This window comes from Paramesorhizobium salinisoli (assembly GCF_003335045.1).
GTDB lineage: Bacteria > Pseudomonadota > Alphaproteobacteria > Rhizobiales > Rhizobiaceae > Paramesorhizobium > Paramesorhizobium salinisoli.
This window is the reverse complement of sequence record NZ_QOZG01000004.1, coordinates 337,516-394,011: the sequence shown is the minus strand read 5'-3', so window position 1 is coordinate 394,011 and position 56,496 is coordinate 337,516. Positions and strand designations below refer to the sequence as shown.

At 60.4% G+C, this 56,496-nt stretch carries 52 protein-coding genes and 1 pseudogene (1 of these 53 only partly in view); 23 read left to right on the top strand and 30 right to left on the bottom strand.

The features are described 5' to 3' along the window. Nucleotides 1-60: 60 nt before the first annotated feature. Both DUT91_RS11610 and DUT91_RS11605 read left to right on the top strand, forming a co-directional pair. The gene (locus DUT91_RS11610; protein WP_114440699.1) at nt 61-1,074 is read left to right on the top strand and encodes a methionine ABC transporter ATP-binding protein; all 1,014 of its coding nucleotides are present in this window, start codon (nt 61-63) and stop codon (nt 1,072-1,074) included. Beyond that, nucleotides 1,055-1,720 carry a methionine ABC transporter permease gene (locus DUT91_RS11605; protein ID WP_114440542.1) on the top strand — a complete coding sequence of 222 codons (666 nt, stop codon included), beginning with the start codon at nt 1,055-1,057 and terminating at the stop codon, nt 1,718-1,720. The genes DUT91_RS11610 and DUT91_RS11605 overlap by 20 nt, the downstream gene beginning before the upstream one ends. A 1-nt stretch (nt 1,721) precedes the next feature. Here the strand turns inward: DUT91_RS11605 and DUT91_RS11600 are convergent, their stop codons facing one another. Next, the gene (locus DUT91_RS11600) at nt 1,722-2,723 is read right to left on the bottom strand and encodes a sugar-binding transcriptional regulator (RefSeq protein ID WP_245419693.1); all 1,002 of its coding nucleotides are present in this window, start codon (nt 2,721-2,723) and stop codon (nt 1,722-1,724) included. A gap of 199 nt (nt 2,724-2,922) precedes the next feature. Here DUT91_RS11600 and DUT91_RS11595 point away from each other — a divergent pair, with 199 nt between their 5' ends. After that, a complete protein-coding gene (locus tag DUT91_RS11595; protein ID WP_114440541.1) occupies nt 2,923-3,720 on the top strand; it encodes a hypothetical protein in 798 nt (265 codons plus the stop codon). A 13-nt stretch (nt 3,721-3,733) separates the two neighbouring features. Here DUT91_RS11595 and ptsP read toward each other — a convergent pair whose 3' ends face one another. The 5 genes from ptsP to DUT91_RS11570 all read right to left on the bottom strand — a co-directional run bounded on the left by ptsP (nt 3,734) and on the right by DUT91_RS11570 (nt 8,602). After that, nucleotides 3,734-5,710 (bottom strand): phosphoenolpyruvate--protein phosphotransferase, encoded by a 1,977-nt coding sequence (ptsP, locus tag DUT91_RS11590; RefSeq protein ID WP_114440540.1) that lies wholly within the window; start codon nt 5,708-5,710, stop codon nt 3,734-3,736. Between the two features lie 45 nt (nt 5,711-5,755). Continuing rightward, nucleotides 5,756-6,136 carry a PTS glucitol/sorbitol transporter subunit IIA gene (locus DUT91_RS11585; protein ID WP_114440539.1) on the bottom strand — a complete coding sequence of 127 codons (381 nt, stop codon included), beginning with the start codon at nt 6,134-6,136 and terminating at the stop codon, nt 5,756-5,758. Nucleotides 6,137-6,206: 70 nt separating this feature from the next. Continuing rightward, nucleotides 6,207-7,220 (bottom strand): PTS glucitol/sorbitol transporter subunit IIB, encoded by a 1,014-nt coding sequence (gene srlE, locus DUT91_RS11580; protein WP_114440538.1) that lies wholly within the window; start codon nt 7,218-7,220, stop codon nt 6,207-6,209. Between the two features lie 21 nt (nt 7,221-7,241). Continuing rightward, nucleotides 7,242-8,015: a PTS glucitol/sorbitol transporter subunit IIC gene (gene srlA / locus DUT91_RS11575; protein ID WP_114440537.1), complete on the bottom strand. Its 774-nt coding sequence runs from the start codon at nt 8,013-8,015 to the stop codon at nt 7,242-7,244. Between the two features lie 152 nt (nt 8,016-8,167). Beyond that, nucleotides 8,168-8,602 carry a transcriptional regulator GutM gene (locus tag DUT91_RS11570; protein WP_114440536.1) on the bottom strand — a complete coding sequence of 145 codons (435 nt, stop codon included), beginning with the start codon at nt 8,600-8,602 and terminating at the stop codon, nt 8,168-8,170. Nucleotides 8,603-8,991: 389 nt separating this feature from the next. On the opposite strand from DUT91_RS11570, the gene DUT91_RS11565 reads away from it, so the two are divergent. Then, nucleotides 8,992-9,627, top strand: a complete 636-nt coding sequence (locus DUT91_RS11565; protein WP_114440697.1) for a hypothetical protein — start codon at nt 8,992-8,994, stop codon at nt 9,625-9,627. A gap of 75 nt (nt 9,628-9,702) precedes the next feature. On the opposite strand, the gene DUT91_RS11560 is transcribed toward DUT91_RS11565, so the two are convergent. The 3 genes and pseudogenes from DUT91_RS11560 to rpsU all read right to left on the bottom strand — a co-directional run bounded on the left by DUT91_RS11560 (nt 9,703) and on the right by rpsU (nt 11,451). Further along, complete coding sequence (locus DUT91_RS11560; protein ID WP_114440535.1) at nt 9,703-10,128, bottom strand: VOC family protein; 426 nt, start codon at nt 10,126-10,128, stop codon at nt 9,703-9,705. A gap of 104 nt (nt 10,129-10,232) precedes the next feature. Beyond that, nucleotides 10,233-11,003, bottom strand: a pseudogene (locus DUT91_RS11555) (tetratricopeptide repeat protein); the annotation flags it as partial. Nucleotides 11,004-11,214: 211 nt separating this feature from the next. Then, on the bottom strand, nt 11,215-11,451 hold the full coding sequence (rpsU, locus tag DUT91_RS11550) for a 30S ribosomal protein S21 (protein ID WP_114440533.1): 237 nt from the start codon (nt 11,449-11,451) through the stop codon (nt 11,215-11,217). 366 nt (nt 11,452-11,817) lie between these two features. On the opposite strand from rpsU, the gene DUT91_RS11545 reads away from it, so the two are divergent. The 5 genes from DUT91_RS11545 to DUT91_RS11525 all read left to right on the top strand — a co-directional run bounded on the left by DUT91_RS11545 (nt 11,818) and on the right by DUT91_RS11525 (nt 18,380). After that, on the top strand, nt 11,818-13,071 hold the full coding sequence (locus tag DUT91_RS11545) for a sarcosine oxidase subunit beta (protein ID WP_114440532.1): 1,254 nt from the start codon (nt 11,818-11,820) through the stop codon (nt 13,069-13,071). Between the two features lie 14 nt (nt 13,072-13,085). Then, entirely contained in the window at nt 13,086-13,472 is a 387-nt protein-coding gene (locus DUT91_RS11540) for a sarcosine oxidase subunit delta (protein WP_114440531.1), read from the top strand. 5 nt (nt 13,473-13,477) lie between these two features. Continuing rightward, complete coding sequence (locus DUT91_RS11535) at nt 13,478-16,489, top strand: sarcosine oxidase subunit alpha (protein WP_114440530.1); 3,012 nt, start codon at nt 13,478-13,480, stop codon at nt 16,487-16,489. Beyond that, nucleotides 16,482-17,054 carry a sarcosine oxidase subunit gamma gene (locus DUT91_RS11530; RefSeq protein ID WP_114440529.1) on the top strand — a complete coding sequence of 191 codons (573 nt, stop codon included), beginning with the start codon at nt 16,482-16,484 and terminating at the stop codon, nt 17,052-17,054. Before DUT91_RS11535 ends, DUT91_RS11530 begins: the two co-directional genes overlap by 8 nt. Before the next feature lie 147 nt (nt 17,055-17,201). Next, nucleotides 17,202-18,380, top strand: a complete 1,179-nt coding sequence (locus DUT91_RS11525; protein WP_114440696.1) for an alpha/beta hydrolase — start codon at nt 17,202-17,204, stop codon at nt 18,378-18,380. An 11-nt stretch (nt 18,381-18,391) separates the two neighbouring features. Here the strand turns inward: DUT91_RS11525 and DUT91_RS11520 are convergent, their stop codons facing one another. Both DUT91_RS11520 and DUT91_RS11515 read right to left on the bottom strand, forming a co-directional pair. Continuing rightward, nucleotides 18,392-18,868 carry a MaoC family dehydratase gene (locus tag DUT91_RS11520; protein WP_114440528.1) on the bottom strand — a complete coding sequence of 159 codons (477 nt, stop codon included), beginning with the start codon at nt 18,866-18,868 and terminating at the stop codon, nt 18,392-18,394. A 130-nt stretch (nt 18,869-18,998) separates the two neighbouring features. Further along, nucleotides 18,999-19,667: an HAD family hydrolase gene (locus DUT91_RS11515; protein ID WP_114440695.1), complete on the bottom strand. Its 669-nt coding sequence runs from the start codon at nt 19,665-19,667 to the stop codon at nt 18,999-19,001. A gap of 166 nt (nt 19,668-19,833) precedes the next feature. Between DUT91_RS11515 and DUT91_RS11510 the strand changes: the two genes are divergently transcribed. Genes DUT91_RS11510 through DUT91_RS11495 form a run of 4 tightly spaced genes read left to right on the top strand, consistent with a single transcriptional unit; the run spans nt 19,834 to nt 24,565 of the window. Further along, the gene (locus tag DUT91_RS11510; protein WP_114440527.1) at nt 19,834-21,153 is read left to right on the top strand and encodes an NAD(P)H-dependent oxidoreductase; all 1,320 of its coding nucleotides are present in this window, start codon (nt 19,834-19,836) and stop codon (nt 21,151-21,153) included. Between the two features lie 24 nt (nt 21,154-21,177). Continuing rightward, on the top strand, nt 21,178-22,227 hold the full coding sequence (locus DUT91_RS11505; protein WP_245419683.1) for a thiamine pyrophosphate-dependent dehydrogenase E1 component subunit alpha: 1,050 nt from the start codon (nt 21,178-21,180) through the stop codon (nt 22,225-22,227). Between the two features lies 1 nt (nt 22,228). Then, a complete protein-coding gene (locus tag DUT91_RS11500) occupies nt 22,229-23,227 on the top strand; it encodes an alpha-ketoacid dehydrogenase subunit beta (protein WP_114440526.1) in 999 nt (332 codons plus the stop codon). Between the two features lie 3 nt (nt 23,228-23,230). Next, complete coding sequence (locus DUT91_RS11495; RefSeq protein WP_114440525.1) at nt 23,231-24,565, top strand: acetoin dehydrogenase dihydrolipoyllysine-residue acetyltransferase subunit; 1,335 nt, start codon at nt 23,231-23,233, stop codon at nt 24,563-24,565. Between the two features lie 155 nt (nt 24,566-24,720). Here DUT91_RS11495 and DUT91_RS11490 read toward each other — a convergent pair whose 3' ends face one another. The 9 genes from DUT91_RS11490 to DUT91_RS11450 all read right to left on the bottom strand — a co-directional run bounded on the left by DUT91_RS11490 (nt 24,721) and on the right by DUT91_RS11450 (nt 36,714). Further along, a complete protein-coding gene (locus DUT91_RS11490) occupies nt 24,721-26,121 on the bottom strand; it encodes an NAD(P)(+) transhydrogenase (Re/Si-specific) subunit beta (RefSeq protein WP_114440524.1) in 1,401 nt (466 codons plus the stop codon). 11 nt (nt 26,122-26,132) lie between these two features. Further along, nucleotides 26,133-26,552: an NAD(P) transhydrogenase subunit alpha part 2 gene (locus DUT91_RS11485; protein WP_114440523.1), complete on the bottom strand. Its 420-nt coding sequence runs from the start codon at nt 26,550-26,552 to the stop codon at nt 26,133-26,135. Continuing rightward, entirely contained in the window at nt 26,552-27,853 is a 1,302-nt protein-coding gene (locus DUT91_RS11480; protein ID WP_114440522.1) for a Re/Si-specific NAD(P)(+) transhydrogenase subunit alpha, read from the bottom strand. The genes DUT91_RS11485 and DUT91_RS11480 overlap by 1 nt, the downstream gene beginning before the upstream one ends. Before the next feature lie 224 nt (nt 27,854-28,077). Then, complete coding sequence (locus DUT91_RS11475) at nt 28,078-28,299, bottom strand: aa3-type cytochrome c oxidase subunit IV (RefSeq protein ID WP_114440521.1); 222 nt, start codon at nt 28,297-28,299, stop codon at nt 28,078-28,080. A gap of 95 nt (nt 28,300-28,394) precedes the next feature. Then, a complete protein-coding gene (locus tag DUT91_RS11470) occupies nt 28,395-28,535 on the bottom strand; it encodes a DUF3096 domain-containing protein (RefSeq protein WP_114440520.1) in 141 nt (46 codons plus the stop codon). A 28-nt stretch (nt 28,536-28,563) separates the two neighbouring features. Continuing rightward, a complete protein-coding gene (locus DUT91_RS11465; protein ID WP_114440519.1) occupies nt 28,564-29,310 on the bottom strand; it encodes an N-acyl amino acid synthase FeeM domain-containing protein in 747 nt (248 codons plus the stop codon). Between the two features lie 162 nt (nt 29,311-29,472). Then, a complete protein-coding gene (locus tag DUT91_RS11460) occupies nt 29,473-31,785 on the bottom strand; it encodes a putative bifunctional diguanylate cyclase/phosphodiesterase (protein WP_114440518.1) in 2,313 nt (770 codons plus the stop codon). 433 nt (nt 31,786-32,218) lie between these two features. Beyond that, on the bottom strand, nt 32,219-35,689 hold the full coding sequence (locus tag DUT91_RS11455) for an indolepyruvate ferredoxin oxidoreductase family protein (RefSeq protein WP_114440517.1): 3,471 nt from the start codon (nt 35,687-35,689) through the stop codon (nt 32,219-32,221). A gap of 266 nt (nt 35,690-35,955) precedes the next feature. Continuing rightward, the gene (locus DUT91_RS11450; protein WP_114440516.1) at nt 35,956-36,714 is read right to left on the bottom strand and encodes an SDR family NAD(P)-dependent oxidoreductase; all 759 of its coding nucleotides are present in this window, start codon (nt 36,712-36,714) and stop codon (nt 35,956-35,958) included. Between the two features lie 449 nt (nt 36,715-37,163). Between DUT91_RS11450 and DUT91_RS11445 the strand changes: the two genes are divergently transcribed. After that, nucleotides 37,164-37,745, top strand: a complete 582-nt coding sequence (locus tag DUT91_RS11445; protein ID WP_114440515.1) for a TRAP transporter small permease subunit — start codon at nt 37,164-37,166, stop codon at nt 37,743-37,745. Continuing rightward, the gene (locus DUT91_RS11440) at nt 37,738-39,471 is read left to right on the top strand and encodes a TRAP transporter large permease (RefSeq protein ID WP_114440514.1); all 1,734 of its coding nucleotides are present in this window, start codon (nt 37,738-37,740) and stop codon (nt 39,469-39,471) included. The genes DUT91_RS11445 and DUT91_RS11440 overlap by 8 nt, the downstream gene beginning before the upstream one ends. 258 nt (nt 39,472-39,729) lie before the next feature. Here DUT91_RS11440 and DUT91_RS11435 read toward each other — a convergent pair whose 3' ends face one another. Next, nucleotides 39,730-40,836 (bottom strand): TRAP transporter substrate-binding protein, encoded by a 1,107-nt coding sequence (locus DUT91_RS11435; protein ID WP_114440693.1) that lies wholly within the window; start codon nt 40,834-40,836, stop codon nt 39,730-39,732. Between the two features lie 253 nt (nt 40,837-41,089). Between DUT91_RS11435 and DUT91_RS11430 the strand changes: the two genes are divergently transcribed. Further along, the gene (locus DUT91_RS11430; RefSeq protein ID WP_114440513.1) at nt 41,090-41,869 is read left to right on the top strand and encodes a gamma-glutamyl-gamma-aminobutyrate hydrolase family protein; all 780 of its coding nucleotides are present in this window, start codon (nt 41,090-41,092) and stop codon (nt 41,867-41,869) included. Between the two features lie 3 nt (nt 41,870-41,872). Here DUT91_RS11430 and DUT91_RS11425 read toward each other — a convergent pair whose 3' ends face one another. The 4 genes from DUT91_RS11425 to DUT91_RS11410 form a co-directional block, all read right to left on the bottom strand. Beyond that, complete coding sequence (locus DUT91_RS11425; protein ID WP_114440512.1) at nt 41,873-42,346, bottom strand: hypothetical protein; 474 nt, start codon at nt 42,344-42,346, stop codon at nt 41,873-41,875. A gap of 95 nt (nt 42,347-42,441) precedes the next feature. Beyond that, entirely contained in the window at nt 42,442-43,416 is a 975-nt protein-coding gene (locus DUT91_RS11420; protein ID WP_114440511.1) for a 2-hydroxyacid dehydrogenase, read from the bottom strand. Nucleotides 43,417-43,451: 35 nt separating this feature from the next. After that, nucleotides 43,452-44,471: a LacI family DNA-binding transcriptional regulator gene (locus DUT91_RS11415; protein ID WP_114440510.1), complete on the bottom strand. Its 1,020-nt coding sequence runs from the start codon at nt 44,469-44,471 to the stop codon at nt 43,452-43,454. 138 nt (nt 44,472-44,609) lie between these two features. After that, the gene (locus DUT91_RS11410; protein ID WP_114440509.1) at nt 44,610-45,098 is read right to left on the bottom strand and encodes a MarR family winged helix-turn-helix transcriptional regulator; all 489 of its coding nucleotides are present in this window, start codon (nt 45,096-45,098) and stop codon (nt 44,610-44,612) included. Between the two features lie 164 nt (nt 45,099-45,262). On the opposite strand from DUT91_RS11410, the gene DUT91_RS11405 reads away from it, so the two are divergent. The 4 genes from DUT91_RS11405 to DUT91_RS11390 all read left to right on the top strand — a co-directional run bounded on the left by DUT91_RS11405 (nt 45,263) and on the right by DUT91_RS11390 (nt 49,522). Further along, nucleotides 45,263-46,600, top strand: coding sequence for an 8-oxoguanine deaminase (locus tag DUT91_RS11405; RefSeq protein WP_114440508.1), 1,338 nt, complete (start codon nt 45,263-45,265; stop codon nt 46,598-46,600). 1 nt (nt 46,601) lies between these two features. After that, nucleotides 46,602-47,348, top strand: coding sequence for a creatininase family protein (locus DUT91_RS11400; RefSeq protein ID WP_114440507.1), 747 nt, complete (start codon nt 46,602-46,604; stop codon nt 47,346-47,348). A 71-nt stretch (nt 47,349-47,419) separates the two neighbouring features. Then, nucleotides 47,420-48,547 (top strand): CobW family GTP-binding protein, encoded by a 1,128-nt coding sequence (locus DUT91_RS11395; RefSeq protein WP_114440506.1) that lies wholly within the window; start codon nt 47,420-47,422, stop codon nt 48,545-48,547. Next, nucleotides 48,548-49,522 (top strand): WD40 repeat domain-containing protein, encoded by a 975-nt coding sequence (locus DUT91_RS11390; protein ID WP_114440505.1) that lies wholly within the window; start codon nt 48,548-48,550, stop codon nt 49,520-49,522. A 27-nt stretch (nt 49,523-49,549) separates the two neighbouring features. On the opposite strand, the gene DUT91_RS11385 is transcribed toward DUT91_RS11390, so the two are convergent. Then, entirely contained in the window at nt 49,550-50,494 is a 945-nt protein-coding gene (locus DUT91_RS11385) for a threonine/serine dehydratase (protein ID WP_114440504.1), read from the bottom strand. A gap of 54 nt (nt 50,495-50,548) precedes the next feature. Here DUT91_RS11385 and DUT91_RS11380 point away from each other — a divergent pair, with 54 nt between their 5' ends. Both DUT91_RS11380 and DUT91_RS11375 read left to right on the top strand, forming a co-directional pair. Further along, nucleotides 50,549-50,848 carry an ArsR/SmtB family transcription factor gene (locus tag DUT91_RS11380; RefSeq protein WP_114440503.1) on the top strand — a complete coding sequence of 100 codons (300 nt, stop codon included), beginning with the start codon at nt 50,549-50,551 and terminating at the stop codon, nt 50,846-50,848. A gap of 83 nt (nt 50,849-50,931) precedes the next feature. After that, nucleotides 50,932-51,600 (top strand): endonuclease III domain-containing protein, encoded by a 669-nt coding sequence (locus tag DUT91_RS11375; protein WP_147272176.1) that lies wholly within the window; start codon nt 50,932-50,934, stop codon nt 51,598-51,600. Here the strand turns inward: DUT91_RS11375 and DUT91_RS11370 are convergent. Together DUT91_RS11370 and DUT91_RS11365 are read right to left on the bottom strand one after the other, a co-directional pair. Next, on the bottom strand, nt 51,582-52,697 hold the full coding sequence (locus tag DUT91_RS11370) for an alkene reductase (RefSeq protein WP_114440692.1): 1,116 nt from the start codon (nt 52,695-52,697) through the stop codon (nt 51,582-51,584). The two genes, DUT91_RS11375 and DUT91_RS11370, sit on opposite strands and share 19 nt — an antisense overlap. Before the next feature lie 25 nt (nt 52,698-52,722). Continuing rightward, on the bottom strand, nt 52,723-53,013 hold the full coding sequence (locus tag DUT91_RS11365) for an ArsR/SmtB family transcription factor (protein ID WP_114440501.1): 291 nt from the start codon (nt 53,011-53,013) through the stop codon (nt 52,723-52,725). 203 nt (nt 53,014-53,216) lie between these two features. Here DUT91_RS11365 and DUT91_RS11360 point away from each other — a divergent pair, with 203 nt between their 5' ends. Next, nucleotides 53,217-55,520 carry a Tex family protein gene (locus tag DUT91_RS11360; protein WP_114440500.1) on the top strand — a complete coding sequence of 768 codons (2,304 nt, stop codon included), beginning with the start codon at nt 53,217-53,219 and terminating at the stop codon, nt 55,518-55,520. A gap of 126 nt (nt 55,521-55,646) precedes the next feature. On the opposite strand, the gene DUT91_RS11355 is transcribed toward DUT91_RS11360, so the two are convergent. Further along, nucleotides 55,647-56,384: a 5'/3'-nucleotidase SurE gene (locus DUT91_RS11355; RefSeq protein WP_114440499.1), complete on the bottom strand. Its 738-nt coding sequence runs from the start codon at nt 56,382-56,384 to the stop codon at nt 55,647-55,649. A 2-nt stretch (nt 56,385-56,386) separates the two neighbouring features. Continuing rightward, nucleotides 56,387-56,496, bottom strand: partial view of an MBL fold metallo-hydrolase gene (locus DUT91_RS11350; protein ID WP_342634450.1) — the end only. Its footprint extends 1,051 nt past the window's final position; 110 of the gene's 1,161 nt are visible here — the last part of the coding sequence; its start codon lies beyond the right edge, outside the window; the stop codon is at nt 56,387-56,389.

The window sequence follows — 56,496 nt, the reverse complement described above, 5'->3', positions numbered from 1 at the left end:
GCACTTAATATTCCCACGCACACCACCGGGGAGGCGCGACCCTCGGAGGCATCCGGCGACATCATCGTTAAGCTAACTGATGTGTGCCGCGCCTTCGGCGACACGCCAGCCATAGATGCGGTCTCGCTCAGCGTGCAGCGTGGCGAAATCCTTGGCATCATCGGGCGCAGCGGTGCGGGGAAATCGACGCTGATCCGCTGCCTCAACGGGCTGGAGCGTCCCGATTCCGGCTCGGTCCAAGTCGAAGGCATGGAGATAACTGCGCTCGACGAGCGTCGCCTGCAGCCTGTGCGTCGCCGCATCGGCATGATCTTCCAGCATTTCAATCTGCTGTCGGCCAAGTCCGTGGAAGACAATATCGCGCTGCCACTCAAGATCGAGGGGCAGTCGCGCGCCCAACGCAGGAAGCGCGTGGCGGAACTTCTGGATCTCGTCGGTCTCTCAGACAAGGCGAAGCACTATCCGGCGCAGCTTTCCGGCGGCCAGAAACAGCGCGTCGGCATTGCCCGCGCACTCGCCGCCAAGCCGTCGCTGCTGCTATCCGACGAGGCGACATCGGCGCTCGATCCTGAGACGACCCGGTCCATTCTGACGCTTCTGAAGGATATCAACCGTCAACTCGGGCTGACGATCCTGCTGATCACTCACGAGATGGAGGTTATCCGGCGAGTTGCGGACCGCGTCATCGTGCTGGATCGCGGTCGCATTGTCGAGCAAGGCCCGGTCTGGCAGGTTTTCGCCAATCCCGCCGCCGATACGACGAAAAGCCTGTTGCAGGTGCTGACGCCCGAATTGCCGCCAACCCTGCGCGCGCGACTGGACCCCGTGGCCGGCGACGATGCCGTGGTCAAGGTCCAGCTCTCGGGCGATGCCGCACGGCAGCCATTCTTCGCCGGATTGATCGGCGTCCGGCTCTTGCATGGCGGCATAGACACTGTACAGGGCGAGCCAGTCGGTACATTGTTCCTCGGCATCCCCGCCCGTGACAAGACGGCCCTGGAAAAGGCCGTCCAATATCTGAAATCCAATGCGGACCATGTGGAGGTGCTGGGCTATGTCTCAGGCGATGCTTGATCTTCTCTGGCGCTCCTTCTGGGAAACCATCATCATGACCGGCTTTTCCGGTCTGATCTCGCTTGTCGCGGGCCTGCCGCTGGCATTGATTCTGATCTTGACGGATCGCGGCGGCCTGGCCGAAAACCTCTGGGTGAACCGCAGCCTCGGCGCCGTCATCAACGGCTTCCGCTCCGTCCCATTCATCATCCTGCTCGTCGCTCTCATCCCGGTCACGCGCTTCATCGTCGGAACCTCGCTCGGGACATGGGCATCGATCGTGCCGCTCTCCATCGCGGCAACGCCCTACTATGCCCGCATCGCCGAAGTCTCGTTGCGCGAGGTCGACAGGGGATTGATCGAGGCCGCCCGCGCCATGGGCGCAACGCGCTGGACGATCATCCGCGAGGTGCTCGTTCCCGAAGCCATGCCCAGTCTGATAGCCGGTTTCACCGTGACGCTGGTGACACTTGTCGGCGCCTCCGCAATGGCTGGCGCCATCGGCGCCGGCGGCCTGGGGGATCTGGCGATCCGCTATGGCTACCAGCGCTTCGAGACGGAAATCATGGTCGCTGTCGTTGCGATCCTGATCCTCCTGGTCTCGGGCGTTCAGTGGGTCGGCGACCGCCTCGTCGAACGGCTGGACCATCGCATCGTCAAGCGGTGAGTCACTCCATTTTTTCCAGCATCCGGGCAGCACTCTCCTCATCCGTGATGAAGACCGTCGGACGGATCAGCTTCATCGCGCCAAGCAGCGCCGCGATCTTTTCCGGCCCGCCTGACGTCAATATCCGGGCCGGCGCCTTCTGCAGCGTCGACACGCCGACCGACATCACGCCATCCTGGATCGGATGATCGACCAGTTTTCCGTCGATATCGTAGAAATGGTAGAGGAGATCGCCGACCGCGCCCTTGGCGGCAAGCGAATCCCGCTGTTCCTCGGTGATATGGCCGACGCGGTAAGAGGTTGTAGCGCTTTCGATCCCGCCGACGCTGAGAAGTACCAGATCGAGACTTTCGGCCATTTCGAAGACGTATTGCAGCCCACAACGCTCGATCAGCGCGCGTTTTGTTTCCATGCTGTCGACGAGCGCCGGCGCGGGAATCAGATATCCCTCGCCCTGGAATATCTCGGCAAACTGCCAGGCGAACTCCGCCGGATTGAAGCGGCGCGGCTGGCTGATACCGCCAAGAAGCGAGATCACGGTGAGATCATTAAGCGAGCGCGCATTGATGAAGGAAAGCGTATGGAACAGCGTACGCCCCCAGCCTACACCGACCCGCATCCCGTGGCGGATCACCTCGGAAAGATAGTCTCCGGTTGCGGCAGCGATTGCATTGATCGGATCGTTTCCAGGGGCCGAAAGCGGCGCCACGATCGCCCGTTCCAGCCCGAATGCCTTCTCCAATTGCCGCTCCAGGCCGATGAGGCTCGAAAGATTGCTGTCGATCGAGATCTTGACCTCGTTGCGCGCCCGCGCCTCCGCCAGAAGGCGAACGATCGTTACACGCCCGACGCCGAGCACATCGGCAATATCGTTCTGCGTCATCTGCTCGATATAATACATCCACGCCGCGCGGGTTCTCAGCCTGTCGCTCCGGCTTTCGCCCGATACTGTACCGGGCGCCGCCTCGCCAGCTTGACGACCGCCGCCCTGCGCGGCCTTCACTTTTCCGGCCCTCACCTTTCCGGTATGCCGTTCCGTCAAATGTCGTCCTCCTCGTCCACCCGATATTGATTCATATTCTCCGACGACGGACCGAACCTATTGATTTTAGTTCCGTCCCGAAACAAGTTTCTGGCATGATCGTCCTGCATGCGACACGCCCAAATGGTCTGGGTCGTAAAACTGGAGAAAAGCGGTTATCATGTTCAATCATGTGAACGACGACATCGTTGTCAATCTGAAGGACCGCTTGCGCGATATCCGCCATGTAATCCGCCAAGTCGGATCCAACAGTCAGGGCCGCCGGCTGACGAACTTACCGCCGAAAAACCCGGCCGAACTGCCTGAAATGCTTCTGGGAACCGCCGCGACTTTCGTCGATACGGCCCTGACCATGGCAGAAACTATCTCGATTTCCCTGATTTCCGATCACCCTGCGCGTGGCCGCACCAATCGGATCGGCAGCCTCAAGCTCTATTTCTCCCATCCGGATGGCCGCCGCCTGTTCCACCGTGAGATGTATCATCTCACCAAAGAAGTGTTGCGCCGCTCTGGCAGAGGCGACGCTTTCATACATGAAGCGGCATTCGCGGATGTCTACATCAGCCTGGCGCGCAATCACGGAAATGTGTTTGCCCGCGCGCTGGCACAGGATGCCTCCACCCGCGATATCGCCAAGGCCTGTGCTGTACTCACCATCGAATCAGTGCGGCGGCATCCCGCCAAAACCATGGGAACCGCCTCTCCTTTGCCCGCCAGCGTGGCCCTGCAGCCAGAGACGGAAATACTGGTCTTTTCCACGATCGGCCTTGCATACGCTGTCGCTACGACGCAGCCGCAAGACACGTCAGCCCCGACGGATGACATGTCGGACCTGCTGGAGAGCGCATTTCTCGCCGTTTCGGCCCGGGAAGACCGTTTCGCCGCCGCTTTTGCGTCAGAAGACCCGTGCAGCGCTTTGGCGGAGCTGTTTTCGCGTCTGGTCGTTTATTTGCCCTGACCTGAAATCTCTTTCAGGATGATGGGCTGGCCAGTTCCGCCAGGCATTTCTTTGCGCGCTGGATGGAGGCCGGGCTCATGCTGAGCTCCGTAAGCCCCATGCGGATGAATTCCGGGATCAAATCCGGACGGCCCGCCGCCTCTCCGCACATGCCGACCATGATGCCAGCTTCCACGCCGGCTTTCGCCGTCATCGCGATCGCTGCCATCACGGCGGGGTTTTTCACGTCATTCAATGCCGCGACCGTCGGATTCAGCCTGTCCGCCGCCATCACATATTGCGTCAGATCATTGGTGCCGATGGAGAAAAATGCAACCTCCCTGGCGAGCATCGGCGCTATCAGAACCGCGGCCGGCGTCTCGATCATCACGCCGAGATCGAACGAACGACAATCCTTTCCCTCCGCTTTCAGCTCGGTTTCGCAATCCGCGATCAGCGCCCGCGTCCGCGCCACTTCCGAGATTTCCGATACCATCGGCAACATGACCTTCAGTTTGCCGTGCACGGCCGCCCGCAGCAGGGCGCGCAATTGCGGCTTGAAGATATCCGGCCTGTCCAGGCACATGCGGATGCCGCGCCAACCAAGGAAGGGGTTCTCCTCATCCGGAAATTCCACCCCGGCGACCGGTTTGTCGCCGCCGACATCGAGCGTGCGAACGATGACCGGGTGCGGCGCGAATGCCTTCGCCAGCGTCGAATAGATCTCCGTCTGCATGTCCTCTGAAGGCAGATGCATATGGCGCATGAACAAAAGCTCGGTACGGAACAGCCCGACACCCATCGCGCCAGCTTCCTGCGCCGCTTCGATTTCTTCGAGCGAGCCTATATTGGCCGCCACCTCGATGATCACGCCGTCCGAACGCTTGGAGACCACATCCCGGAACACTTTCAACGCAGCGTGCTCTTCCTCAGCTTTTCGGATGCGTTCCTCGAAGCGGACGGTAGTTTCGCCATCGGGATCGGCGAACACCTCTCCCGTGCCACCGTCGAGCGCGATCTGTTTAGCCGTGCGCAGCTGTTCCACCTGGTTACCAAGCCCGAGCACCGCCGGAATGCCGTGCGCACGCGCGATGATGGCTACATGCGAAGTCGCCCCGCCATGACCGCAGATCACGCCCCTGATGCGCTTCAGCGGCGCCCGCGCCAGATCCCAGGCGCCTATATCCCTGGCGATCAGGATGGCGCCGTCGGGAATGTCTTCCAGCCCCCCCTCCTCGCGCCCGAGCAGCGCCAGGCACAATTGGCGACCGACGGCATGCACATCGTCGGCACGGGCATTGAGATAGGGATCGTCCATTTCGCTGAATTCGGTGGCGACTTTCGAAGCAGCGCCAAATACGGCTGTCACCGCGTCCATGCCGCCGCGGATAAGCGATATGGTTTCCTCGCTCAGCGTATCGTCGGCCGCAATGTCCTTCAGCGCCGCGATGATGCCCCGGTCGCTTTCAGCCAGATTTCCGGCGGCGAGCGAAACATCCATTCGCTTCTGGACCACGACCACCGCGTCGCGAAACCGCGCCACTTCCGCCTCGACTTCATCAGCGGCGAGTTTTCGGTTTTCGAGTTTTATCTCGTCTGGAAAATGGGGATGGGCAAGCCCGAGCGATACGCCCTCGCTGGCCCCGACGCCTTTCAGCCTGCCGTCGGCAGCCAAATTCATGGCAAGCTCCGGTGTAGCTGCCGTATTGGTTGCTTTGGGCTTTCCTCGATCCGCCTGCCCCTCTTCATCAAGACCGGATTTCGGGTTCTCGAGATAACCGATCAGCGCCTCGACCGCCTCGATGGCATCGGCGCCCTGGGCGCGGACAATTACCTCGTCATTCTCCTTGACGCCGAGCAGCATCAGCTTGACCGAACTCTTGGCGCTGACCGACTTTTCCCCCTTTACCAGATCGATCTCGGATTCGAAGCTCTTGGCAAGCTTGACAAAGCGGGTGGCGGGACGTGCATGAAGGCCCTCATGCACTCTGACGATGGTCGAGCGTTCCATGATCGTCTTTCCAGATAGTGTCTACATCTCTATGGAAGCTGAAACTCAACTGCCTATGGTGATGATCGCATCCATCTTGAGCGCCGTCACCAGCATCTCCGGATCGATCTTCGAAGCCGATATTTCACCGGGACGCTCGGCCTGGGCAGCACCGTTGAAATTGATTACCACGTGGCCGATATCGCGTACTTTTTGCCATGCATAATCGCCGATAGCTGTGATTTCGGCTGTGAGGCCGCCAATCCTGATCGGTGTGCCGACGGCAGGAACAACATCGCTCGGACCATCTTCGACGGCATGCAGGACGGAGACTTCGGCCAGTTCCGGCGGTGCGCCGTCGGCGAATAATATGACCACGCCACCCTCTGCCAGATCCGCCACCTCAGGACCGATTGCTGTGATCCGTGTTTTCAGAAGAACCGACATGATGGCATACCTCACTTGTCTATTGATGGCGGGGACACTGCTAGGCAGCGCCCCCGTTTGTAAATATTGATCAGAATACCACGAGGCTCACGGCCCAGGCGATGAGCACCGAAACGGGACCCATGATCTGGCGGCTGAGCAGAACGGCGGGAACGCCGATCTCAATGGTTTTCGGTTTGGCTTCGCCCAACGCCAGGCCGACGGGAACGAAATCGCAGCCGACCTGCGTGTTGTAGGCGAAGAGCGCCGGCAGCGCCATCGCAGGCGAGATCGTGCCATTGGCGATCTGCGGCCCGATGATGGCGACACCGATCACCTGTGCGATCACCGCGCCCGGCCCGAGAATGGGTGACAGGAACGGAAGGCCGCAGATAGCCGAAATAATCAGAAGCCCGATGATATTGTTGGCGAGCGGTCCCATCGGCTGAGCCAGGATGTCACCGATACCGGTGTAGAGGATCACGCCGATCAGCATGGTGACGAATGCCATGAACGGCAGCACGTTGCGGATGACCTGATCGATGGTACGGCGACCGGCATTGAAGAAAATACCGACGACGCGGCCCATCACGCGGCCGACGGTGCTGATGAAGGCGATCATGCCGCCTTCGCCGCTGGAGGCCTGAGTCGTGGCGGTGCTTGACGCAGATGCCGTCGGTTCTGACCCCGCTGCGGTGGCAATGCCGGCGACCGTGGCCGCGTCCGAGCCATCCGCAGGAACGATGTTCTCCGGCTTGACGCCCGAGACATAGATATCCTCGGTGATGAACTGCGCGAGCGGGCCTGCCTGTCCGACGGGCGTCAGGTTGACGGTCGGGATGCGCTTGCGCGGATAGACGCCGCAGCGTGCCGTGCCGCCGCAATCGACGACCACGACGGCCATCTCGCCTTCGACAGGCGGAGACCTGAAACCATCGACAGCTTCTCCACCCGTCAGTTCCGCAATGCGCTGCGCCACCGGATGGATACCGCCTCCGGTAACGGAAACGATCTTGTTGCGCTGGGGCGTCAACTGGATGACGAGTGGCCCGCCCCAACCGCCGGAACCCCTGGAAATCTTGACTGCTTTATATGTCTTGACCATCGTTCTGTCCTCCCCTCAGACTCAAAGCTCAACGCCCTGGCGGCGCGCCATGAGTGCTGTGATGCGCTCCGTCAGCATGCCCTTGAGCAGGATGACAACGAGGCCGACGAGCGCGTACCAGATGGCGACCTTGATATGGTAGCCGGCGACGACGGCACCCTTCTTCTCCAGTTCGAGCAAGGCAACCAGAATGCCGCCCCAGACGAAATATTCGCCCGGATTGACATGCGGGAACAGGCCGAGCGGAGGATGGACATAGGAGACAGCCGCGTCATAGAAGGCAGGCTTGTGCTTTTCCTCGAGAAACGAGCCGAAGGTATAGGCCATCGGATTAGTCAGGAAGAACACCGCCAGAACAGGCAGGACGGTGTAGCGCGTGAGTGCAATGCGCCCCGCTCCGCGCGCGATGCCATGAACCCGCTGTTCGCCGACGAGTTCCGTCAACGCATAGAACGCGGTCATCAGCACCACCAGCGTTGGAATGATGCCGGTCACGAAGCCGGCGAAAACCTCTCCGCCCTTTTGAAACATGCCGATGAAATACTTGCCGATATTGGCAAGCCAGCCCAGTTGCTCCTCCTGCTGGACATTTTGCAGCCGCTCGCGAAACTGATCGACGGTCAGATTGTCGCCGCCCGCCTGAGCAAGAATGACGAGATCATTGCCTGCATGCTGGCCGGCAGTGAGGACGGCTTGTTTCCCGTGCAAAGCTGCATCGGAGACCAGAGAACCTGCCACCGACAGGTGTTGCATGGTCACGTCGGCGTGTTGCGCCAACATTGTGATTATGGACATCTTGCTCCTCCTTGAGCCACTCGGTGAAGCTCCCCGCTTCCCGGCGTTTACCTAGAGCGGTTCCCGCTCTATTCTTTTATTTTTGCGCAAGTCCGCAGGAAAACAGTTCCTGTTTTTCCGGAAAAACCGGTTTCCACTTTCCTGGACTTGCTTTAAGCGCCTACTGTTTTCAGGCCGGTAAGACCCGGCTTCTCCTTGGGTTCCGACCGCATCCGGTCGATCTGCTCGATCGCCCGTTTGATGGCCTCCGCCACACCCGGCTCTCCCTCGCCCGCATTGGAATTCGACCGGAGAGCATCGAGGGTCAAGCCCTCGAATTCCTCGCGTCTTCTGAATTTCGCGAAGACCGAGCGCCCGCTCATTTCCAGAAGCCGCCTTACCACCAGATCGGGCGTCACCACTATCAGCACGATCACACCCTTGCCGAGACGTCCCCGGCAATTTCCGGCGCCGACGAAGCCGTCGCTATATTTCGCCGTAACCCCTTTGAAGACGTCCGAATAGTGCCGCATCTGAAGCCAGACGCCGAGCGACTGCAAGGCCCAGACGGCTCCCAGAGCCAGCAAACCCCATTGCCAGATTGCCATAAGGTCTCCTCTCTTCTCCATAATTCTCTAAATCCAAACCGATTTAGGTTGATTATGCAGCATTTGAAAATATTAAAGCGTCCTTTGCACGTCCAGTTGGTTGCGCGACGCTCTTATTGCCGCGTCATGATCCGCCTTGCGGAAAGAGTGTCAGACTTTCCGGCCCAAACAAGCGTCCAGCGGTTGCCGGCGCAAATTCCCCTGATCGCCGTTGTCTCCACTAACCAACCATACGCAATCACATTATCCACTGACATTCAGAGAACATTTGTTTTTGCATATGTCAATATGTATCGTTGGGGAGCTGTCAAACGTTGCGACGAAAGACCCTATTTATTGGGAAGAGCTAGAAAATATGATAGGCTATATCTGGAGAAATGGCGGCGGCAATGAAGATACTTTTGAAGAATGAACTCGTTTCGATGCCGGATCTGCGTCATCGTCTGCGCCAGTTGCGGTGGTTCCGGGCGTCTTTCCGCACGAACGCCCGCCTTGTGACCGAGACCTATGGCGTCGGCTTCGAGGTCGATGAGAAGAAGCTGACGCGGGCTTTTCTCGGCTGGGTTGAAACCGTCAATGCCCAGAAGGATTATGCCGGCCTCGACCGCAAGGATTTTATCATCTTCGCCGCCGGTCTGGTGCTGTGCGAGCTGATCCGCGAGCAGCCCGCCAAGGCGCTCCCCAGACGTCTTGGCGCCAAGCCAGTTGATCTATCCATGCGCGAGATCGTCGATTTCTGGCCCGAGGGCTTTCTCTACACGAATTTCTGCATCGGGGCGGTCGCGGCCATATTCCAGCAGGAGTTCGGCGAAGCGAGATCCATCGACAAATGCGCCGATGAACTGCGTACATGGTGGTCATATAAGGAGAATATTGCGGAAATGCCGAGCTATGCCATCGCTTTTCTCGACAAATTCCTTGGCATGGAACCAAATTGGCTCGTTCCCGACATCGCTTCCGCCAGGGCGGCGATCCGCAAGGCGCTTGGCGAGGGCCGCCCCAGCGAGGCGCTCGGCGGACTCTAGGCAGCGTCGGACGGATTTCCCTGAAAAACAGCCGTGTTTCTTCCGTCCTACTTGCGCGAACCTACCCAAAAGCAATCAGCTCCGCCTTTCGCGGAACCCTACTTCGATCGTGTTGCCGTCGGGGTCGAAGACCAGCGCAGCGTAATAGCCCATCTCTTCAGGCCCTTGATAACCTGGAGACCCGCTGTCAACGCCGCCAAAGGCGAGCGCCGCCTGATGGAACGCCTCTACCGCATCGCGACTGAGCGCCGCGAACATCAGATGCAGATGATTGCCCGGATTTTCGGGAGGCGCCGGCGAGGCGACCGCTGCCGGCCCTGACACTGACACTGCCGTGATCCAAATGAACGGAACCGGCGCCCTTTCGCCACCGCTGACAAAGAACGAGGCATCAGCATTGCGAATGACCTCCAGTTCCAGCGCTGGCATGCATCCTGCATAAAAATGCAGGGAACGGTTTAGGTCTGCTGTATGGAAGCCGATGTGATCGAAGAGCGACATGGGGTCTAGTATAGACGGCACCGTGGCGAAGAAAAGACATTCCTTTTCAACACATAGGAGTATATTCACCCCCTCCGGCTGGCCGGAGGAGGTGGCAAACAGGCCTAGGCGCGCGTGCGCGCTAGCCCGTCCTTGGCCGGTTGATATTTCGGATCGAGATGCACAGCGCGCGCATAGGACTTCGCCGCGCGTGCCTTGTCGCCGCGATGTTCATAGACCAGCGCCTGGTTGGCCCAGCTTTCCGCAACATCGCCGTCGAGATTGATGGCGGTGTTGAAATCGTCGAACGCATTGTCGTAGTCACCGAGCGCAATATAAGAAATGCCGCGACCGTTATATGGCTCCGGCGCATTCGGCTGCAACGATATCGCCGTCGAGAAATCCTCGATGGCGAGCTTGTGCTCGCCGCGTGCCTGATAGATCAGCCCGCGATTATGGTAGGCTCGCCCGTCGGTCGTGTCGATCTGGATGGCGCGGTTGAAATCATTGAACGCCTCATCCAGGCGGCCCGCCTGGCGGTAGACATTGCCCCGCCCGATATAGGCCACATCATATTGCGGGTTGATCTGGATGGCGCGGTTGTAGTCGTTCACCGCTTTTACGTTGTCGCCCATGAAGCGGTAGATCAGCGCCCGGTTGGCATAGGCCTGATAGAAATTCGGATTGAGCTGAAGCGCCGTGTCGAAATCCTTCAGCGCGTCGCGGTAGCGTCCTGCCTTGCCATAGGCCGAGCCACGGACATTGTAGCCTTCAGGGTCGCGCGGATTGCTCTGGATGACGGAGGTGAGCGAACCGATGTTTTCGCTCGATCCCTGCGCCTTGTCGATGGGCGCCAGGATATTGGATGAACTGGTCTGGCAGCCCGCGAGCGCGAGCATCGCAAAGGATGCGACTATGACAAACTTGGAGCGGAGGATACCCGTCGGCTGGGCGGCGGCAGTAAAGTGGCGCATCGTCAGTTCCATTATTCCTTCCAATTCCCCCCGGCCCGCAAAACAGCAAAAAAGGTGGCGGCGACAATCATCACCCCACCTTCAGCTCGATCTCTTTCCTCAGCGCATGCGAAAGCGCTGGGATATGTGCCAATCAACGGGCAGGAGCTGCTACGCGACCGCCGGGAACCAGACCTTCGCGCTGAGCGCGCTTGCGCGCCAGCTTGCGCGCACGGCGAACGGCTTCGGCCTTCTCGCGAGCACGCTTCTCGGACGGCTTTTCATAATGGCCGCGCATTTTCATTTCGCGGAAGATGCCTTCGCGCTGCATCTTCTTCTTGAGAGCGCGGAGAGCCTGATCGACATTGTTATCGCGGACGAGTACCTGCACGTGTGATCCCGTTTTCAGTTAGAATTTCGATTGAGCCAAGGTCGAATGATCGGTTCCAAACATCCGAGAAACCAAGGCTTCGCAACGGATATCCGAAGCAAATTGGAGTTGGCTGATAGCAGAAACCTAAGCCGATGTCCACACTGCAGCGCGTCAAATATCACCGCTGTCCCGCCCGAAATCAGGCGGCAGCGCGAATCACGGCCCTGGACCGCTCAACCATACCGACAAATATGAAGATCATATGGAAGCGAACGCCATGGTTGGTCGCAAAATGGCAAAATCTCGGAGCAATGATAGTCTAGTGATAGGAAAATAGGTTATGGCGCTGGCATCTTTTTGCCAGTTACCCAAAAAGGGAAAAACATGCGCAGATATTCGGTTTTCGCCATCGCCCGCGAGGCGATGCGTGGGGGAAAGGGCTGGGAAAAGCAATGGACCTCGCCAGAGCCCAGGTCGGAATATGATGTCATCATCATTGGCGCGGGCGGCCACGGGCTGGCGACGGCCTATTATCTCGCCAAGGAACACGGCATCACCAATGTCGCCGTTCTCGAAAAGGGCTGGCTCGGTGGCGGCAATACCGGCCGCAACACCACGATCATCCGCTCCAATTATCTCTATGACGAATCGGCCGGCATCTATGAGCACGCCGTAAAGCTATGGGAAGGCCTGAGCCAGGACTTGAACTACAACGTCATGTACAGCCCGCGCGGCGTGATGATGCTCGCCCACAATGTCCATGACGTGCAGGTCTTGAAGCGCCATGTCCACGCCAACCGCCTGAACGGCATTGACAATGAATGGCTGTCGCCCGAACAGGCGAAGGAATTCTGTCCCCCGCTGAATATTTCGCAGACCGCCCGCTATCCCGTGGTCGGCGCATCGCTCCAGCGGCGCGGCGGCACGGCGCGACATGATGCTGTCGCCTGGGGCTATGCCCGGGCGGCATCCGACCGCGGCGTCCATATCATCCAGAACTGCGAAGTGACCGGCGTCCGCCGTTCACCGACGGGCGCTGTAACCGGCGTCGAGACGACACAGGGCTTCATCGGCGCAAAGAAGGTCGGCGTGGTTGCCGCGGGCCACACATCAGTGCTGATGCAGATGGCCGGCGTCCGCATGCCTCTGGAAAGCTATCCTCTCCAGGCGCTTGTTTCGGAACCCGTCAAGCCGGCTTTTCCGTGCGTTGTCATGTCAAATACCGTGCATGCCTATATCTCGCAATCCGACAAGGGCGAGCTCGTCATCGGCGCCGGAACCGACCAGTACACCTCCTATTCCCAGACCGGCGGACTGCACATCATCAATCACACGCTCGATGCGATCTGCGAGATGTTCCCGATCTTCACGCGCATGAAGATGATGCGCTCCTGGGGCGGCATCGTCGATGTTACGCCCGACCGCTCGCCGATCCTCGCCAAGACACCCGTGCCGGGTCTCTACGTCAATTGCGGCTGGGGCACCGGCGGCTTCAAGGCGACGCCGGGCTCCGGCAATGTCTTTGCCTATACGATCGCCCGCGATGAGCCGCATCGCATCAACGCACCGTTCACGCTGGAGCGCTTCCGCACCGGCCGCCTGATCGACGAAGCGGCCGCTGCCGCCGTCGCGCACTAACAAGGAGCAGGAAAATGCTTTTGATCTACTGCCCCTATTGTGAGGAAGAACGTCCGGAAATCGAGTTCCGTCACGCCGGCCAGGCCCATCTTGTGCGCTCACCCGATATAGCCGACCAGGGTGAGCTGGAATTCGAGGCCTATCTCTATCTGCGCCAGAACCCCAAGGGCATTATCGCCGAACGCTGGCGCCATATCCACGGCTGCGGCAGGTTCTTCAACGCCATACGCGACACGGTCAGCGACCGCATCTACGCCACCTACAAGGCAGGCGAACTGATGCCGGACCTCGACGCCGTTCTCGCGAATGCTCCCAACGTCGCACATTCCGGAAAGCCGCTGACGCAGCCCGCCGCAAGCGCAGCGACATCCGCATTAGCCGCCCGCAAATCAGAGGCCTGATTCCCATGTCCTTCAATTCCAAATCAGGCAGCAACCGCATCGCCGGCGCCGGTCGCCTCACGCCGGCAAGATCCGTCCGCTTCACCTTCGACGGCGAGCATTTCACCGGGCTCGAAGGCGACACGCTCGCCTCCGCGCTTCTTGCCAATGGCGTCCATCTCGTCGGCCGCTCGTTCAAATATCACCGGCCGCGCGGCATCCTTTCCGCCGGCGCGGAGGAGCCCAACGCGCTGGTCGGCGTCGAGCGCGACCGGACGCGCAGGCAGCCCAATGTCCGCGCCACCGTGCAGGAGGTCTATGACGGGTTGAAGGCCAACTCGCAGAACCGTTGGCCGTCACTCGGTTTCGACGTCGGCTCCATCAACGACCTGCTGTCGCCGCTACTCACCGCCGGTTTTTACTACAAGACCTTCATGTGGCCGAGGGCGGCCTGGAAAAGCATCTACGAGCCCAACATCCGCGCCGCCGCCGGTCTCGGCGAAGCACCTGATGAAGCCGATCCGGATCGCTATGACAGCCGGTTCGCGCATTGCGACGTGCTGGTGATCGGCGCGGGGGCCGCAGGTCTTGCGGCAGCCCTTGCCGCGGCGGAAACCGGCGCGCGGGTCATCATCTGCGACGAGCAGGCAGAAGCCGGCGGCGCACTGCGCTATGAAAGCGGAGCCCATGTCCAGGGTCAGCCCGGCTATGAGTGGTCGCAGGAAACCGCTGCGCAACTTGCGGCTATGGACAATGTCCGGGTACTCATCCGCACCACGGCATTCGGCTATTACGCGCAAAATTTCGTCGGCCTGGTCGAGCGCGTCAGCGATCACATGGCAAGGCCTGCCACCGGCAGCCCGCGCGAACGGCTCTGGCAGGTGCGCGCCAAACGCGTCGTTCTCGCCACCGGCGCCATTGAACGGCACATGGTCTTCGCCGATAATGACCGCCCGGGCATCATGCTCGCAGCCGCGGCGCGCACCTATTTGAACCACTACGGCGTCTCCGTGGGCCGCAAGGTCGGCGTCTATACCGCCAATGATTCGGCTTACGCAGCCGCAATTGACCTGAAGCGCGCCGGCATCGACATTCCCGCCATCGTCGATCTGCGCGATGCCCCCTCGTCTGATCTCGTCGAGGAAGCACGCAGTCTTGGTATCGAGGTGCTTGCCGGCCACGCCGTGCAGAAAGTAGGCGGCACCCGCCGCGTCTCCTCGATGAGGGTGATGCCGAAGAATGGCGGCGGCAGCCGTTCCATCGCCGTTGATGCGCTGATCAACTCGGCCGGATGGACGCCGTCGGTGCATCTCTTCTCGCAATCGCGCGGCAAGGTGCGCTGGGAAAAGGAAACCGAACGCTTCCTGCCCGGCACCTACGTTCAGGATTGCGTCTCCGTCGGCGCCTGCAATGGCACTGACGGATTGCAGGAAACGATCGATGAAGCCTTCGCGGCGGGCAGCCGCATGGCCCGCGAGGCCGGCGTCGCAGCCAAAGTGAGCGGTACCCGGATTGTGGCTTCCGGCGGGGCTTCCTGGAAGGGCGGCATGATCGGGGCCGCGCCAGGCGCCGGTGCTGATACCACCGTCAAGGCGTTCATCGACTTCCAGAACGACGTCACCGCCAAGGATATCCGCCAGGCGGTGCGCGAGGGAATGCACTCGATCGAGCACGTCAAGCGCTTCACCACCACCGGAATGGCAACCGATCAGGGCAAGACCTCCAACCTGCATGGTCTGGCGATTGCCGCGGAAATGCTGGACCGTGAGATCCCCGAGGTGGGGCTGACGACGTTCAGACCGCCTTACACGCCGGTGACTTTCGGAGCCATCGTCAATCACGCGCGGCACGAGCTGTTCGATCCGACGCGCCACACGCCGATTCGTGCCTGGCATGAAGCGCATGGCGCGGTGTACGAGGATGTCGGCCAGTGGAAGCGCCCATGGTACTACCCGCGCCCCGGCGAGGACATGCATAGGGCGGTTGACCGCGAATGCGTGGCGGTCCGCAATGCTGCCGGCATTTTCGACGCCTCAACCCTCGGCAAGATCGAAATTGTCGGCCCCGATGCCGCAAAATTCCTTGAACTTCTCTATACGAACCCGTGGGCGAAGCTCGGCGTCGGGCGGCTGCGCTATGGCGTAATGCTGCGCGAGGACGGGTTCATCTATGATGATGGCGTGGTCGGCCGGCTGGCGGAAGACCGTTTCCATGTGACCACGACGACGGGCGGCGCGCCGCGCGTCATGCACCACATGGAGGATTATCTCCAGACCGAGTTCCCGCATCTCGATGTGTGGATCACGTCGACGACCGAGCAATGGGCCGTCATCGCCGTGCAGGGGCCGAAGGCGCGCGAAATTATCGCGCCGCTGGTCGAGGGCATCGATCTCTCGGCCGAAGCCTTCCCGCATATGAGCGTGCGCGAGGGCAGGATCTGTGGTGTGCCGACGAGGCTGTTCCGCATGTCCTTCACCGGCGAGACGGGGTATGAAATCAATGTGCCCGCCGATTACGGCAAGGCGGTCTGGGAAGCGATCTTCGAAAGCGGCAAGCCGCATGGCCTGACCCCTTACGGCACCGAGGCGATGCATGTGCTCCGCGCCGAAAAGGGCTATATCATCGTGGGCCAGGACACCGACGGCACCGTGACGCCCCAGGATGCGGGGCTCGCATGGGCCATCGGCAAGAACAAGCCGGATTTCGTCGGCATTCGCGGCCTGAAACGGCCTGATCTCATGGCCGACGGCCGAAAGCAGCTTGTCGGCCTCAAGACCAAAGATCCAAAAATCGTGCTTGAAGAAGGCGCGCAGATCGTCGCCGATCCGAAACAGGCAATACCCATGACCATGATCGGCCATGTCACCTCGTCCTACTGGTCTGAAAATTGCGGTCGCTCCATCGCGCTGGCGCTTGTCGCCGACGGATCGAAGCGCATGGGCGAGACGCTTTACGTGCCGATGCCGGATGGCGTGATCGAGGTCGTAATAACGAGCGCCGTGTTCATCGATGAAAAGGGAGAGCGCCTCAATGGCTAAATCAGTATCTGCCAGGCCGGCTGCGTTCGCCGAGCGCGTTCTTCCGCTGGCTGGCCGCCATGGCGGCTCGGGCATCGCCTCGATCCAGCCTGCCGAACCGGCCTTCCGCACCGCATTGCGCGCACGGCCCGACGTGCTCGCCACGCTTTCCAAAGCGCTTGGGGTTGAACTTCCGGTGAAGCCGAAATCGTCAGCCACCGTGGGTACTCGCACTGCCCTCTGGCTGGGTCCCGACGAATGGCTGGTGATCGATACGGGCAGCAAGGATCCCGCCGCCGATTTGGCGAAAGCAACGGTGCTGCATTCAGCGGTCGATGTCTCCCAGCGCAACACCGCCATCGTCGTTTCCGGCCCCGGAGCTGAAGCCGTGATCAATGCCGGCTGTCCGCAGGACCTTGCGCTTGCCGCTTTTCCGGTGAGTGCCGTCTCCCGCACATTACTCGGCAAGATCGAAATCGTCCTGTGGCGTAACGGCGAGAACAGCTTCCGCGTCGAGTGCTGGCGCTCCTTTTCCGACTACGCCTTCACGTTTCTGAGCGAGGCGGCCCGCGACGCTGTTCTTTGAGTGCATGAAGGGTTAATAGACGCCTGCCTCCCGCTCACTTGGCGGATGGTTCGCGCGGAGCCGTGGAGCATGATCCCGAAAAGTTGCAGACTTTCGGGATCATGCTCCAAGGCTCCGCGCGAATTTCCATTTTCAAAGCACGGCTTCATGATCGTCAAAAAGCGTCTCGTTCTCAATTTCACTGGCTATGAAGGCCTTCATCCCAATGCCGTACGCGGTCGGCATATGCAGGCTATCGCCGATTTCGACCGTCTCTGGCATTCGCATACGAGAGCCACGCCCATGCAAACCGGCGATGCCGGCTGCGGCGCGATGCAACTCACAACGCAAGGCACGAACTGGCAGACCGAGGTCGAGTTTTGCCAGTTCGGGACCGCCGACATTTTCGACGACTATGCCAAACGATCCACAACGGCGCGTCTTCTCACCGGACTTCGCGCTTTTATCGATATCCTGCTGACCGGCACGTTGTGGCGCTATGCCAGGACGAGTTGGCGCTTCGTCCTGTTTTTTCTCTGGCCTTTCGGGATGACCCTCGCCCTTGTCGGGCTTGCCGCCCTGATTGCAACTCTCCCCTTCATTCTGGGTCTCGGGCCTCTCCACCTGATATGGTCGCTGCCGCTTGCCATCGCTGGCGGCGCAGTCCTCATGCGCTGGCCGGGAAAGAAATTCTTCCTTTCCTATCTCTTGGACGACTGGTCAGCCGCCTATGACCGCATCCATGCCGGCAATCCCAAGCTCAACGAGCGCCGGCAGGAATTCGCCGCCATCCTTGCGCAGAAACTGCGCGAAACCAATGCCGATGAAATCGTCATTGTCGGCCACAGCCTCGGCACCGTGCCTGCTGTCGAGGCCATCGCCGCTGTCAGGCGTTCGCATCCCGAGCTTCTGGAAAGACAGCCGGTGTCACTGCTATCCATCGGCTCATGCCTGTTGATGCTCGCCTTCCATCCGAAAGCTAAAAGCCTGCGCGAGGATATCCGCCTCGTCATGCAGGACACGCCGGTTCTCTGGGCGGAATTTCAGGCGCTGACGGACATCATCCATTTCTATGGTTCGGATCCCGCACAGGCGCTGGCGATCGCACCGACCAATAAGCCCGTCATTTCGCGGATCAGATTCAAGAATGTACACAGCGAAAGCCGCTACAAGCGCGCCAAGGGCAATTTCTTCAAGATGCATCTCCTGTTCCTCAAAGGAGCCCAGAAGCGCAATGCCTATGATATCGGCATGTTCCTGCACGGCCCCTTCACGCTTCGCGATCTGGTGACCGTCCATAAAGGAACAGCCGCCCCTCTCGACGAAGAAGGGCGGCTGAACGCTTGACCCGATAGGGGCTATGCCTCGGGCGGTTCGACCACTGCAATCGTCAGCCATGTCGCGGTCAAAGCAGGTTTCAGCGAGTTCTCGATCTCCAGCGTCACCTCGTAATGATTGACCACCCGGCCGGACGGCCGGATATCGGCATCCGCCAGCTTGAAGCGAGCGCGCACCCGCGCCCCGCTCTTGACCGGCGCCATGAAACGCACCTTGTCGAAACCGTAATTGATGCCCATCGTCGCGCCCTCGATCATCGGCAGCGCTTCGAAGGCAAGCGTCGAAAGCAGCGAAAGTGTCAGGAAGCCATGGGCGATGGTACCGCCGAACGGGGTTTCCTTCGCCGCCCGTTCCGGATCCACATGGATGAACTGGTGATCGTCGGTCGCATCGGCGAACTTGTCGATCATCTCCTGAGTTACGACCCGCCACTCGGAACAGCCGATTTCCGTGCCGACGGCTTCTCTCACCTGATCCAGTGTAATTGCTTCTTTCATATCGCCGCTTCTCTCATGGGCGGAGCCGGAGGGCTCCTCTATGACCGTTCTAGCCGCTGTTTACCAATTTGCCATGACATGACAAACCGCCCCACCCGATAAAGCGAAAAAGCCGCGCCACTGTGGCAATTCAGCCAATCATCAACGCGGCTATGCCGCTCCAGTCGCGATAGACGGCCGCAGCACCCTTGCCGAGGAGTCTGTCGGCATGCCCGTCATAGCTATGGCCCCCACCGGTGTAGCCGATGGCCGTCATCCCTGCCGCGACAGCACCCTCGATGCCATAGGGCGAATCCTCGATGACGACGCAGCGTCGCGGATCGGCGCCCATCGCCTCGGCCGCGTGGAGAAACAGGTCCGGCGCCGGTTTGCCATGCTTCACCATCGAGGAGGAATAGAGCGCCTCTCCGAAATATCCGCGAAGCCGCGTGACATCGAGGCTGAAGTCGATACGTTCGGGGGATGAGGAGGAAGCGACGCAGCGCGGTATCTCCAGCCGGTCGAGAAAATCGATGATGCCGGTCGTAGGCTGCAGTGATTCGGCGAAGAGCAATCGCGTTTCCGGCCATATATTGGCCTCCGCCGTCTGCGGCAGGTGATGACCAGTCAACTCGGCGATCTTGAGGATGATATCGGCCTGCTTCATGCCGACACCGTGCGCCACGGTTCCGTCCGGTATCGGCATTCCTTCTTTCGCGTAGACATTGTGATAGGCAAGAGCCGCAAGCGGCTCACTATCCACAAGCACCCCATCGCAATCGAAAATCACCAGATCGAAAGGACTAAGCTCGGATTTCATCGACATTTCCCTAAATGAATTCTTCGTGACATCGCCGCGCGTTTCCGCTTTGGAATGGACATAGGTATTGACAAAGATACAAATGTTCAATAGGCGATTAAATCAACAAAGCAGCGGCAATGTCCGCGCAAAGATCGAGCGCGACTGGCGTTCGAGGAGGAACCAAATGGCAACCAACGTAGCATTGACTGGCCTGGCACGTGACATGCAGGCGCGCGCCGGCAGTGGCAAGCCGATCCGCATAGGCTTGATCGGCGCCGGTGAGATGGGGACGGACATCGTCTCCCGCGTAGCGCACATGCCGGGCATCGAGATCGGCGCAATTTCCGAACTGCGCGTACCCAATGCGGTCAAGGCCGTGGATATCGCCTATCAGGAAGAAGGCCATGCGAGGGAAGTCTCCAACGCTTCCGACCTCACCAGGACGATGGAAAGCCACAAGATCGCCGTAACCGACAATGCCGACCTGATCCTACAGAACGACATGATCGATGTGGTGATCGACGCAACAGGCGTCCCCGCCGTCGGCGCCGAGATTGGCCTGCGCGCCATGGAGCATGGCAAGCATCTCGTCATGATGAATGTCGAGGCTGACGTGACCATCGGCGCCTATCTCAAAAGCGAAGCCGACCGCCTGGGCGTGACCTATTCGCTCGGCGCTGGCGACGAGCCGTCCTCCTGCATGGAACTGATCGAATTCGTCACCGCCATGGGACATCCGATCGTCGCCGCCGGCAAGGGTAAGAACAACCCGCTCAACATCGATGCCATCCCCGACGACTATGCCGAGGAAGCCCAGCGCCGCAACATGAACGTGCGCATGCTGGTCGAGTTCGTCGACGGCTCCAAGACCATGGTGGAAATGGCGGCGATCGCCAACGCCACCGGCCTCGTGCCGGACAAGCCGGGCATGCATGGTCCCACGGCCACGGTGAGCGAACTCAACAAAACGCTGATCCCGGTAAAGGATGGCGGTGTGCTCTCGAAGGTAGGCGTCGTCGATTACTCCATCGGCAAGGGCGTGGCGCCCGGCGTCTTCGTCATCGCCGATATGTCCCATCCGCGCATTCGTGAGCGCATGGAAGATTTGAAGATGGGTCATGGCCCCTATTTCACCTTCCACCGGCCATACCATTTGACCTCGCTCGAAGTGCCGCTGACTTGCGCCCGCGTCGTGCTTTACGGCAAGCCCGACATGGTGCCGCTGGCAAAGCCGGTCGCCGAAGTCTGCGCCGTGTCCAAGAAGGATCTGAAGCCCGGCGACAAGCTCGACGCCATCGGCGAATACAGCTATCGCGCCTGGATCATGACCGTGCCGGAAGCCCGCGCCGCCAAGGCCATCCCTTGCGGCCTGCTGGAACGCGGCACCGTCACGGCCCCGATCAAGAAAGGCGAGCTCATCACCTATGAGAATGCCGCCGTCATGCCGGGATCAAAGATCGCCGAACTGCGTTCACGGCAGGACAAGCTTGTGTACGGAAGCTGATCGCGGAAAACAGGAGTGCCCGAGATGGGTGAAGCCGGCAAGATCATCGCCAAAGCGGACATGACAGCTCAGGAAGGCGGGCACAATCTGCCTTTCGCCTTCCGGCACTATTCGCCAGAGCAGTTGAAGGAAGCGCTGCGCAAGATGTATCTGATCCGCCGCTTCGAGGAAGGAGCAGAGGAAAGCTACACGCGGGGCCTCATCCACGGCACCATGCATCTTTCCATCGGCCAGGAAGCGAGCGCCGTGGGCATCTCGCTCCCCCTCGCCGATGAAGACATGATCACCTCCACCCATCGCGGCCATGGCCATTGCATTGCCAAGGGGGCGGACGTCTCCAGGATGTTCGCCGAGTTCTTCGGCAAGGAAACCGGCTATTGCCGCGGCCGTGGCGGCTCAATGCACATCGCCGACGTCTCCAAGGGCAATCTTGGCGCCAACGGCATCGTCGGCGGCGGCATCCCCATTGCCGTCGGCGCCGCTCTGTCAATGAAGAAACTGAAGACGGGCCGCGTCGTCGTCTCCTATTTCGGCGACGGCGCCAACAATGAAGGCGCTTTCCACGAGGCGCTGAACATGGCCTCCGTCTGGAAGCTACCGGTCATTTTCGTTTGCGAGAACAATGGCTACGGCATGTCGACCTCGACCAGGCGCTCCACCGCCGTGGCCAATGTCGCCGACCGGGCTGCCGCCTACGCAATGCCCGGAGTCATCGTTGACGGTAACAATCTGTCCGATGTCGCCGAAGCCTCTAGCGAGGCTGTCGAGCGCGCACGTCGTGGCGATGGTCCAACCCTCATCGAGTGCAAGACCTATCGCCATCGCGGTCATTCCAAGAGCGACCGCAACCGCTACCGCACCAAGGAGGAGATCGAGGACTGGATCGCCAATCGCGACCCGATCCAGCTTTTCGAGGCGCAGATGCAGGAATATGGCGTCATCGATGCCGCCGGGATTGAAGCGGTCCGCGCCGATGTCGAGCACGAGATCGAAGCTGCCATCGAGTTCGCCAAGGTCAGCCCCGCCCCCGATATCGCAAGCCTGACCCGCGACGTTTATACGGACCTTGCCTGAAATGGATACGACGATCCGCGAACTGAGCTATGCCCAGGCCATTCAGGAAGCCATGGCGATCGCCATGGAAAGAGACGATCGCGTCTTCCTGATGGGCGAGGATATCGGCGTCTATGGCGGCGCTTTCCAGGTGACGGGCGATCTCGTCCATCGTTTCGGCGAGGACCGCGTCATGGATACGCCCATCTCGGAACTTGGGGGGGCTGGTGTCGCCGTCGGTGCCGCGCTGACGGGCATGCGCCCGATCTTTGAATTCCAGTTCTCCGATTTCGCGGCATTGGCCATGGAGCAGATCGTCAACCAGGCTGCCAAGATACGCTATATGCTGGGCGGCGCGGTTTCCGTTCCGCTGGTTATGCGGTTTCCCGCGGGCTCCGGCACGGGCGCTGCGGCACAACACAGCCAGAGCATCGAGGCGTGGCTCGGCCATGTTCCGGGCCTGAAAGTGGTCCAGCCGGCAACACCGCACGACGCCAAGGGCCTGCTGCTCGCCGCCATCGAGGACCCCGACCCCGTCATGATCTTCGAGCACAAGCTGCTCTACAAGATGAAAGGCCCGGTACCGGAAGGGTATTATACGACGCCGATCGGCAAGGCGGAGATCCGCCGCGAGGGCAAGGACGTCACCATCGTCGCAACCGCCATTATGGTCCACAAGGCGCTGGAAGCGGCAGAAACGCTTGCCTCCGAGGGCATTGATGCCGAAGTGATTGACCTCCGCACCGTCCGTCCAATGGACCGCGAGACGATCATCGCCAGCGTCAAGAAGACATCGCGGCTGATCTGCGTCTATGAGGGCGTCAAGACGCTCGGCGTCGGCGCGGAAGTCAGCGCCATGATCGCCGAAAGCGACGCCTTCGATTTCCTCGATGCGCCGATCATACGCCTCGGCGGCGCCGAAACGCCTATTCCCTATAATCCCGAGCTGGAAAAGGCAGCGGTGCCGCAGGTGCCGGATATTCTCAAAAGCGCCCGCGATCTCGTCAACGGAGTGCGCTGAGCGATGCCCGTCGAAGTCATCCTCCCCAAGGTGGACATGGATATGGAGACCGGCCGGATTTCCCGCTGGTACGCCAAGGATGGCGATGCGGTGACCAAGGGCCAACTCCTGTTCGAGATCGAGACCGACAAGGCGGCGATGGAGGTCGATGCGCCCGCCGGCGGCACACTGCGCGACGTCTCCGCTGCCGAAGGCGCGGTTGTCCCGGTTGGTCAGGCGGTGGCGTGGATTTTTGCCGAGAGCGAGGAATATACCCCAACCGGCAGGCCGGACGCTGCGCCTCGAGATCCCCAGGAAGCGCCGTTGGCGACTGCCGTTAAACCCGGACCTGCCCCGGCTTCTGTCCCGGCAGTTGAAAAGCCCACAGGCTCAGAGACGGACAGCAGCATGGGCACCCGTGCCACGCCGCTTGCCCGCCGCCTTGCGACGGAGGCAGGGCTCGAATTATCGGGAATTGCCGGTAGTGGGCCCAAAGGGCGCATCACCCGCAAAGATGTCGAAGCAAGCATTGCCGTGGCCTCTCCGGCCGTGCAATCCGGCGAGCCAGCGGCTCCGGCAACGGGTGCGCCTCTCCATGCGGTATGGCTGCGCCAGGGCAGCGGCGCGGCTCAAGCCTTACCGGTCGTGCTCATTCACGGCTTTGGTGGGGATCTGAACAGCTGGCGCCCGCTCTTTGCCGGCGTGCAGGTCGATAGCCCCGTTCTGGCGATAGACCTCCCCGGCCATGGCGGTTCGACGCGCCATGTTCCGGAAAGCCTCGATGCCATTGCCGAGGAGGTCGAGCGCACGCTGGAAGCGCATCGGATCGGCTCCTTCGTGCTCGTCGGCCATTCCTTCGGCGGCGCCGTGGCTGCAACGCTTGCCGCGCGGGGCAATGCCGATATCCGCGCGCTTGCGCTGATCGCCCCTGCGGGCCTGGGGCCGGAGATCAACAGCGCCTTTCTCGAAGGCTTCGTCAGGGCGAGAAGCGAGGCGAGCCTCATGCCGTGGCTGAGACAGCTTGTCGTCGATGAAAGCCTGCTCACCAGACCCTTCGTCAACGCCACCGTTGCCCAGAGCGCCGATGAGGCACTGCGTGCCGCACAGACGACGATCATCGACAGCTATTTTGCCGATGGCACGCAGACCTTCGACATCCGCCCGGCTCTCGCCTCCCTGCGTCTCCCGGTACGGCTGATCTTCGGCGCGGGCGACCGCATCATTCCAGCAGCCCAAAGCGCGGGACTTCCCGGCGAAATCGCGATCCACATCTTTGCCGCCACCGGCCACATGCCGCAGCTCGAACGCCGCGAGCAGGTCCTGAAGATCATCCAGGAAATCGCCCGCGCAGCCGTGTGAATTCCAACCCTTCCCCCCGAGAGACTGGCCCCGCCTCAGCGCGGGGCTTTTTTTAACCCAGCGCCACACGCCCTCGTCTTTCGAGGGTGAGGCCCATCAGCAAAAAGGCGGCCCCATGGAGACCGCCTTTCATAACTGGAAGGTTGCGAAACCTCTTAGTGATCCAGCGCCTTGACGATATTCTCCACCATCTTCTTGGCGTCGGCAAAAAGCATCATCGTATTGTCGCGGAAGAACAGTTCGTTCTCCACGCCGGCATAGCCGGAGCCCATGCCACGCTTGATGAACAGCACCGTGCCGGCCTTGTCCACATCGAGGATGGGCATGCCGAAGATCGGCGATTTCGGATCGGTCTTCGCCGCCGGGTTGGTCACATCGTTCGCGCCGATGACGAATGCCACATCCGCCTGCGCGAATTCCGAGTTGATGTCTTCCAGCTCGAACACCTCATCATAGGGCACATTGGCTTCGGCCAGGAGCACGTTCATATGCCCGGGCATGCGGCCTGCCACCGGATGGATGGCGTATTTGACCTCGACGCCTTCCGCCTTGAGCTTGTCGGCCATCTCGCGCAGCGCGTGCTGTGCCTGCGCCACCGCCATGCCGTAGCCGGGCACGATGATGACCTTGGAGGCATTCTTCATGATGAAGGCCGCATCCTCGGCGGAGCCCTGCTTGACCGGACGCTGCTCGACCTCAGCCCCGGCCGGACCGGCGGTCTCGCCGCCGAAGCCGCCGAGAATAACCGAAATGAACGAACGGTTCATGCCTTTGCACATGATGTAGGACAGTATCGCGCCCGACGAGCCGACCAGCGCGCCGGTAATGATCAGCGCCAGATTGCCCAGCGTGAAGCCGATGCCCGCCGCTGCCCAGCCCGAATAGGAGTTGAGCATGGAGACGACGACAGGCATGTCCGCGCCGCCGATCGGCACGATGATCAAGCCGCCCAGCACCAGCGACAGGATGACGATCAGCCAGAACACCGTATGGCTTTCGGTATTCACCAGAATGGCGACCAGCACGACGATGGCAATGGCCAGCGCCGCATTGATGATGTGCCGGCCGGGCAGGATGATCGGCTTACCGGACATGCGACCGTCCAGCTTGAGGAAAGCGATGATCGACCCGGTGAAGGTGATCGCGCCGATGGCGACACCGAGCGACATTTCGATCAAAGCCTGGCCATGGATCGAGCCGATTTCGCCGATGCCGAAGGAGTGAGGCGTATAAAGCGCCGCCGCTGCCACCAGAACGGCGGCAAGGCCGATCAGCGAATGGAAGGCGGCGATCAACTGCGGCATCGCCGTCATGGCGATGCTTCTGGCGATATAGGCGCCAATGCCGCCGCCGATCGCGATGCCGAGCACGATCAGCGAAAGGCCGCCGAAGCTTGGCCGGGCCAGCGCCAGCGTTGTGATGATGGAGATGCCCATGCCGATCATGCCGTAGAGATTACCCTGACGGCTGGTGGTGGGATGCGAAAGCCCGCGCAGTGCCAAAATGAAAAGCACGCCGGAAACGAGATAAAGGAAGGCTGCGAGATCGACGCCCATGGTTCAGCCCCTCACTTTTCTTTTTTCTTGTACATGGCGAGCATGCGCTGGGTGACGAGGAAGCCGCCGAAAATGTTCACGCTGGCGAGCACCAGCGCGATGAATCCGAAACCGGTCGCCATGCCACTTGCCGAGAGGCCCACCGCCAGAAGCGCGCCCACCACGATGACCGACGAAATGGCGTTGGTGACCGCCATCAGCGGCGTGTGCAATGCCGGCGTCACCGACCAGACGACGTAATAACCGACGAAGATCGACAGGATGAAGATCGCAAAGCGGAAGACGAAAGGATCGACCGCGCCACCCGTCGCCGCGTGCGCCATGGCACCAGCCGCATCGGCAACGCTGGGGGCGCTTTCCGCCGCCTGGCGCACGGCTTCGACAGCCTGGTTGAGCCCGTCGAGGGCTTTATCGAGTGCCGTATCGGCCATTATGCCTCTCCTCCCGTCTTGGATGCGGCAGGTTTCCTGCCCTTCGTGGGCGCCTTGTTCGTGGGCGTTTTGGCTGCTTCAGCCGCCGATGCCCCCGGCGCAGCCTTTGCCCTGGCTTTAGGCGCTGCAGGCGTTTTCACAGCCGGCGTGATTGGCTTCGCATCCGTCGCAACTCCGGCAAAAGCCGGATGCACGATCGCACCGTCGCGGGTAAGCAACGTCGCCTTGACCAGCTCGTCGTCGAAATTGATTTTCAGCGTCTTGCTTTCCTTGTCGACCATTGTCTCGATGAAGGCGAGGAGATTGCGGGCATAGAGCTGCGATGCCGTTGCCGCGATGCGACCCGGCACGTTCAGATGACCCACGATCTTGACGCCGCCAATCTCCACCACCTTGCCCGGTTGCGCACCCTCGACATTGCCGCCGCGCTCGACAGCAAGATCAACCACGATGGAACCCGGACGCATCGACGCCAGCATTTCCTTCGAAACCAGGCGAGGCGCCGGACGACCGGGAATAAGCGCGGTGGTGATGACGATGTCCTGCTTGGCGATATGGTCGGCGACGAGCGCCGCCTGCTTCGCCTGATATTCCTTGGACATTTCCTTGGCGTAGCCGCCTGCCGTTTCTGCCGCCTTGAACTCGTCGTCCTCAACGGCAACGAATTTTGCACCGAGCGAGGCGACCTGTTCCTTCGCGGCCGGACGAACGTCGGTCGCTGTCACCACCGCGCCGAGACGCCGCGCCGTTGCAATCGCCTGGAGACCTGCCACACCGGCGCCCATGACGAACACCTTTGCCGCGGGCACAGTACCGGCGGCCGTCATCATCATCGGCATCGCGCGGTCATATTCCGCAGCCGCGTCGATCACCGCCTGATAGCCGGAGAGGTTTGCCTGGCTCGACAGGACGTCCATCACCTGCGCGCGCGTGATGCGCGGCATGAACTCCATCGTGAAAGCTGAAATGCCCGCAGAAGCAAGTTCCCGCACTTCCGCTTCATGGCCGTAGGGATCCAGCATGGCGACGAGCACCGCGCCTTTTCTATACCCCTTGAGTTCGACTGTGGAAGGACGGCGAACCCTGAGGATCACGTCGGCCGATTTGGCGTCCCCGGGAGTGCCGATCTTTGCCCCGGCCGTCTCGAACGCGTCGTCCGGAATCCGCGAGAGCGTCCCCGCGCCTTTTTCCACGGCAACGGAAAAGCCAAGACCAACGAGTTTCTTCACCGTTTCCGGCGAAGCCGCGACGCGCGGCTCAGTTGGATCCGTTTCCCTGGGAATGAATATCGTTTGAGCCAAGCCGTCCCTCCTCTCGCCGGCCTCTCGCCGGTTGACGCCTCCCCGAAAATCCGGGCGGCGGATATGGTTATGCTATGAGCAAATCCGGGGGAAGTGGGACCCGGGAAAATTAGGAACCGTTTTTCCTTGGAAAAGGAGAACTGCTTTCCGTCCGGACCTGCCTCAAGGCAAAATGAGAGCGGTTCTCGCCTCATGAGGCGAGAACCGCATCAAGAATCGCAGCACTAAAGCAGGAACCAGGCCGCGGCGCAGATCAGGATGAAGAGGACAGTCGCGGAGAAGAAACCGCCGACGAAAAAGCCGAATGCCATCGCAATGAGGACGGCGACGACCGCTACCGAGCCCCATTTGGCAACTCCCAGGAAGCCATTATAGGTCTTTTCGTGTTCGGCGTAATCCATGGGCGCGCCCAGTTCCGCCGGTGCTGTGTTGTGATGTTCAGCCATATGTTCAACCCCTTCAGAAATGCTGAGGTCCCAATAGCGAAAAGGCCGCGCGAACGCAATGCGGCGGGTGATCGCGCCCTGTTCCTGTCAAAGGCTCAGGAGAACAGGTGCGGAAACAGACCGACGAGCCCGATGAAGATTAGATAGAACGCGACGATGTAGTTGAGGAAACGCGGCATGACCAGAATGATGATGCCGGCGATGAGCGCGACGAGCGGGGTGATTTGCGGAACCATGCTTCTCTCCGAGTTTGGTTGCGGCGACTCAAGCGCCCAGACCTGTATACTTTGCCGTAGGAAGAATTGTTAGAGGTACGACCCCTTCCCTCGAACTCATGAACATGTTCCGGCGTTCGTGTAACTGCGACTTGAAGAACGGATAGCGCACGGCAACCGCATCGCGGATCGCCCGTATCGGCGCACCGCTCAGGCCCACGGGAATGCCATATCCCTCATGCTCCCGCGCCTCCGCCATCATCTGCGAACCGAAAATCCGCTTGTAGAACGCCGCATGCTCGGGCTTCACGGCCGCAAGACAGTAATCGGCGGAGAAAAATTCCGAGGCCATGGCCGCGATGCGCAACGTCAGATACGGGATCGCCGGAAATTCGCTGAGGACGGCGGGCTCGGCAGCAAAGCGTGTCGGATCGACGAAGCTCATCCCCTGATCGAGCATCGGCCCCAGAATATCGGGAAAAAGCTTGTAGCTCGTGCCCTTGCGATGATCCGGGGTGATATGGTGTATGCGTAACGTACTGACCAGTTGCTGATCGATGTACATGCCATAGACATAGGCATGGCTATCACGGTCCAGTTCGTCGATGATGGCGCCGTCGAAATCATCGTTCATAACATTGCGCGTCATGTAGGACCGATAGCGCAGCCGCCCGATCTCCTCGAAATCCTCAGGGCTTAGGATGCGGCGATATTCGATCCGATCCAGAAAGCCCAGAAGCTGCCGTGCAAAATTTGAGATTGGCGGATTAACCGCCGAAATAGCTGATGCGTTCATTGTCCACCCGAGCCCCACCGCGGACCAAATTCAGTGGCGAGGATAAGCAGCTTTTCCCCGCTGTAAAGAGTTGCGGACAATTTGAATTTAACTTTAGCATTCGCTTGAAGATAGGGAAAAAGCGACGCTGCAAAAGCATATCCCAACTAATAGGGATAGATATTACATGGCGGTGGGCAACATGGCCCTGTTGGCCTCCGGCAAGGGAAAGCTTCTGTCGATGAGCGTCGAGATGGCATTTGCCGGAAGCGGCGCACCGAGAAGATACCCCTGAACAAGGTCTGCGCCGACAGCACCCCGGATGAGGGCAAGCTGCTCCTGCGTTTCAACGCCTTCCACCGTTACCCCGAGGCCCATTTCGTGCGAAATCTGGGTCACGCCGCGCAACAGCATCAGCGAGCGCCGGTCGGTCGTGATATCTCGGACAAAGGAGCGGTCAACCTTGACCTTGGTGAGCGGCAGCGTGTTGAGATAGCTGAGGCTGGAATAACCGGTTCCAAAATCGTCTAGCGCCACGTTGATGCCGGCATTCTTGAGCTGCTGCAACACATTGCAGGTTTTGTTGCGATCGCTGATGATCGCACTTTCCGTCACCTCGACTTCGAGAAGATTGATTGGGAGGCCTGAATTTCGCAAGGCGGCTGCGATGATGTGGGTGATTTCGCTGTTCTTCAAGTCTATAGCCGAAAGATTGACCGATACGCCGATGCGGTCGCCCCAGTCCCTGCAATCTGCGCAGGCCTTTTCCAGCATGAACCGGGTGATCTCTGTGATGATGCCCATTTCCTCGGCCAGCGGAATGTAATCGGCTGGCGAGATGGGGCCAAGCTCCGGGTGATCCCAGCGGGAAAGCGCCTCGCAGGAGACGATGCGCAACGATTGAGTGCTGACGATCGGCTGATAGACCACCTTCAGCGAGCCGCTGGCGATGGCGCTGCGCAAATCATTCTTCAGGCGTTGCCGGCTGCGATATCGGATATCCATCGCTTCCTCGAACAATGCCCAGCTGCGGTGTTCACTACCCTTTGCTTCATAGAGCGCCAGATCGGCCTTGATGTGCAGGCCCTGCAGGTCGAAGAAGCGCGGGGATGGAGCAAGCGCCAGGCCGGCTTTCACATCGACCTGCACACTATGGTCCGACAATTGGTAAACGCCCGATACGGTTTCCAGCAGATGGTTCATCACCGCCTCTATATCGGCTTCCGATCCGGCGTTGGGCACAAAGATCACGAACTCGTCCCCGCCAAAGCGCGATGGGATGAAGCGCACAGGATCCATCTCTCCGAGGCGCTCCGCCAGTTTCTGCAGCAACTGGTCGCCGACATGGTGGCCAAGCGTGTCGTTGACATGCTTGAAGTCGTTGATGTCGAGCACGACCAGGCCCAAACGCTTGCCGTGCGCCTTACGTGAAAGCAGGGATTTCACCAGAGATTCGAAATGCATCCGGTTCGGCAGACCGGTAAGGCCGTCATAGAGGGCCATATGCTGGATCTGCGCTTCGGCTTCGATGCGCTGGGTGACATCTTCGAAAATCAGCACCGCCCCCTCGTCACGGCGCTGATTGCAGCTGAATTCGATATAGCGTCCATCGGAGAACTGGAACAGGTCGCGCTCGCGTCGTCCGGTCAGGAGATTGTCGATCAGCGCCCGGATATTATCCAGTTTGGAACGCGGGAAGAGTCCATGCAGCGAGCAGTATCGCAATACCGTTTGAAGCGAGCGGCCCGTGAGATCGGTATCGGGCGATATCTGCAGAAGCGAGATCGCCTTGTTGTTGACGACCACGAGTTTTCCGTTGCCATCGAACATGATCAGTCCCTGCGGCATATTGTTGAGCGCCGCATCAAAGCGTCCTGCCACCACCGCCAGTTCGCGCCGCCCTATGACCGCCGCAAACAGGAACTCGCGTAGCCCGTTGGCCATCTGGATATTGCTCAGAAAATAGGGAATGAGCAGGAAGCCGATGATCATATGAAACATGCTGCCCGCCAGCACGAAACCGGCGAGAACAGGAATGAGGCTGCAGGCCGACATGACCACGACGGCCAGCCGCGATGCATAGTTGCGCCCCACGATCGAAACGACCGACGCCAGAAGGATCGAAAGGCTCGCTAGCTCGGCGAATGAATCCTTGACGATGTAAGTGCTGAAAAAGCACAACACGCCCAACAGGGTGCACACCGCCGACGCGCCGAGAAGATACCGAAATTCCCATTTGTTGAGCTGTTCATGCGTCGGATTGGCAAGCAATGCCCGATCGAACAGACTCATGTCGTAAATACGGGCCAAGGCTATCGCCGTGAATATGCCGGCAAAAACGACGAATGAGATATTGCCCGTCTTGAAATAGATAACCGCACACGCAATCACATGGGCGAGCATGCCGAACCAGAGCGTTGCGCGGTTCCCGTAGAGGGAACGCACAAAGGAGAGACGGATATCCGGTGGAATGTCTGTTTTTAGGCTCCAAGCCATATTCGATATGCGTCCCTTTCCGCAGGAACATTATTACAGCAATGACTTAATAATATGTTTCCTGAAAATAAACCATAAGTTGTATACGGCCGTTTCAAGAACTGAAATACATATTTACGCGGTCATCCGCGTTTCCAACAATAGTTTATCGCAACCTGCAGTCTCAGTTCAATTCCCGGCCCCTCGAAAACTCTTGAGGCCGCAACGCAGTCAATGGGACCCGCAAAGGACACTCTAACCCTTTAAACGCCGCTTAAATTACCCTTGAAACGATTCCGCTTTAAGGAATATGCAGTAAAATATAAAAAAACCGCCAGCTTTTTTCCCAGCGTCATAGCTATTAAATTAATAGCCAAACACGACAACAAATACAATACGCCATATATCCCCCCGCTGATCTCCCGATCAACTTGATGTTTTGGCCGGCTATGCGTTATTCCGCCGCCATGGCAGTCGGTGGAGTTTCTTTTCCGGCCTTCTCCAGAAAATCCTCCCGAATCCGCATGGCTGTTTCCACGGCCTTCTGCTTGATATGCCCAAAGCCACGAATGGCTGAGGGATAAGCCGCGAACTTGCTGATCTCATCGGGATCGCGCTGGCCGAGCCATCCCTTGATCGTTGCAAGGTCCGCCTCATATTGCGCCAGCAATGCAATTTCCATTTTCCGCTCTGCGAGATAGCTGAATGGATCAAACGCTGTGCCCCTCAACCGTCTCAGCCGTGCCAGTAGCTGAAAGCCCCGCATCATGTAGGGGCCGTAACGCGATTTGACCGGCTCGCCCCGCGTATTTTTCCCCGCCAGCAACGGCGGCGCCAGATGGAATTCCAGCCTGTCGAAGCTCTCGAACTCCCGCGAAAGCTGCTTCGCGAAAGAACCGTCGGTATAAAGCCGCGCCACCTCATATTCATCCTTGATCGCCATCAGCTTGAACAGATTACGCGCGACGGTTTCGGCCAGAATGGTCGAGCCCGGCTTGGCCGCCGTCTCGTATCGCCGCACATCCTCCACCTGATCGAGATAGCGTTGCGCGTAAGCCGCATCCTGATAATCGGTCAGGAAGGCCGCGCGCCGCCCGATGATATCATCGAGCGTTTGCGCTACAGGTTGGCCTTCCCCGCCCTTTACCTGATCAATCAGCCTCTGAACGTTCAGTGGATCATGCGCCGCGCGCCTGCCCCAGCGGAATGCCGCAATGTTCATTTCGACGGCTTGCCCGTTCATGCGGATTGCCTCCTCGACCGCATCGGGGGAGACCGGCAGACCACCGTCCTGGCACGCGAAGCCCAGCATGAACATGTTCGCGCCGATGGCATTGCCGAACAATGCATTGGCTGCCTTGGTCGCATCGAAGAAATGGGCTTTGTCATCGCCCGCCGCATCGCGAATCGCCCGCTTCAGCCGCTCGATGGGCAATGAAAAGTCGGCATTCTGGGTAAACTCGCCGGGCATGATCTCGGCGGTGTTGACGACAAAGATCGTTTCCCCTCGCCGCACGCTCGCCAAAACCTTCTTCGCCCCAGACACCACGAGATCGCATCCGAGAATGAGGTCGGCCTTGCCGGCCGAAACCCTGATCGAATGTATGTCTTGTGGCGATTTGGCGATACGGACATGGCTGAAAACGGAGCCGCCCTTCTGGGCGAGACCGGCCATGTCGATCATACCGCAGCCCTTGCCTTCCAGATGCGCGGCCATGCCGAGAACCGCGCCCACGGTCACGACGCCCGTGCCGCCGACACCGTCGATGATCGCCGCCCAGCCATGGCTGAGATCCGCCACTCTGGCCGGCGGCACGCCTTCGAGCGGGTCGGCATCGCCGACGCTGCCCTTCGCCTTGCGCAATTTTCCCCCGTGCACCGTGACGAAGGACGGGCAGAAGCCGTTGACGCAGGAGAAATCCTTGTTGCAGCCCGATTGGTCGATACGGCGCTTGCGGCCGAATTCGGTCTCAACCGGCTGGATGGAGACGCAATTGGATTTCACCCCGCAATCGCCGCAGCCCTCGCAAACAAGCTCGTTGATGATGACGCGCTTGTCGGGATCGGGATAAGTGCCCCGCTTGCGGCGCCGGCGCTTTTCCGCCGCGCAGGTCTGGTCATAAAGTAGTACCGAAACGCCCTTCACCTCGCGCAGTTCCCGCTGCACCGCATCGAGATCGTCGCGATGATGAATGGTGATGCCTTCGGGAAACACCTGCGCCGGGGTATATTTGCCGGGTTCGTCGGTGACGAGTGCGATCCGCTCGACACCTTCGGCCCGCACCTGGCGGGCAATCATATCCACTGTCAGCCCGCCCTCATGCGGCTGCCCGCCGGTCATGGCGACCGCGTCATTGTAAAGGATTTTATAGGTGATATTCGTACCGGCCGCGAGCGCGAAACGAAGCGCCAGGATACCGGAATGATTGTAGGTGCCGTCGCCGAGATTCTGGAAAACATGCTGACGTTTCGAGAACGGCGCCTCGCCAACCCAGTTGGCGCCCTCGCCGCCCATAGCGGTAAAGCCGACGGTTTGCCGGTCCATCCACAGCGCCATGATATGGCAGCCGATGCCGCCTGATGCACGTGACCCCTCAGGCACGACCGTCGAGGAGTTGTGGGGACAGCCCGAGCAATAGAAGGGCGTTCGCCCCGCAATGTCCTTGGTGTCGGCCAGCATTGCCTGAAACTGCCGCAACCGTGAGATTCGGGCTGCAATCTCCTCGGAATAACCTATTACCTTGAGGATGCGCTCGCCCACCACGATGGCGATATCGTTGGGATCGAGCGCACCTTTCACCGGGAAAAGCCAATCGCCACGCTCGTCCTTCTTGCCGACCACCGTCGGCTGCATCGCGGTGCCATACAGATCCTCGCGCACCTGCACCTCGATCAGAGAACGCTTCTCCTCGACCACGATGATGGTATCGAGCCCTTGGGCGAAATCCTTGATGTGTTCGAGATCGAGCGGCCATGGGCACGCCACCTTGAAAAGCCGGATGCCCAGTTGCTGCGCGCGCTGCTCGTCGATGCCCAGATCATCCAGCGCCTGGCGCACGTCGAGATAGCTCTTGCCGACCGTGATGATGCCGAGCTTGGCCTTGCGTCCGCCGCTGTAAATGATGCGGTTCAGCCTGTTGGCGCGCACGAAGGCCGCAGCGGCGCCGCGTTTGTATTCATGCAGCCGCGCTTCCTGCGCCAGGAAATCGAGTTCGTTGCGGATATTGAGACCGCCGGACGGCATCTCGAACTCCGGCAGGACAATGTTGATGCGTTCGAGCGAGGCATCGACGGAAGCCGTCGATTCGATATTATCCTTCACACATTTGAACGCAGTCCACGTCCCCGCGAACCGAGACAACGCGATACCGTATAGCCCGTAGTCGATGATCTCCTGAACACCTGCCGGATTGAGGATCGGGATCATCGTATCGACGAAGAGGAATTCCGTCTGGTGGGCGTTGGTGGAGGATTCGGCGGTATGATCGTCGCCCATCAGGGCGAGGACACCCCCATATTTGGCCGACCCCGCGAGATTAGCGTGGCGGAACACGTCGCCCGAGCGATCGACGCCCGGTCCCTTGCCATACCAGACGGAGAACACCCCGTCATATCGCCCCTCACCCATGACATTGGCTTGCTGCGTGCCCCAACAGGCGGTGGCGGCCAGTTCCTCATTCAGTCCCGGCTGGAACAGGATGTTGGCTTGTTCCAATTGTGGCCGCGCCTTCCAGAACTGCTGGTCGAGGCCGCCCAGCGGCGAACCGCGATAGCCGGAAACGAAACCTGCCGTATTCAACCCGGCGAGACGATCGCGTTCGCGCTGCATCAGCAGCATGCGGATCACCGCCTGCGGGCCGGAAGCGAAAATGCGCTCCCGCGTCAGGTCGTATTTGTCGTCCAGCGTTATATCGTGCATGGTCATCGGCGTTCCTCCATGCCCAACACCGGAGCCCTGCGCGCCGGTTCAGGCAGCCGCCGGCGGCACCACCTGATAGTGCTCGTGCCGCCATCCATACTATCAATGTTGGTGTGCCCGGCCTCTGCGTCAAACAAATTCGTTTGTGCATCGCAATAGCGAAAGAAGCGCTATTTTCCCGGGCTTTTCACAGTCGGTTTGCGTCTTCGCAGGCCCCTTAAACGCAACAGCGTTACGCAGACGTTTTCGCCCGGTTTTCAGCGATTCGAAAATCAGCCCTGGAGACTGTGCCCGCCATCGACGGTGATGATCGTCCCGGTCATGTAACGGCTGGCATCCGATGCCAGCAGCAACACCGCACCGTCGAGATCCTGCGCCCCGCCGAGCCTGCGCATCGGGTTGCGTCCCTTGAGAAAGCCACTGGCCGGCCCTTCAAGCACCGTCTCGTTGATCCGGGTCGGAAACCAGCCCGGCGCGATGGCGTTGACGCGAATGTCGTGGCACGCCCATTCGAGCGCCAGTGCCCGCGTCATCTGCGAGACGGCTGCCTTGGACATCGAGTAGGCCGCAGCCCCCTTCAATGGCCTTTCAGCGAGAATGCTCGTCGAATTGATGATCGCCCCGCCTTTGCCCGCCGCGATCAGCCGCCTGGCGGCTTCCTGCGCCACGCTGAATGCGCCGGCGACATTGACCTCGAAGACATGTTCCAGCATCTCGCGGGTCGTATCGAGCGCCCGCGCCATCTGCGCCACGCCGGCATTGTTGAAGATGACCGTCACCATGCCGAGCCGCGCTTCGGCTTCGTCGAAGGCGCGCTCCACCTCATCCCCACGCGTCACATCGGCCAGTATGTCGATGACCTCGCCGCAGCCCGCTCGGCCGTGGCGCTCGGGCGCCGGGGTGCGCGAAATCGAGATGATATTGGCGCCGTGGCTGGAAAGCACATCGACCATCCTCAATCCAAGACCAGAAGAACCGCCCGTAACCGCAATGGTTTTCCCGACTACGGAAAAAAGTGCTTCATCGGTCATGAACGGTCACACGCCTGAAATTTCGAGGATTGACTGAAGGTTTCGCGAATCCTTTCTTAGAGGCTGCAATGTATCGTGACAACCGCAAGACATCGCACCTCCCTGATCATGCAGTGATATTTCAAAAGCTCCTCCGAACAACTCCCTCCGGCGCCTCCCTGGCCCGCAGAACGCCGGAACCGCATCGATATAGTTCCCATGATGCGGCGCAGCCGGCGGGGGTTCTGTTGCCGATTAGGGCCGCAATACGCAACAAGACGCAACAAAATCGCTTCGATCTAAAGTGTTATTGCCTGGAAGGTTGAAGGTGGAGGCCTTGACTGTTATCGAAGCATCAACGGATCGGCGTGACGTTCGCGGCCGAGCGGGTGACGGAAGATCATCCGGTTGGCCAAGCCTATAAGGGAAACGCCGCCTATCCGTCCGGTACAGTGCTTGGGAGGACATCCATGACATTTCTGCTCGGCCTGTCCAGGCTGATCGACCGCGTCAACGAATTCATCGGCAAAAAAATTGCCTGGCTGATTTTCCTGGCCGTCGTCGTGAGCGCCACCAACGCGGTGGTCCGCAAGGCGTTCAATGTATCCTCCAACGCCTGGCTGGAGTTGCAATGGTATCTGTTCGGTGCAGCCTTCATGCTTGCCGCCGCCTATACGCTGCAGCAGAACGAGCACATCCGCATTGATATTATCTATGGCGGCCTCAAGCGCCGCACTCAGCACTGGATCGACCTTCTCGGCCATATCTTCTTCCTGATGCCCTTCGTTATCCTGATGATCGCCTATTTCATCCCTTATGTCGGCTTGTCCTATCGCAGCGGCGAGATGTCCTCCAGTGCCGGCGGCCTGGTCCTCTGGCCGGCAAAATCCCTGCTTCTCATCGGCTTCGTGCTGCTGGGGCTCCAGGGCATTTCCGAAATCATCAAGAAGGTCGCAATCATGCGCGGCATCATCGACGACCCCACTCCGCATCTGACGAAGGAAGAGCTCGCCGCCCAGGAAGTCGCGCTTGCGGAGAAACACGATGATTGAGTTCATTGCGCAGAACCTCGCGCCGATCATGTTCGCCTTTCTGGTGATCTTTCTTCTGATCGGCTATCCCGTCGCCTTCGCGCTCGCCGCCAACGGGCTGCTCTTTTTCTTGATCGGCGTCGAACTCGCCCCGTTTTCAAACGGCTCGATTACGCTGTCATGGCCGCTGCTCTACGCCTTGCCTGAGCGGTTCTGGGGAACGATGTCCAATGACACGCTATTGGCCATTCCCTTCTTCACCTTCATGGGCATTATCCTCGAACGCTCCGGCATGGCAGAGGATCTGCTCGACACCGTGGGGCAATTGTTCGGCCCTGTCCGCGGCGGGCTCGCCTATGCGGTGATCATCGTCGGCGCACTTTTGGCCGCCACGACGGGCGTCGTCGCCGCCTCGGTCATCGCCATGGGACTGATCTCGCTGCCGATCATGCTGCGCTACGGCTATGACCGGCGCGTGGCCACCGGGGTCATCGCCGCATCGGGCACGTTGGCCCAGATCATACCGCCCTCGCTCGTGCTGATCATCCTGGCCGACCAGCTCGGTCGTTCGGTCGGTGACATGTATCGCGGCGCGCTCATCCCGGGCATGGTGCTCACCGGGCTCTATCTCGGCTATGTACTTCTGATGTCGGTGTTCTTTCGCAAATCGATGCCCGCCCTGCCAAAGGAGGCGCGCACGCTCGGAACAGGCATCACATCGCTTCTGGCGGCGTTCGCCGTGACAGGCGCAATCATCTACGCCGCCTATGCCCTGCTCACCGCGCGCGATATCGCCAATGCCGGTGTCTGGGCCGCGACCATCGGCATCGCAGCCATTTATGTGGCCACGCTGATCGACAGGAAGGCGGGACTTAATCTGATGTCGCGGCTTGCGCAGCAGGTGATTATCGTGCTGATCCCGCCGCTGGCGCTGATCTTCCTCGTTCTCGGCACGATCTTCCTCGGCATCGCCACACCGACCGAGGGCGGCGCCATGGGTGCGGTGGGCGCGCTGTTGATGGCCGCATCGAAGGGCCGTCTCAACATGACCGTCATGAACCAGGCGCTGGCCTCGACGACCAGGCTTTCCGCCTTCGTTATGTTCATTCTGCTCGGCGCACGCGTCTTTTCGCTGACGTTCTACGGCGTCAACGGCCATCTCTGGGTCGAGCATCTCCTTATATCGCTGCCTGGCGGCGAAGTTGGTTTCCTCATTGCGGTCAACATTCTCGTCTTCATCCTGGCGTTCTTCCTCGACTTCTTCGAGCTCGCCTTCATCATCGTGCCGCTTCTGGCGCCGGTGGCTGACAAGCTGGGCATCGATCTCATCTGGTTCGGCGTGTTGCTCGGCATCAATATGCAGACGAGTTTCATGCACCCGCCCTTCGGGTTCGCCCTGTTCTATCTCAGGTCGGTTGCGGCCAGGGTACCCTATCTGGACAAGATCACCGGCAAGCGGATCGAGCCGGTCAAGACAAGCCAGATTTATTGGGGAGCCGTGCCCTTCGTCGTCATTCAGATCATCATGGTCACGCTTACCATCATGTTTCCGCAGATGGTCATGCATTACAAGGGCCCGGTGATAGATCCGAATTCGATCGAGCTTCAGATGCCGGAAATGCCCAGCCTCGACGGAGGTGGGCTTGGCCTGCCGCCCCTCGGCGCGCCCGATGCTCAGCCGTCCGATCCGTTGCAACCTGCCACTCCCGCACAGCCGGATTTGAACCAGCCACCGCAGTTCGATTAAAATAGGTATAAAAAAAGCCCCGATGCGAAACCACATCGGGGCTTTTTTTATCCAAATCACGCAAATCATCATAAGCAATGATGAACCGAACCAAGCAGGTGACGCCTTCTCCGACCGCAGAAGCCGTCTCGATCTCTTGTCCGGCTACAGGCGCTTAGGCGCCAAGCCGATGTGGATCAATGCGCCTTTCATGTAAATAAAGAATAGAGAGACCCCACACTCAACAGAACAGGGATCGCTCTATACAGTTGTATTACCTTAAAGCTTCTTGTTTCTTTGCTGCACCATCATGAATGTATCGAAATTATATTCAGAGATCTGTTCATAGAGGAAATATTGATCTCGGAACGCCTTGATCGAATCCCAGCCCTTCTTGAACTCGGCATTGCTGGCCATGATCTCGTCATAGACCTGATTGGTCGCCTCGAAACAGGCGTTGAGAATCTCCTGGCTGAAGGGACGCAGCTTCGCGCCCGATGCAACCAGCCGCTTGACCGCGGCAGGATTGAGATAATCATATTTCTGCAGCATGTTCGCATCAGTCGCCTGCGCTGCCGTTTTCACCAGCGCCTTGTAGTTCTCCGGCAGCTCGTCATACTTGGCCTTGTTGAACATGAGATGGACGGTCGGGCCGCCTTCCCACCAGCCGGGATAATAGTAATAGGGCGCGACCTTCTGGAAGCCGAGCTTTTCGTCATCATACGGGCCGACCCATTCGGCGGCGTCGATGGTACCCTTCTCAAGCGAGGGATAGATGTCGCCGCCGGCGAGCTGCTGCGGCACGACACCGAGCCTTTCGAGAATCTTGCCGGCAAAGCCGCCGACACGCATCTTCAAGCCCTTCAGATCGGCAACCGTGTTGATCTCCTTGCGGAACCAGCCGCCCATCTGCACACCGGTATTGCCGCCGGGCAAAGCATGCAGCCCCTGTTTGTGAAAGAATTCGTTCATCAGATCGATGCCGCCGCCATGATATTGCCAGGCATTGCGGCCCCGCGCGTTCAGCGAAAACGGAACGTCGGCAGCCAGCGCCCATGTGGGGTCCTTGCCCCAGTAATAATAGGCGACGGTGTGGCAGGCCTCGACCGTACCCGCAGCAGCAGCATCGGCCGCCTGCAGCCCGGGAACGATTTCACCGGCGGCGAAAACCTGGATCTGGAAATTGCCGTCCGTGGCTTCCGAGATATGTTTCGCAAAAACCTCGGCGCCGCCGTAGATCGTGTCGAGCGACTTCGGAAACGACGACGTGCAGCGCCATGTGATTTTCGGACTGGACTGCGCGATGGCCGGTGCAGCCAAAGCTGATGCGGCGGCTGCGCCTGCGCCCATCAAGCCAGCATTCTTTATGAACGAACGACGATCCATAGACTTCCTCCCAATCTTCTTCCCGATATAAACATCAATGCCGGACATGTGCGATGTCATGCCTCCCTCCGGCCATAGCGGCTTACCATACATGCCAATGTTGCGCTGTCCACATTTCACAGCGTTATTTCATACTTTCGTGCTAAACGGCTTCTCTCCGGCGCGCGACGGAGCCCATTGGAAAAAACCGGCTGGCAGCTTAAGTTAAGAACAGGAAAATGGTCTGCCTTCGCAGATTTCGGAAAAGCTGGTCATGTCGAACCCATCAAAACCTCTCATTGCCGTCACATCGGATGTGCGTACCTTCGAAAACTACACCTGGCACGCCGCACCAGAGCAATATCTTATAGCTGCGGTCGAAGGCGCAGCGGTCACGCCGCTGATGGTGCCATGTTTCGGCGATGCGCTCGACCTGGATAACATTCTGGAAGCGGTCGATGGCGTGCTGGTGACCGGATCGAAATCAAATGTGCACCCTTCGCTCTACGGCGTGGAGCCGACCCAAGCGCATGAGCCGTTCGACCCTGCGCGTGATGCAACCTCGCTGCCGCTCATCCGCCGTGCCATTGATCGCGGCGTTCCGCTCCTCGCCATTTGCCGCGGCATTCAGGAACTCAATGTCGCGCTCGGTGGCACGCTGGCTACCGAAATCCAGGATCTAGCCGACCGCCTCGACCATCGCGCGCCACAGTCGGACAGCCAGGCCGAACGCTTCGCCATCCGCCATCCCGTGCGCATAAAGCCGGGCTCGTGCCTTGCATCCATCATGGAAGCAGATAGCGTCCAGGTAAATTCCGTGCATCGCCAGGCAATCGACAAGCCCGCGCCGCGCCTCAAGATCGAGGCGATGGCGGAGGACGGCACCATTGAAGCCGTGTCGGTTGGGGATGCCAAGGGCTTTGCCGTCGGCGTCCAGTGGCACCCGGAATATTGGGTTCGCACCGACAGCCCTTCGCGCAAGATCTTCGCCGCTTTCGGTGACGCGGTGCGCGCGCACAAGATCGCCCGCGGCCTTCTGGCTGCCGCCGAATAGAAGCTAATTCACTGCCTTGTCGCCGACGCCGAGCGCCGACATCGATACCAGCACCTCGCCGGGTTCGATCGACTCATATTGCAGGCCGTCGCCCTCTGCGAACTCTATCACCGCGCGGCCCTGCCGGTCGTGGAAAACGATGCTGCCGTCATCATGGCGCTGCCACACCACCGCTTGCAGGAGTCGGGGATAGACCGCAAGACAATCCGCTTCGACATTGAGCGCGCCGCTTTGACCGGCAGCGCGTTTTTCCGCATGGGCGAGGCAAATTCTTTCCTCACCAGCCGAGGCGAGCACGAACGTTTCTGGGTTGAGCGATGCCCGCTGCGCCTCAAGCGGCGCAATCGACGCGGTTGTCAGGAAATCGATGCCTGTCTCGGCGGCATCCTCGCGTGCAGAAAACAACCCTGATTGAGCAAAGCCGGCACAGAGAAACCCGATGACCAGGCCGCCCAATACAACATTGCGATACACCATTGTTTTTACCCATTCTTGCTATCGCCGCACCAGAAGGAACGGCGCCTTTGCAGGAGATGGTAAACAGACGTGGTAAAGGCTGCGTTAAGAATTGCTCATATACGGCTCTTGACGTTTATCGTCTCCGGAACCGGTGTCAGGGGAGCGCCATCCCGGAACCAGCCTATGAGATTGTCCACCACGAGGTCGGCCATGGCTTGCCGGGTTGCCTGCGAGGCGGAGCCGACATGCGGCAGGAGCGTGGCGTTCGGCAGGTCGATCAGTGCCTGCGGCACATGCGGCTCATCGGCAAAGACATCGAGGCCGGCGGCGGCGATCGTGCCATTGCCGAGCGCCTCGATCAGCGCGTCCTCATCGACGACGCTGCCCCGCCCTATATTGATGAGGACGCCATCGGGTCCAAGCGCCCGCAACACCTCCGCATTGATGGCTTTTTCCGTCCCAGCCCCGCCCGGCGCGATCACGATGAGCGTATCGACGGCCTCAGCTAAAGCCAAAAGACTCGGATAATAATCATAGGCCACGCCATCGGCCTTGTTGCGGTTGTAGTAGGCAATGGGAAGGCCGAACGCTTCAATCCGGCGACCGACGGCCTTGCCGATTCGTCCCAGCCCGAAAATGCCGGCGCGGCGCCCCCGCAGCGACAGCTTTGTCAGCGGATAATTGCCCTGGCTCGCCCATTTTCCGGCCCGCAGCCACGCCTGCGCCTGTGGCAGTTCCCGGACCGTATCGAGCAGCAGGCCGACGGCCGTGTCTGCAACCTCTTCGGTCAGCACATCGGGCGTGTTGGTGACCATGACGCTGGCGGACTCCGCATGAACCGCATCCACCTTGTCGTAGCCGACGCCGAAATTGGCGATGATCTCCAGATTAGGCAGGGCGTCGATGAACGGGCCATCTATTACGGCATTGGCCGCAACGCCGCGTACGCGCGCCGCAAGCTCCGGCGTGACGAGCGCCGGATCGCCCTTGTCCAGCGTCTCGATCCTGAACGCCTTGCCCAAGCGCTCGGCGGCGTGCGGGTGGAGTGGCCCGACCACAAGGACGGTCGTGTCGTGCGTTCCGGTCATGTTTGTTCGATCCCTCGCTGATTTCGCTTTTTGGCTTACCGGTTCTTCGGCTTGGCCGTCGATTGCCGGATGCGCAGCTCCGGCTTGATGAGTTCCTGGCGTGGCGGAGCGCCAACGCCGTTCAACTGGTCGAGCAGCGCGCGCGCCGCCCGCAAGCCCACCTCGCGCTGGCCGTTCCAGACCGTCGTCAGCGCTGGCGTGGCGATCGCCGCTTCCTCGAGATCGTCATATCCGGTAACGGAGATATCCTCGCCCGGCACAAGCCCTGCCCGCGCGATCCCGTTCATCAGTCCGATAGCCGTCAGGTCGTTCCAGCAGACGGCGGCCGTCGGCTTGTCGATCAGCGCGAGGAATTGCGGCGCAACCTCGAAGCCGCCCTGCTTGGTGCGCGGCCCGGGAATGCGCCATTCCGGACTGACGGGCAGCCCGGCCTTTTCCATTGCCATGACATAACCATGGTATCGGTCGCGGCCGGTCGAGGTCTGGTCGGTGCCGCCTATCATGGCGATCCGCGTGTGCCCGAGCGAGATCAGGTGATTGGTGGCAAGTCCGATGCCGTAGGAATCGTCACCGCGAAATACCGGAACGTTGGCATCCTCGACGGTCCGCGCGATCAGCACCACCGGAAGCCCGTTATCCTCGGCAAGCTGGATATCGGCGGCAGGCGTGCCGATCGCCGGCGACATGATCACGCCGTCGGCGCCCAGTTGCAGGAGCGTGTCGATAAAGGTGCGCTGCTTTTCCAGCTGATCGTAGTGGTTCGACAGGATGAAAGTCTGGCGCGACCGGTCGAGCTCCGATTCGATCGACCTCAGGATTTCGGCGAAGAACGGATTCATGATGTCATGCACCACGACACCGACAATGCCCGAGCGCGATGTCCTCAGGCTCGCCGCACGGCGATTGTAGATATAGCCGATGGCGCGAGCATGTTCCTTGATCTTGTCACGGGTCTGGTCAGCCACCAGCGGGCTGTCGCGCAACGCCAGCGAAACTGTCGCGGTAGAAACACCGAGCGCATCCGCTATGGTCGAAAGCTTGATCTTCTGGGCCAAAGCGCCGTCCCGCACCCTTCCTGAACCGATTCAGCAACAAATCGATTGAATTATTATGCGGGTTTTATGCCACCCTGATCGCCGATTGGAAAGGTTTTTTGCTGTTACGAGAACCAGCCTGCCGGATCGCTCCAGATCTTAATCGACAAATTCTTCATCCACCGCCTCGTCGGCAATATCGGATGGCCGGGTGAGTCCCCGCGCCGAGAGATTGACTTCAAGCCGGTTAAGCAATTTCAGAAGCGCCTTGCGCTCTTTCTTGTCGAGCCCGCGCAGGGCGTCCTTTTCCGTCTTGCGTATGGATTTTTCGATCGTCTTGATGATATCGCGGCCGCTCTCCGTGAGGAAGACATGCGACTGCCGCTGGTCCTTCTCGGAAGCCTGTTTGGTGACGAAGCCCTGCGATTGAAGACGGGCTATCGTCTTGGTAACGGTTGGAGGACGCACACCCAGGCGCTGCGCCAAGATACCTGGCGGCAGCCCGTCCTCGTCAGCCAACTGCAACATGATGGCATCCTGCCCGGCGTAGAGCCCATGCTCGAGAAGCCGCGTCGCAAGCGAGGTACGCCCCAGCCTTGCAGCCGATTGCAGCCGGTACAGGAGGACCGGTTTCCGTTCCTTGGTCATGCGAACTCCCTATAGCCGGCTTCCAGAAAATGTGCCTTGGCGATTATAAGCCGGCTTTCCCCTCACGGCAAACATTTCCTCCGGACGATGGCGGCCCGTCCTTGGTCCTTGCCGCCCGATCCACGCTTCGCTACGCTGGCTTAGGAATGTGACAGGAGAATAACATGCGGCTCTGGATACGTGATCCTCTCGCCATCATGGCGCAGTCGGCCCGCGGCGGCATCGTCGTCGAGGATGGCAGGATCACCGAGTTGGTCCCGAGCGGCGGCAGGCCTGAAAATCATGACGGGATCTTCGATGCGAGCCGCCATGTCGTACTTCCCGGTCTCATCAACACGCATCATCATTTCTACCAGACGCTGACCCGCGCCAACCCCGCGGCCATCAACAAGGAGCTTTTTCCCTGGCTGAAGGCGCTCTATCCCATTTGGGCCGGGCTGACGCCGGAAGCACTCCGGCTTGCCACGCGCCTCGCTTTGACAGAGCTGATGATGTCGGGCTGCACCACCGCTTCCGACCATCAATATGTCTTTCCGCGCGGGCTTGAACATGCGCTCGACATCCAGGCGGAGGAAGCGCTTGCGCTGGGCATGCGCATGACGCTCAATCGTGGATCTATGAACCTTTCCATCAAGGATGGCGGCCTGCCGCCTGACAGTGTCGTGCAGGATGCCGACACGATTCTTGCCGATTGCGAGCGCGTGATAGCCAGATATCATGACCAGTCGGAAGGGGCGATGCTTCAGGTAGCGCTTGCCCCCTGCTCACCTTTCTCAGTCACGAAGGAACTGATGGCAGGAACGGCGGAACTCGCCAAGCGCTGCGGCTGCCGGCTGCACACCCACCTCTCAGAAACCAACGATGAAGATGCGTTCTGCCGCGCCACATTCGGCTGCCGTCCCGTCGACTATCTCGAAGATGTCGGCTGGCTCTCGGACAATGTCTGGCTGGCGCATGGCATCCATTTCGACGATGGCGAGATGCAGCGCTTGGGGAACGCCGGCGTCGGCGTCGCCCATTGTCCGGCATCGAACATGCTGCTCGCCTCCGGCCAATGCAGGACGCTGGAGCTGGAAGCTGCCGGTGTCACCGTCGGGCTGGGCGTCGACGGCTCCGCTTCCAACGACAATTCCAACATGATGGAAGGGGTGCGCCAGGCGCTGCTGCTCAACCGGCTGCGCTACGGCGCCGCGGCCGTTACCCATCACGATGTCCTGCGCTGGGCGACGGAAGGCTCGGCCAGTTGCCTCGGGCGCAGCGACATCGGTCGGATCGCCATCGGCATGCAGGCCGATCTCGCGCTCTTCACCCTCGACGAATTGCGCTTTTCCGGCGCGGGCGATCCTCTGGCCGCCCTCGTATTGTGCGGCGCGCATCGTGCCGACCGCGTGATGATCAAGGGCAGATGGACGGTCGAGGACGGAATCCCGGTTGGCATCGACGTGGCCAAGCTTCGCCACGAGCACGGCGCGATTGCGAAGCTCTTTGCGGAGGCTGCGTGAGATGACTGACAGCAAAACCATCGTTGTCCTGCCGCTCGGCGCCCATGAGCAGCATGGGCCGCACCTGCCTTTCGAGACGGATACCATCATCGCCGATGGCATTGCTGCGCAAACCGCGGCTGCCCTGCCCCCCAGCCTCGATGTCCAATTCCTGCCAGCCGAACCGGTCGGTTATTCCATCGAGCACATGGATGTACCAGGCACCATGACGCTGACATTTGCCGAAGCCGTAAACCGCTGGATAGGCATCGGCGAAAACCTCCATGCCGCAGGTGTCAGAAAGTTTGTGCTTTTCAACGCCCATGGCGGCAATTCTCCACTGATGACTGTCGTCGCAACCGAATTGCGCGTCCGCCTCGGCATGCTCGTTGTTACCACGAGCTGGACGCGCTTCGGCCTGCCCGAAGACCTGATCTCACCGGAGGAAAAGGCCCTCGACATCCATGGCGGCTTCATCGAGACATCGGTGATGCTGGCGCTCAGGCCAGATCGGGTCGCCATGGAAAAAGCGCGCAATTTCCCTAATGCACAGAGCGGTTTCGCCAGGGATTTCCGCCATCTCCGCGCTTATGGCCCGCACGCCTTCGGCTGGAAAATACGCGATCTCAACCCGGATGGCGTGGCGGGTAATGCCGCCCGCGCCAGCGCCGCAACAGGCGAAAAGCTGATCGCCCATGCGGTCAAAGGTTTCATAGAACTCCTCGAAGACATCGACCGCTTCGATCCCAGCCGTCTCGCAGCGAATTGATATCAGCGGCGGTAGCATTGCCGCGCGCAATCACTTATATGCTGGCTTCAGCAAATTCATGAGGCACGATAATGAGCCAAGCGCAAGCAACCGCAGCAGCATCCGCCCCCGACGCCTCCAAGCAGGCTGTTCCCCAGATCCCCGTCACCGTCCTGACCGGCTATCTCGGTTCCGGCAAGACGACGCTCCTGAACCGCATCCTGACTGAGAACCATGGCAAGCGCTATGCGGTGATCGTCAATGAATTCGGCGAGATCGGCATCGACAATGATTTGATCGTCGAGTCGGACGAAGAAATCTACGAGATGAACAATGGCTGCATCTGCTGCACGGTGCGCGGCGATTTGATCCGCGTCGTCGAGGGCCTGATGCGCCGCCCCGGCCGTTTCGATGCGATCATCGTGGAAACGACTGGCCTTGCCGATCCGGTGCCCGTCGCCCAGACCTTTTTCATGGATGACGATGTTCGCGCCAAGACCGTGCTGGACGCCGTCGTCACCCTTGTCGATGCCAAGCACCTGCCGCTGCGCCTGAAGGACAGCCGCGAGGCGGAAGACCAGATCGCCTTCGCCGATGTGGTTCTCCTCAACAAGACCGATCTCGTGACGCCAGAGGAATTGGCCGATGTCGAGGCGGCGATCCGCGCCATTAACCCTTATGCGGTCATTTACCGTACAGAGCGGGCCAACATCACGCTCGACAAGGTTCTCGATCGCGGCGCCTTCGATCTGAAGCGCGCGCTGGAAAATGATCCGCATTTTCTCGATCATGATCATCCCGATCATGTCTGCGGGCCCGGCTGCGATCATGATCACCATCATCATGACCATGATCATCATCACCACGATCATGACCATCATGCGCATGATCACCACCATCATCACGACCATGCTTCGCCGATCCATGATGTGACCGTCACTTCCGTGTCGCTGCGCTCGGGCGAAGTCGATCCGGGAAAGTTTTTCCCCTGGATCCAGAAGATCACGCAGGAGCAGGGTCCGAACATCTTGCGCCTCAAGGGCATCATCGCCTTCAAGGACGATGAGGAGCGCTACGTCGTGCAGGGTGTCCATATGATCATCGAGGGCGACCACCAGCGCGCCTGGAAGGACGGCGAAAAGCGTGAGAGCCGCCTCGTCTTCATCGGGCGCGAGCTCGATCACGATGCGCTGAAAGCCGGTTTCGAGAACTGCAAATAAATGCCCACAATTGCCCCGCTTGATCTGACCGGCCATTGCGTTGTCGCGCGCTTTATCTCCGGCATTCCCTTCTATGCGCTTGCCGACGGATCCATTCATCGCCTGGACAATGGCCATAAGGTGACCCAGGCCCATGATGGGCTTCTATGCGCCACGCGCTCCCACGACGGAAAATCGCTGCTGACTGGCGGCGAGGACGGTCGCGTTTGCCGGACCGGGCCAACCGGTGAAGCGGAGGAACTGGCGTCCGTTCCGCGCAAGTGGATGACCGCCATCGCATCGGGGCCGCAGAGCGCCGTCGCTTTCGCTTCGGGACGCAGCGCCTGGGTGCGCGAACAGAATGGCAAGGTCAGGGAGTTCGAGCATCCGCGCAGTGTCGAGGGCGTCGCCTTCGCGCCGAAGGGCATGCGCCTTGCCGTCGCTCGCTATAATGGCGTAACGCTGCATTGGGCGGGGACCGAGAGCAAACCGGTGGAGCTTGAATGGAAGGGCGCGCATGTCGGCGTGATGTTTTCGCCCGATGGCCGCTTCCTCGTCACCACAATGCAGGAAAACGCATTGCATGGCTGGCGGCTCGAAGACAATCGCCATATGCGGATGACCGGCTACCCGTCCAAGGTCAAGGATTGGTCTTGGAGCGCCAAGGGTAAATGGCTCGCAACATCCGGCGCGCCTGCTGCGGTTGTCTGGCCGTTTTCCGGCAAGGATGGCCCCATGGGCAAAGCGCCGATGGAACTGGGCTTCCGCGCCGACGTCATGGTCAGCGCCGTCGCGTGCCATCCCGTGGAGGATATCGTCGCCGTCGGCTATTCCGATGGGATGATTCTGGTTGTCCGCTTTGCCGATCAGAAGGAAGTACTGCTGCGCCGCCCCGGCAAGGGCGCGATCACCTCAATGGACTGGGACGAAACCAACCGCCGTCTCGCCTTCGGTTCGCAAGCCGGCGATTGTGGCGTGGTCGATATCACCGCCTGACCGGATTGCCCGTAACAACAGCTTAGCTCAATCGAAATGGACGGCGGTCGTGTTGGCTCCACACAGCAGGACTGCCACGTGCTCCTCGGGCCTTGGAGCATATTTTCCCGACAAAAGCGCCGCGAAAGCCGTGGCCCCACCCGGCTCCGCTACCACCCGAAGCCTGTCCCAAAGCATCTTCTGGGCGTAACGGATTTCATCGTCGGAAACGAGGACGGGCCGCTCGGCAAATGCCTGCGCGATCGGGTACATGATCTCGCCGACACGCTTCGGCGCAAGCGAGTCCGCGGCAATGCCTTCCGTCGGGGCGTCGACCGGATGCCCGGCCTCGAATGCCCGCCACAGCGTCGGAGAGCCTTCGGGCTCGACGGCGACAACCCTGACGCGTCCGCGAAACCAGGCGGCTATGCCGCCGATGAGCCCGCCGCCGCCAACAGCCACCAGCAAAGTGTCGATATCCGGGATATCCGCCTCGATCTCGCAGCCGATGGTCCCCTGCCCCAGCAATGTCTCCACCTGATCATAGGCATGGACAGCCATGGCGCCCCGTTCCTCCCCGAATTGCAGGCTGGCCGCAAGCGCGTCGGCATAGCGTTCGCCGGCAATCATCAGATCCGCCCCGTAGCTGCGGATACGCTCGACCTTGGCGGGCGAGGTGACGCTCGGCACGAAAATCGTCGCTGGTATGCCAAGCCGCATCGCGGCATAGGCGACCGCCGCACCATGGTTGCCCCCGGAAGCCGCAACCACGCCGGCCTCCGGAACCGGCCTGCTCAACAGATTGGCGAAGGCACCGCGCGCCTTGAACGAGCCCGAATGCTGCAGATATTCGAGCTTGAAATCGACACGGCCGGGCCTAAGGTCGAAATCGGCCATGTTTGCGCGCAGGACCGGCGTGCGGCGGATATGCGGACGGATGAGCCGTTCCGTCTCGCTGATGCGTTCGGGTGAGATCGGCACGTCGGGAAACATGGGCAGCTCCGGATAAGGATTGACAATGACTTTGTTACTTAGCAAAGTAACGAAATGCAAGAGGTCGATCTTATCAAGGCACTGGCCAATGAACGCCGCCTCGCCATCCTCGGATGGCTGAAGGAGCCGCATGTACATTTTCCGCCGCAAATCGATGGCGATCTGGCGGAGGATGGCGTCTGCGCGGTTCTCATTGCTGAAAAACTCGGGATCAGCCAGGCGACGCTCAGCGAGCACATGCGTATTCTCGTCCACGCCGGGCTGGTGCGGCCAAAGCGCATCAAGCAATGGATCTTCTACAAGCGTGACGAGAAGCGGATGGCCGCCCTCACAGCACTCGTTTCCAACCTCTGAATGACAAAGCCATTGCACTAGTTCCTGTTTTGTTCTTAAATCTGGAACATGCAACTGCACCTGCCAAGGAAGCGCCGCAGCCTGTGGAGGCTGTTCATCGCCGGCTCGAACAGACTTTCGGCCGGAAACCGGAAGCGCCGCGGCTTGATCCGGCGAGCCAGTTCATCCACGGCATGCTGAGCGTGCGCACGCGCGACGAGATTTCCCGCGACGTTTTCCAGCGCCTGCGCCGGCGTTTCCCCGACTGGAAAGGCCTGGAGGAGGCATCGTTCGAAGATATATGGACACTGATCGCGGACATCACGCTGGCGGAAAAATATGCGCGCTATATCCCTCGGGCGGTGCAGATCATCATCGCCCTAAGAAGCACTTTCGATCTCGACTTCCTGCATGGCTGGCCCGCCGATTCTGCCCAGCAATGGCTGGAACGCCTGCCCGGCGTCGGGGTGAAGATTGCCGCCTCCACCCTCAATTTCAGCACGCTGCAAAAGCGCATCCTCGTCATAGACACGCACCATCTTCGCATCGCCAGAAGGCTGAAGCTCGTCGGCCCACTGGCCTCGATCGAAGAAGGCTATCCCCTTCTCGAGCGCCAGCTTCCCGCCGATTGGGATGCCGGCGCTTTTGAAGAGCATCATTGGCTGATGAAGCGCCTGGGGCAGACATTCTGCACCGTCCGCAATCCGTCCTGCGGGCAATGCCCGCTCAGGGGTTCATGCGTCCATACTTCCCATTATGTCAAAGCCGGATAATCGATATATCCCTTCGCCCCGCCGCCATAGAAAGTGGTATTGTCAGGCGTATTCAGCTCCGAGTTCTCCTTGAACCGCCGCACGAGATCGGGATTGGCTATGAATGGCTTGCCGAAGGCGACGAGATCGGCGCGGCCTTCCGCAACCACCTCTTCCGCCAGCTTGCGGTCATAGCCATTGTTGACGATCCATGCGCCCGTGCCGCCCGCATCGCGGTAAGCCGCCTTGAAGGCCGCATAGTCGAAAGGCTGATTGCCCTGCTGGAAATCGCGAGGACCGCCCGTCGCCCCTTCGATGACATGCACAAAGGCAAGGCCATAGGGAGCGAGCTTGCCGACGACATGATTGAAAAGCGGTTGCGGATCCGGGTCGGATGCGTCATTGGCGGGTGTGACCGGCGAAAGACGAATGCCTGTACGCCCTCCCCCGATCTCGCTCGTAATGGCATCGACCACTTCGAGCAGGAAGCGGGCGCGATTCTCGATTGAGCCACCATATGCGTCGGTACGGTGATTGGTCCCCGAAAGCAGGAACTGATCGAGCAGGTAACCATTGGCCGCATGGATCTCGACGCCGTCGAAGCCGGCTTCCTCGACTGCCGCTTTTGCCGCGCGGCGGTAGTCCTCCACAATTCCCGACAATTCGCTTGTCTCCAGCGCTCGCGGCTCCGACGTTTCCACAAACGAACCATTACCGTCAGCGCCGATGAGATAGGTCCTCGTCTTGGCACGGATCGCCGAAGGCGCTACCGGCTTACCCGCACCAGGCTGCAGCGAATTATGGGAAACGCGCCCGACATGCCAGACCTGCGCAACGATCTTGCCGCCCTCCGCATGGACAGCATCGGTCACCTTGCGCCACGCCGCAAGCTGTTCCGGCCCATAAAGGCCCGGCACGTCGGCATAGCCCTGCCCCTGTTGCGTGATCGCCGTTCCCTCGGAGATGAGCAGTCCTGCCGTCGCGCGCTGGGAGTAGTAGGTGGTGCTCATCTCGGTCGGAGTCGCATTGGGCGAGCGGTTGCGCGTGAGCGGCGCCATGGCAATACGGTTGGCGAGTTGCAGATCGCCGGCTTTGATCGGATCAAAGAGTGTTGTCATCGATATGCCTTTCATGAGGGGGCATTCAGAGGTCGGAAAGCGATTTAAGAAAAGCCGCGATGGTTTCCTCATTACGCTTGTAGAAAATCCATTGCCCGACGCGGCGCGTGGTCACGAGTTCAGCACGGCTAAGCGTCGCCAGATGCGCCGACACAGCCGATTGCGACAGTCCGCTGGACCGCTCGAATCCGCCGGCGCAGACCCCCATCTCGAACGGGTGCTCCTGGGTGAAATGATTTTCCGGCTCTTTCATCCAGTTCAGCATGTCGAGCCGGATCGGATGCGCCAGTGCCTTGAGGATTTCTTCGCGGTTCATAAGTCCTCTTCCATCTGGTATAGGTGATATATAGATCGTTTTTTAACGATATAAAGATCGCTCGCGCTCACTTTACCGTGAGACAAGGCGCTACTCATCTCCGCGTCCTTTCTTGTGGAACATCCAAATGAGCCGCATCGCCTTGTTTGCGCCTTTCCACCGTCCGACTATGGTTGCCCTCCCCTCATCAGCACGAGACCGACATGGCAGAAGACATCAAGCGCCTCGCCCCGATCATCGCAGCCGAAATCAACGCACGCCCCGACCAGGCCGCCGCTGCGATCACGCTTCTCGACGAGGGATCGACCGTCCCCTTCGTGGCGCGCTACCGCAAGGAAGCGACCGGCGGGCTTGACGATACGCAATTGCGCCTGCTCGCCGAACGCCTTTCCTATCTGCGCGAGCTTGAAGCGCGGCGCTCCACCATCGTCGATTCCATCCGCTCGCAGGGCAAGCTGACGCCGGAGCTGGAAGCCAAGCTCGCCTCCGTCGCCACCAAGGCGGAGCTTGAGGATATCTACCTGCCTTTTAAGCCGAAGCGTCGCACCCGCGCCGAAATCGCCCGCGAACGCGGGCTTGGACCGCTTGCCGAGGCGGTCCTCGCCGATCGTCGCATCGACCCCGCCGAACTGGCGCGATCCTACGTCACAGACGACGTACCCGACGTGAAGACAGCGCTTGAAGGCGCGCGCGACATCATCGCGGAAGGTTTCGCCGAAAACGCCGATCTCATCGGGCGGCTGCGCAATCATATGAAGGAGCGCGCCTTCCTGCGCTCGCGCGTCGTGGACGGCAAGCAGGAGGCGGGCGCGAAATTCTCCGATTATTTCGACCATGCCGAGCGCTGGGCCACGGTGCCGGGCCACCGCGCGCTCGCCATGCTGCGCGGCCGCAACGAGGATGTGCTGTCGCTTGAAATCGAGGTCGACGCCGACGACACTTCGCCGGTCAAGCCGGTGCAGCGGATGATCGCCGCCGCCTATTCCATCGGCGCCACATTGCCCGGCGACCGCTGGCTGATGGAAGTCGCCGGCTGGACCTGGCGAGTGAAACTATCGCTCCACCTTTCACTCGACCTGATGCGCGAATTGCGCGAGCGCGCCGAAGAAGAAGCAATCCACGTCTTCGCCCGTAATCTGAAGGATCTGCTGCTCGCCGCGCCCGCCGGATCGCGCGCCACCATGGGGCTCGACCCCGGCATCCGCACCGGCGTCAAGGTCGCCGTCGTTGATGGCACCGGAAAGCTTCTCGACACCGCCACCGTCTATCCCTTTCAGCCGCGGAACGATCTGCGCGGTGCGCAAGCCGAAATCGCCAGCCTTGTCCGCAAGCACAAGATCGAACTCATCGCCATCGGCAACGGCACGGGAAGCCGCGAGACGGAGCGCCTCGTCGCCGACATGCTGGCCAACATGCCCGCACCGAAGCCACTGAAAGTCATCGTCTCGGAAGCCGGCGCCTCGGTCTATTCGGCGTCCGAAGCGGCTGCCATGGAATTTCCCGGCCTCGATGTCAGCTTGCGCGGCGCGGTATCGATCGCCCGCCGCCTGCAGGACCCGTTGGCAGAACTCGTCAAGATCGACCCGAAATCGATTGGCGTCGGGCAATATCAGCACGATGTCGACCAATCCCGCCTCGCCCGCGCGCTGGACGCCGTGGTGGAGGACGCCGTGAACGCCGTTGGCGTCGATCTCAACACGGCGTCCGCCTCGCTGCTCGCCCGCGTCTCAGGGCTGGGCCAATCGCTGGCCGAGGCGATCATCGCCCACCGCGACGAAACCGGACCGTTCAAAAGCCGCAAGGATCTCCTGAAAGTCGCGCGCCTTGGCAACCGCACCTTCGAGCAATGCGCCGGCTTTCTGCGCATTCCAAACGGCGCGGAACCGCTTGACGCCTCAGCCGTCCACCCGGAAGCCTATGGCGTGGCGAAGAAGATCGTCGCAGCCTGCGGACGCGATGTGCGCGCGCTAATGAGCGACGGCGCGGCGCTGAAGGCGCTCGACCCGCGCGTTTTCGTCGATGAGCGCTTCGGCCTTCCCACCGTCCGCGACATCATCGCCGAGCTGGAAAAACCCGGACGCGACCCCCGCCCAGGATTCAAGACCGCGACTTTTGCCGACGGCGTCGACGACATCAAGGATCTGAAGCCCGGAATGTTGCTCGAAGGCACGGTGACGAATGTCGCGGCCTTCGGCGCTTTCGTCGATATCGGCGTGCATCAGGACGGCCTCGTCCATGTCTCGCAGCTCGCCGACAAGTTCGTGAAGGACCCGCACGAGGTGGTGAAGGCAGGCGATGTGGTGAAAGTCCGCGTCGTCGAGGTGGATGTCCCCCGCAAGCGCATCAGCCTCACCATGCGCAGGGATGGCGAAGCACCACCGCCACGCGGCAACAATGCCCCGCAGCCGAAGAGCGCACCCCGCGCCTTCAGCCAGAAGCCACAGGAAAAGCCGGCGCAACAAGGTGCGTTCGGCGCAGCCCTCGCCGACGCGATGCGGAAGAAGTAACCGCAGCGCGATCGATCTCCGCATGGCGGCTGTGGCACCGTTGAGGAATGGATCCAGTGACAAGCACTGGGATCCATTCCTCAACCTCTCAGCCAGTCAACGGCACTTCCTTTAGGATAAGTCGGGCTACAACGTCTCCAGCAAATTCTCTTTCAGCGGCGTCTCACCGAACCAGTTGAGCCGGTTGATGCAGATATTGCCCTGATTGATCAGATCGTTCTCGTCGCCGGGGGTGCTGGCATGCGTCCGTCCCCGCGGCACGACCAGCACCGTTTGGCCCGCCTGCTGCGAAACGATCTCCGCAATGGTGCCGATCTTGTCGCGACCGATCCGGGGCTGGTACACAGGTGCAGGCAGCGAAGCCGGAAGGTTGACGCTCAACCAGTGGCCGTCAAGAAACCATGCCTCCCGCGCCTTCCAGAGATTGCGAATGAAGCGCGCAAGGAAATCCGCGTCCTCAGCTGTTGTATGAGGGTTCTTGACCCGTGAAAAACCGATGGCAGGAACGCCCCAGAAAGTCGCTTCGCGGGCGATGCCGAGCGTCCCGGAATAGATGATATCTTCGGCGGCATTGCGCCCGTCATTGATGCCGGCCAGCACCAGATCGGGCTTCGCTTCGCCCTTGAAGAGCCATGTCATCGCCGTCACCACACAATCGGCCGGCGTGCCGGAGCAGGAATAGCGGTTGTCGCCCAGATACTGCATGGTGAGGGGCCTGCCGATGGTGATGGAAGCGCTCGCCGCCGTGCGCTTGCCATCCGGCGCGACAACCCAGACATCGTTTGCGAGCTGACGCGCCACCTCCTCAAGGAGTTTCAGCCCCGGCGCATCGATGCCGTCATCGTTGCAGACAAGAATTCGCATGATTATTGATCTTTCAAATCGATGAAATCGCCGGTTGCAAGATCGGTTCGCAGCCCCGGCAGATGCGGACGCAAATCCTCAAGCGCGCCAAGCAGGCAGGAATGGCCGAGCA

What these genes read in the sequence shown, in the direction of transcription:
- DUT91_RS11465 (WP_114440519.1), bottom strand. Translation starts at nt 29,310, where the DNA reads ATGAACGCATCAGCTATTTCGGCGGTTAATCCGCCAATCTCAAATTTT.
- DUT91_RS11530 (WP_114440529.1), top strand. Translation starts at nt 16,482, where the DNA reads ATGGCTAAATCAGTATCTGCCAGGCCGGCTGCGTTCGCCGAGCGCGTT.
- DUT91_RS11370 (WP_114440692.1), bottom strand. Translation starts at nt 52,697, where the DNA reads ATGACAACACTCTTTGATCCGATCAAAGCCGGCGATCTGCAACTCGCC.
- DUT91_RS11445 (WP_114440515.1), top strand. Translation starts at nt 37,164, where the DNA reads ATGACATTTCTGCTCGGCCTGTCCAGGCTGATCGACCGCGTCAACGAA.
- DUT91_RS11545 (WP_114440532.1), top strand. Translation starts at nt 11,818, where the DNA reads ATGCGCAGATATTCGGTTTTCGCCATCGCCCGCGAGGCGATGCGTGGG.
- DUT91_RS11380 (WP_114440503.1), top strand. Translation starts at nt 50,549, where the DNA reads ATGCAAGAGGTCGATCTTATCAAGGCACTGGCCAATGAACGCCGCCTC.
- DUT91_RS11440 (WP_114440514.1), top strand. Translation starts at nt 37,738, where the DNA reads ATGATTGAGTTCATTGCGCAGAACCTCGCGCCGATCATGTTCGCCTTT.
- DUT91_RS11505 (WP_245419683.1), top strand. Translation starts at nt 21,178, where the DNA reads ATGGGTGAAGCCGGCAAGATCATCGCCAAAGCGGACATGACAGCTCAG.
- DUT91_RS11495 (WP_114440525.1), top strand. Translation starts at nt 23,231, where the DNA reads ATGCCCGTCGAAGTCATCCTCCCCAAGGTGGACATGGATATGGAGACC.
- DUT91_RS11605 (WP_114440542.1), top strand. Translation starts at nt 1,055, where the DNA reads ATGTCTCAGGCGATGCTTGATCTTCTCTGGCGCTCCTTCTGGGAAACC.
- srlE (WP_114440538.1), bottom strand. Translation starts at nt 7,220, where the DNA reads ATGGTCAAGACATATAAAGCAGTCAAGATTTCCAGGGGTTCCGGCGGT.
- DUT91_RS11430 (WP_114440513.1), top strand. Translation starts at nt 41,090, where the DNA reads ATGTCGAACCCATCAAAACCTCTCATTGCCGTCACATCGGATGTGCGT.
- DUT91_RS11435 (WP_114440693.1), bottom strand. Translation starts at nt 40,836, where the DNA reads ATGGATCGTCGTTCGTTCATAAAGAATGCTGGCTTGATGGGCGCAGGC.
- DUT91_RS11510 (WP_114440527.1), top strand. Translation starts at nt 19,834, where the DNA reads ATGGCAACCAACGTAGCATTGACTGGCCTGGCACGTGACATGCAGGCG.
- DUT91_RS11595 (WP_114440541.1), top strand. Translation starts at nt 2,923, where the DNA reads ATGTTCAATCATGTGAACGACGACATCGTTGTCAATCTGAAGGACCGC.
- DUT91_RS11490 (WP_114440524.1), bottom strand. Translation starts at nt 26,121, where the DNA reads ATGGGCGTCGATCTCGCAGCCTTCCTTTATCTCGTTTCCGGCGTGCTT.
- DUT91_RS11500 (WP_114440526.1), top strand. Translation starts at nt 22,229, where the DNA reads ATGGATACGACGATCCGCGAACTGAGCTATGCCCAGGCCATTCAGGAA.
- DUT91_RS11515 (WP_114440695.1), bottom strand. Translation starts at nt 19,667, where the DNA reads ATGAAATCCGAGCTTAGTCCTTTCGATCTGGTGATTTTCGATTGCGAT.
- DUT91_RS11365 (WP_114440501.1), bottom strand. Translation starts at nt 53,013, where the DNA reads ATGAACCGCGAAGAAATCCTCAAGGCACTGGCGCATCCGATCCGGCTC.
- DUT91_RS11560 (WP_114440535.1), bottom strand. Translation starts at nt 10,128, where the DNA reads ATGTCGCTCTTCGATCACATCGGCTTCCATACAGCAGACCTAAACCGT.
- DUT91_RS11475 (WP_114440521.1), bottom strand. Translation starts at nt 28,299, where the DNA reads ATGGCTGAACATCACAACACAGCACCGGCGGAACTGGGCGCGCCCATG.
- DUT91_RS11410 (WP_114440509.1), bottom strand. Translation starts at nt 45,098, where the DNA reads ATGACCAAGGAACGGAAACCGGTCCTCCTGTACCGGCTGCAATCGGCT.
- DUT91_RS11420 (WP_114440511.1), bottom strand. Translation starts at nt 43,416, where the DNA reads ATGACCGGAACGCACGACACGACCGTCCTTGTGGTCGGGCCACTCCAC.
- DUT91_RS11405 (WP_114440508.1), top strand. Translation starts at nt 45,263, where the DNA reads ATGCGGCTCTGGATACGTGATCCTCTCGCCATCATGGCGCAGTCGGCC.
- DUT91_RS11360 (WP_114440500.1), top strand. Translation starts at nt 53,217, where the DNA reads ATGGCAGAAGACATCAAGCGCCTCGCCCCGATCATCGCAGCCGAAATC.
- DUT91_RS11585 (WP_114440539.1), bottom strand. Translation starts at nt 6,136, where the DNA reads ATGTCGGTTCTTCTGAAAACACGGATCACAGCAATCGGTCCTGAGGTG.
- DUT91_RS11565 (WP_114440697.1), top strand. Translation starts at nt 8,992, where the DNA reads ATGAAGATACTTTTGAAGAATGAACTCGTTTCGATGCCGGATCTGCGT.
- ptsP (WP_114440540.1), bottom strand. Translation starts at nt 5,710, where the DNA reads ATGGAACGCTCGACCATCGTCAGAGTGCATGAGGGCCTTCATGCACGT.
- DUT91_RS11540 (WP_114440531.1), top strand. Translation starts at nt 13,086, where the DNA reads ATGCTTTTGATCTACTGCCCCTATTGTGAGGAAGAACGTCCGGAAATC.
- DUT91_RS11460 (WP_114440518.1), bottom strand. Translation starts at nt 31,785, where the DNA reads ATGGCTTGGAGCCTAAAAACAGACATTCCACCGGATATCCGTCTCTCC.
- DUT91_RS11455 (WP_114440517.1), bottom strand. Translation starts at nt 35,689, where the DNA reads ATGACCATGCACGATATAACGCTGGACGACAAATACGACCTGACGCGG.
- DUT91_RS11390 (WP_114440505.1), top strand. Translation starts at nt 48,548, where the DNA reads ATGCCCACAATTGCCCCGCTTGATCTGACCGGCCATTGCGTTGTCGCG.
- DUT91_RS11520 (WP_114440528.1), bottom strand. Translation starts at nt 18,868, where the DNA reads ATGAAAGAAGCAATTACACTGGATCAGGTGAGAGAAGCCGTCGGCACG.
- DUT91_RS11470 (WP_114440520.1), bottom strand. Translation starts at nt 28,535, where the DNA reads ATGGTTCCGCAAATCACCCCGCTCGTCGCGCTCATCGCCGGCATCATC.
- DUT91_RS11425 (WP_114440512.1), bottom strand. Translation starts at nt 42,346, where the DNA reads ATGGTGTATCGCAATGTTGTATTGGGCGGCCTGGTCATCGGGTTTCTC.
- DUT91_RS11400 (WP_114440507.1), top strand. Translation starts at nt 46,602, where the DNA reads ATGACTGACAGCAAAACCATCGTTGTCCTGCCGCTCGGCGCCCATGAG.
- DUT91_RS11570 (WP_114440536.1), bottom strand. Translation starts at nt 8,602, where the DNA reads ATGGCAATCTGGCAATGGGGTTTGCTGGCTCTGGGAGCCGTCTGGGCC.
- DUT91_RS11355 (WP_114440499.1), bottom strand. Translation starts at nt 56,384, where the DNA reads ATGCGAATTCTTGTCTGCAACGATGACGGCATCGATGCGCCGGGGCTG.
- DUT91_RS11535 (WP_114440530.1), top strand. Translation starts at nt 13,478, where the DNA reads ATGTCCTTCAATTCCAAATCAGGCAGCAACCGCATCGCCGGCGCCGGT.
- DUT91_RS11485 (WP_114440523.1), bottom strand. Translation starts at nt 26,552, where the DNA reads ATGGCCGATACGGCACTCGATAAAGCCCTCGACGGGCTCAACCAGGCT.
- DUT91_RS11395 (WP_114440506.1), top strand. Translation starts at nt 47,420, where the DNA reads ATGAGCCAAGCGCAAGCAACCGCAGCAGCATCCGCCCCCGACGCCTCC.
- srlA (WP_114440537.1), bottom strand. Translation starts at nt 8,015, where the DNA reads ATGTCCATAATCACAATGTTGGCGCAACACGCCGACGTGACCATGCAA.
- DUT91_RS11385 (WP_114440504.1), bottom strand. Translation starts at nt 50,494, where the DNA reads ATGTTTCCCGACGTGCCGATCTCACCCGAACGCATCAGCGAGACGGAA.
- DUT91_RS11525 (WP_114440696.1), top strand. Translation starts at nt 17,202, where the DNA reads ATGATCGTCAAAAAGCGTCTCGTTCTCAATTTCACTGGCTATGAAGGC.
- DUT91_RS11450 (WP_114440516.1), bottom strand. Translation starts at nt 36,714, where the DNA reads ATGACCGATGAAGCACTTTTTTCCGTAGTCGGGAAAACCATTGCGGTT.